The organism is Bradyrhizobium sp. CCBAU 51745, assembly GCF_028128715.1.
GTDB lineage: Bacteria > Pseudomonadota > Alphaproteobacteria > Rhizobiales > Xanthobacteraceae > Bradyrhizobium > Bradyrhizobium manausense.
The window spans coordinates 1-56,878 of record NZ_LBJP01000004.1; the positions used below are offsets into that span (position 1 = coordinate 1).

Below are 56,878 nucleotides of genomic sequence, written 5' to 3' on the forward strand. Positions count from 1 at the left end.
GGCGGGGGTGGCGGCGGCCGCTGAGCCCACGGCTAACTTTTCAGACGATGTCGCCGGTGCAATCCGGCGGCATCTCGCTGCCTGCGCCATCGGCGGCCGCTCAGCCGCGGCGCTTCTTCTTGTTCTTCTTGCCCGACGCGCCCGGCCATTCGGTGACCGACGGCGCGTATTTGGCGTCACCGGATTTGTTTCCGAATGTCTTGTTCTTCTTCCCGAACGCCGGCTTGCCGGATTTGCCGCCGTCGTGAGGCTTTGCGTGGGGCTTTGCGTACGGCCTGCCCTGGTGCTTCGTGTCAGGCTTTCCCCGCGGCCTGTCGTGCTGCTTCGGCTCACCCACGTTCCAGGGATCGTCGTTGCGGCGAACGACATGATCGTCGTCTCCGTCATCGCGCTGCGGAGCGCGTGGGCGCTTCTCCACTGCTGCCGCCTGCGGCGCCGCCGTCACCAGCTCGATGCGGATGCTGTCTTCCTTGTCCGGTCGCTTGACCTTGGCTGCAAAACTTTCCGCGACGCGCTCGGAGATCTCGAACTCGGTGGTGGTGTCGCTGATCTTGATCGCGCCGATGTCGCGCTTGTCGATGCCGCCGCGGCGGCAGATCATCGGCAGCAGCCAGCGCGCCTCCGCATTCTTGCGGCGGCCGATGGCAGCCCGGAACCAAACCGTCGACTCCGTCATCACATGTTTTGATGACCCTTTCGCCGATTTGGCGCGAGGGCGCTCGGAGCGATCGTCGCCGCGCGGGGCGCGATCGTCGCGGCTGCGATGCTCGCGCCGTCCGCGCTCCTCGCCGGGATCGATGATGTCCTCAGGCGACGGCAGCCGCGCGCGATAGAGCCGCGCAAGCGCGGCGGCGATATCCTCCGCCGACCGCTCGGCCAGCAGAGCCTTCGCCAGCTCCAGATCGTCTGATGTCGTCTCCTCGGTGAACAACACCTGCTTCATGCGCTCATGATCGAGCTTGCGGATTTCATCCGCCTGCGGCGCCGTGCCCCAGACCGCCTCGGTGCCCGAGAGATTGAGCAGCAACTCTGCACGACGTCGTCGTGCCGGCGGCACCAGCAGCACGCTCGTGCCCTTGCGGCCCGCGCGACCGGTGCGGCCCGAGCGATGCTGCATCACTTCGGGGTCGTTCGGCAAATCGGCGTGAATGACGAGATCGAGGCTCGGCAGGTCGATGCCGCGCGCGGCGACGTCGGTCGCGACGCAAACGCGGGCGCGCCCGTCCCGGAGCGACTGGAGCGCCAAAGTGCGCTCGTTCTGCGTCAACTCGCCCGACAGCGCGACCACGGAGAAGCCGCGCTCAAGCAGTGCCGCCTGCAAATGCCTGACCGCATCGCGCGTGTTGCAGAACACCAGCGCGCTCGGTGCCTCGTAGAAGCGCAGCACGTTGACGGCCGCATGCTCGACATCACCGGGAGCGACCCGGATGGCACGGTACTCGATGTCGGCGTGACCGCCCTCGTCGCCCGCGACCTCGATGCGAAATGCGTCCTGCTGGTACTGTTTCGCCAGCGCCACGATGCCGCGCGGAAAGGTCGCCGAGAACAGCAGCGTGCGCCGCGTCTCCGGCGTGGTCTCGAGGATGAACTCCATGTCCTCGCGGAAGCCGAGATTGAGCATCTCGTCGGCCTCGTCGAGCACGACGACCTTCAATTCGGAGGTGTCGAGGCGATTGCGCCTGAGATGATCGCACAGGCGGCCGGGCGTGCCGACCACGATGTGGGCGCCGGCGGCGAGCTCGCGCTGCTCGCGGCGCGGGTCCATGCCGCCGACGCAGGAGACGACGCGCGCCCCGGCATGCTGATAGAGCCAGGTCAGCTCGCGCTGGACCTGCAAGGCGAGCTCGCGGGTCGGCGCGACGATCAGCGCCAGAGGCGCCGCGGCCTGCGCGAACCGCTCGGCATCGCCCAGTAGGTCCCTGGCCATGGCCAGCCCGTACGCAACGGTCTTGCCCGAGCCTGTTTGCGCCGACACCAGGAGGTCGCGGCCGACAGCATCCTCGCCGAGCACGGCGAGCTGGACAGGTGTCGGTGAATCATAATTGCGCTCGGCCAAAGCACGGGCGAGCGGCGGGGTCAGGGCCGGAAAAGACACGGAATGGAAAACCTTGGTTGGTCCGGGCGCGGAACGGAAAGAGCCGAGGGACCTTGACGCTGCAATCACTGCAGAAGGCCCGATCACACCCTTGATGATTTCGATTTGGACGCTCTTTACGCCAGAAGCTGTCAAATCACCATGGTTTTGATGCATGGCATTGGCGACAGGGTGAACAGGTGCGGGATGCTGGCCCTGCCCCAAACGCGATTTCGGGCCGGAATGGCGGACTTTTGCGGCCATCTCGCTTAAATTGCCCACGTTTGGACGTACCGGAATGGACGCATGGCCTCGTCGGACGAACGCCAGTGCGGCGAATGCACGCTTTGCTGCAAAGTGATGGCTATCGAGGCGCTCGCCAAGCCGGCAGGCAACTGGTGCGCGCATTGCAATCCCGGCCGCGGTTGCACGATCTACGTCGAACGGCCTACCGAATGCGGCAGCTTCAGTTGCCTCTGGCTCATCAACAACCTGCTCGACGAGCGCTGGAAGCCGAGCCGCTCCAAGCTGGTTCTGACCACCTCGGAGGACGGCATCGAGATCCGCTGCGATCCCGGCACGCCCCATGCGTGGCGCAGGGAGCCCTACGCCAGCGAGATCCGCGCCTGGGCCGAGGAAGGCGAGCGCGACGACATGACGGTCGTCGTCATCGTCGGCCAGCGCATGATCTTGATCACGCCGGAGCGCGAATTCGATCTCGGCATCGTCGGACCGGATGACCGCATCGTGCGCGAGCTGGAGGGCGCGAAGGTCGTCGGCGCAACGGTGGTGAAGGAGCTTAACGCCGCCTCAGATTCCGTCGACGATTGACGGATGCATGCCCCACTGGTCCCCGCCTACGGCCTGGCCAGCGCGGCCCTAATCCCTTGATGTCACGGGCCTGCTGAAGCTTTCGGCCAGCCTTGCTCTGGCCCGCGCGACACAGTCTTTGGCCGCCAGACTTAAGGCGCGGATCGCGCGCCAGGCTTCGGTCGCCTGCAGCCATGCCTTCATCTCGGTGAACTTGCCGTAAACCCACGCGAACGCCGGGATCCGCATCAGCTTGTCGCGCGTCAGGTGAAACAGGCGCTCGACCAGCACAAGCTTGAGCAGCTCGCAGCCGACGAACGCCGCCACGCCGCTCAGGAACTGACCTGTTGCAACGAGGTATGCCGCCACCGGCTTGATCGGCTCCAGAATGAGCACGGGCACGGAAAACAGCGCCAGCGAGGGATAAGGCGGCAGCGATCTGATCCAGGCGCGGAGGCGCTTGAACTCGAAACGCCGGGCAATCCAGCGCGAGATCGGCATCGCCACGGCCATGAACACCGCATCCACCAGGAAGTAAACGGCGGCCAGGACGTAGGTGATGGGTTCCAGGATTCGCTTCACGATATACTCTCCCGCAAACTCAAAGCCGGAACCCGGGCTTAAGTTTCACGCCCAAGTGGATCATTCGCGGATTCTCTGTGGAGCTTTTGCGGCATTCGGTTCCATCCAACTCAGATCTCGGCGTAGATTTCCAGAAGATTGCCGTCGGGATCCCTGAAAAACAACGTGCGATGCCCGAACGGCTGGTTCGTCGGCGGCGACAGCAGCGCCACGCCCTGCCGCACGAGCTCCTCGGCGCAGGCATCGACCTCCGCCGGAGAGACCTTGAAAGCCAGTTGCAGCGAAGCACTGCCCACCGGCGTCGGCGCGTCTCCGGCGGTACGGCTCGGCCGCGCCAATGCGAGCGTGTTGCTGCCGATCCCGTATTCGATCCAGTTCGGCGACAACTCGCGCAACGGCGACAGAGCGAGCACGTCCTCGTAGAAACGGCGCATCGCGTCCATGTCGCGCACGAAGATGACGGTGTAGTCGATCGCGCGGATGGCGCTGAAGGGGGAACGGGCGCGGCTTGGTTGTTCGTTTGTCATCGCAGCTTTCATTCCAAATTCTGAACCGTAGCCCGCATGGAGCAAGGCGGAATGCGGGACCGGCGGCGACACCGTCTCCTGCCCGACAAAAAATCCCATCCCGAAATAGATGTCGCGATAGGCGTATGGCGGTGCGCGATGCTCGAGCTGTTTTGAGCCTAGGAGCAGTGGCGTGGCCACGGTCGCATCGTCGTCGAGGCCCGCATAGGTGCGCCGCTTGGCTTCGACCAGGAACGCCGCGAGACCGGCGGGAATGGACGGCATCGCCTACTCCACCAATTCCGGCCACGGCACGATGGTCGATTTCACCGTCTTCATCGCCATCGCATCCTTTACGGCTCGCGCGACGCCCGCTTCCGTGAACGGATAGATCGTCTGCATCTTCAGCCAGGGATATTTGTCGCGGGTGCGGTAGAGCATGTCGACGCCAAGCGGCAGATCGTTGCCGGTAAAGCCCCAGGAGCCGAGCACGTTGAGGTCCTTGGTGCAGATGCGGTGCCAGGAGGTCTCGATCGAGCCGGCGTCGGTGAACTGGCCCATCTCGACATAGGTGCCGCCGTCGCGCAGCATCTCGATGCCTTCGGGGCCCGCTGATGGGTGGCCGGAGCAATCCATCACGAGATCAGCGCCGAAGCCGCCGACGATCTCGCGGACGCGCGCGGTCCGCTGTTGCGGCGATGTGAGCTCCTCGATGTTCACGGTGGCCTCCGCGCCGAACTCGCGCGCGAGCTTGAGACGCGGCTCCTCCGGCGCGCCGACGCAGATGACGCGCCCTGCCCCCAGCTCCTTCGCCGCTGCGACCGCCAGAATGCCGATCGGGCCTGAGCCCTGGATCACGACCGTGTCGGCCCAGCTAAAGCCGCCGGCGCGGCTGGCGCGGTTGAACGCGCGGATGCAGGAGGTCAGCGGCTCCGACAGCGCGCCAAGGCGCAGCGACATGTCGTCGGGCAGCTTGTAGATCTTGGTGCCCGGCAGCATGTCGAGATCGACATAGACATATTCAGCCCAGCCGCCCCACATGTGCGGCGCCTTGTCGAAGCCGAGATAGCGGCCGTAATAGACAGGCGTCAGGCATTTGTTGGCGGTTTGCGGATAATGAATGCAGTAATAGCAGCGGCCGCACGGCATCAGCGGCGGGATCATCACTTTCGAGCCGACCTTGAGCGGCTTGCTCATGAAGTCCTCGGTGAATTCATCGCCGCATTCGACGATGACGCCGCCGAGCTCGTGGCCGAGCGTGAACGGCCAGGGCAGCGGCTTCGGCCAATGACCTTTCAAGATGTGCAGATCCGTGCCGCAGACGCCACACGCCCCGATCTTGATCAGCGCACCCTTGCGGCCGACCTTCGGCCACGGCACGGACTTGATCACGGGCTCCGAGCCTGGTCCTGCGTGGGTGCAGACGCGGATTGAATCCATGGCTGTTTCCTCGCGGCCCGCTTGTGTTGAATAATGGAGCGGGCTCGAACAGAGCGTATGTGAGGTTCGGCGAGTTGCCAACCGCGGCAACGGTCGTAGCCCGCAAGAAGCGCAGCGCAATGCGGGAATTGGCCCCGGATTGCGCTGCGCTCCATCCAGGGTACGGCGTTGCTACAAACACCGCCGTCATCCTGAGGTGCTCTCCTTGCGATGCGTCAGCATCGCAAGGGGAGCCTCGAAGGATGGGCAACGGCCGCCCGCAATTCATCCTTCGAGGCTCGCTTCGCTCGCACCTCAGGATGACGTCTGAGCTTGTTGCGGCAGTGCATAGCTGCCGTCCACGCACACGCTATTGTCTTGAGCCGTCCGCACCGAACGTGTAACTCCGCAAGAGTTCTTCCCGTGGTGCCCGCTTGAACCCCCTTCCCCAAAATCCCATGGCCGCGTCCGGATCGTTCGCGGCGATGAAGTCCGTGCCGTACCGGCTGCAGTTCATCGCCTATGTGCTGGCGATGATGGCTGACAATATCGAGCACGTGATCAGCTATTGGGTGGTCTTCCAGAAATTCCACTCGCCGACGCTGGGCGGCTTTGCCGTGCTGTCGCACTGGCTGCCGTTCCTCTTGTTCTCGGTCGTAGTCGGCGGGCTCGCCGACCGGTTCGATCCGCGCCGCATCATCCAGTGCGGCATGCTGTTGTTCATATTGGCATCAAGCGGTTGGGGCTTCTTCTTCATCACCGACACGATCCAGATGTGGCACGCGATGCTGCTGCTGGTGATCCATGGCTGCGCCGGCGTGCTCTGGCAGACGCCGAACCAGCTGCTGCTGTACGATCTCGTCGGTCCTGCGGACCTTCCGAGCGCGGTGCGGCTGAATGCGATGGCTCGCTATCTCGGCATTCTGGTCGGCCCCGCGGTCGGCGGAATCATCATGCTGACGCTCGGCCCCTCGCACGGCATCATCTTCAACACGCTGTTCTATCTGCCGATGCTGCTGTGGCTGTTCTGGGCGCCGGTGCGCGACGGCAGCGTTGCCGTACGGCGCTACGCCGTGCGCGGCTTCGCCGACATCCTGCTGACCATCCGCGCCATCGGCAGCCGGCCGGTGCTGACGGCGATGACATCGCTTGCCGGCCTCACCTCCTTCATGATCGGCAACGCCTATCACGCGCAGATGCCGGGCTTTGCCGGCGATCTCGGCCATGGCGATCCCGGCGTGTCCTACAGCGTGCTGCTCGCGGCCGACGCCGGCGGTGCACTGCTCGCCGGCATTGCACTGGAATCCTGGGGACGCCTCAAGGGCACTGCGCGCACCGCGATCACGCTCGCGATGCTCTGGAGCGTAGCGCTGCTCGGCTTTGCGTCCGTGCGGATCTATCCGGTCGCGATCGTGCTGCTGTTCTGCGCCGGCTTCTTCGAGTTGTCGTTCAACACCATGGCGCAGGCCCTGGTGCAGCTGAATGCGCCCTCCGACATCCGCGGCCGCGTCGTCGGTCTCTATAATATGGCGGGACTTGGCATGCGGGCGTTCAGCGGCATCACCGTCGGCGTCTTTGGTGCGGCGATCGGGATTCACTGGTCGCTGGGCCTTTCGGCCGCAGTGCTGCTGGCCGCGCTTTGCCTACTTTATGGGCGTGCGACCAGGGCAGCCTAAGGGGGCTAGCCAGTGGGGCCGCCGGGGACCAGGCCGCCGCTGATGTGGCTTTTTGAACGCATTGTGTCGGTCCGTTATCGCCGCGCCAAATCATAACGTGGCATTAACCCTATGCACCTTAGGGTCGTGTCGGACTCCGCCCGGGCGGGGGGTCGGGTAGTGAAAATGGCGTTGGCGAACAAAAAATTTCTTCCGGCCGCCGAGGAACGTCGGCGTTTCCAGCGGGTGAAGGTGCACCTGCTCGGCCGTTACATGCTGCCGGATCGCCGTGAATTCCCCTGCCAGGTGATCAACATGTCGCCGGGGGGCCTTGCGCTGCTCGCGCCCGGCATCGGCAATGTCGGCGACCGTGTGGTCGCCTATCTCGACCATATCGGCCGGGTCGAGGGCAAGATCACGAGGATCATCGACAACGGCTTCGCCATGACGGTGGGCGCGACGCCGCGCAAGCGCGACAAGCTCGCAGCCCAGCTGACCTGGCTCGCCAATCGCGACATCCTCAACCTGCCGGAAGACCGCCGCCACGACCGTATCGTGCCGCGCAACCCGATTGCCGTGCTGACGCTCGAGGACGGCACCAAGATGACCTGCCGCATCATCGACCTGTCGCTGTCGGGCGCGGCGATCGCGGCTGAGAACCGTCCGCCGCTGAAATCGACCGTGCTGCTCGGCCGGGTCCAGGGCCGCGTGGTGCGAAACCTCGAGGACGGCTTCGCGCTCGAGTTCATGCACGAGCAGCCGATCGAGACACTCGAAGAGAGCGTTACCGCGCGGTAAAGCGCGACGGCGTCAAAACCCCCGTTTTTCCAGCTCCGAAGGCGGCCTCTGCGATGCAGACGCCGCCTTTTTCGCGCCTCGCTGCCCGCTGCAGGCGGTTAACGCGCGGCCTGTCCATCCGCTCAAGCCGCGGTTCCGCCAGTGTTTCCGCGTTAATCGGTACAATTTGAATCAATTGCAGTCTTCTCAAATTTTAATCGAGATCTATTCAAGTATAGAGCGAATTCGCTGCCAGTTTTACTTGCATTCGTCTCGACTTGACTTGGTCGACTTAGCGGCAACGCAAAAGCTCCGTGCGAAATGTGGTCCCAACAAGAAACGGGGGCCGCAATGTTGGATTTCAGGGGACAGGGAAAGGCATTGGCGCTCGCCGCCATGCTGTTCGGAATGAGCGCGGCGGTGCAGGCCGGCGAAAGCCGCCTGCTCTACGCGAGCCTCGGCGACACCACGCGCGCGCCGATCGGCTGGGTCGAGTTTTGTGCAGAGAACGCCGCTCAGTGTCAGGGCGGACCGACGCAGCCACGCGACATCGTGATGTCGCAGGCCGCGTGGCGCGACCTGACCAAGGTCAATCGCTGGGTCAACGAGACGATCAAGCCTCTGACCGACGAGGAGCACTGGGGCGTCGTCGAGAAATGGTCGTTGCCGACTGACGGCTACGGCGACTGTGAAGATTACGTGCTGTTGAAGCGCAAGATGCTGATGGATGCCGGCTGGCCGCGCGAGGCCCTGCTCATCACCGTGGTGCGCGACAAGAAGGGCGAAGGACACGCGGTGCTGACGGTGAAGACCGACAAGGGCGAGTTCGTTCTCGACAATCAGAACGAGAACGTCGTCGCCTGGACGGAGACCGGCTACCGCTTCGTCAAGCGCCAGTCGCAAAGCGATCCCAACGTCTGGGTCTCGCTTGGCGATACCAAGCCGGCGGTCTCGACCGCCAGCGCAAGAGACCAGTAGTTCGATCAGTAGCAACGAAACAACAGGTTACGCGACCCGGTCACATCCCCACCCCTCCCCGTCCCAGACCGGTTCGCGCGCGGCCAGGCTTCCCCCAAAGCCTGGCCGCAACTTTTGAGGGCGCCGTTGTCAGCGCGGCAGGATGTTCTTGTAGATCCTGCCGTCCTTCATGATCACCACGAAGCTCTTCGCGGGATCCTCGACAAGGCTGATGTTGTCCAGCGGATTGCCGTCGACCAGCAGAAGATCGGCAAGCGCACCCTCTTCGACCACGCCGAGCTTGCCGGGATAGGGATTGCGCAGGCCGGACAGGCTCAACAATTCCGCATTGCTCGACGTTGCCATGGCCAGCGCTTCGGCCGGCGTGTACCAGCGTGTCAGTGCCGCGAGCAACGAACCCTGCCTCTCCGCCTGCGCCTGCGAGAACAGGATATCGGTGCCAAAGGCCGTCTTGAGGTGATACTTTTTTGCCAGCGCATAGACGCGATCGGTGCCGGCGAGGACCTGCTGCTTCTTGTCCCGCTCCGAAGGCCCGAGCGCGGCGGCCGCGCCGGACATCTCGAGGAACGGCTGGGTGCTGAGCCAGATTCCCTTCTCGGCCATCAGCTTCGCGCTCGCTTCATCCATCAGATGGCCGTGCTCGATGCATTTCACGCCGGCTGCGATCGAGCGCTGGATCGCGACCGGCGTATAGGCGTGGGTGGCAACATAAGTGCCCCAATTGTCGGCGGCTTCGACGGCCGCGCGCAGCTCGGGCTCGGTGAAGGTCGAGACGTCCAATGGACTGAATGGCGAGGCCACGCCACCGCCGGCGGTGAGCTTCACCTGCGAGGCGCCCTGCATCAGTTGCTCGCGTGCGCGCACGCGCACTTCGTCCGGGCTGTCGGCGACCATGCTGCCGCCGATCTGCTCCATGCGGCTGAGCATGCCACCGAGGGTTCGCGGCAGGTCGGAGAGCTGGCGGAAGTCGCCATGGCCGCCCGTGATGGTGATGATGGCACCCGACGGATAGATGCGCGGCCCGGCGACAAGATCCTCGTCGATGGCCTGCTTGAGGCCGAAGGTCGGTCCGCCCATGTCGCGTATGGTGGTGAAGCCGCGCATCAGCGTTGCTGTCGCCTCGCTGGCGGCGAGCAGGTTGTTGTAGCCGATATCGCCGGCAATCGCCGCCATCGGCGTCGGCCGCACCAGCATCGCGTGCCAATGCGCATCGATCAGTCCCGGCATCAGCACCCGGCCGCCGCCGTCGACGACCTGGCCAGTGGTCCCGACGTCCGCGGTCGAGATCTTCTCGATCTTGCCGTCCCTGACGAGGACATTGGATGGCGCCGAGAGCGTCGCGTTCTTGCCGTCGAAGATCTTGACGTTGCGGAACAGGACGGCGTCGTTCTGCTGAGCCGGCGCAGGCGATGCGGTGCAGACGATCGTTGCGAGCAGCGCCGTGAAGCCGGCTAGCCTGGACAATCCCGACATGTTCAATCTCCCGCTGGGGTGCCGCTACGCGGCCGCCGCGGCAACTCGCCAGGCGGCCGCAACGCTCCCGCTCGTCGACGGCCGAATGCGACGCCATCGCACCAACTCCGCAGAGCGGATGGGCTATTGCCGAAGCAGTTCCAGAACTCATTGCGCGGACGAGAGTTGACGCCCGCCATCGGGCGGAGTCAATTTACAACTATAGGGCGATTTAGTATTGCAGCCATACGAGTCCAAGGGAGATGCGATTGCAGAAACATCTCTCGGGAAAGTTCGGCGCATGAGTAAGCGAGACTGCCTCGCTTGCATCGAATTCTCATCAAAAGTCGAGCAACGCAGTTGACCTATGATCAACGCAAGATTGCAGCCGGTCACTGACAGTCAGGCGTAACGAAAAATCTTCGTTGCCTTGACCGAGCAATGCGGCTCGCCTCAAGCGCCGAGCACGTCGGCAAGCCGCAACTCGTCCGCGGCGGGATCCTTCAGGAACAGCTCGGCCTCGATCTCGTTCAGATGCGACAGCATCCGCGTGCGCGCAGCCTGCTTGTCGCGCTTGTGGATCGCAGTAACGATCTCGGCATGATGATCGGTGCCGCAGGCGGGCGTGTCGTGACGGCGATAGAGCAGGATGATCAGCGAGGAGCGCGCGATCAGTTCTTTCAGGAAGCCGAGATAGATGCTGTGGCCGCTCATCTCGGCGATGAGCCGATGAAATTCGCCGGAGAGCCGGACCGAGGCGCGCGCATCACCGCGCAGCTCGGCTTCGCGCTCCTCGGTGAGGTGCTGCTGAAGGCGCTCGATCCACGCGGGAGAAACGGCATCAACGGCGTGATCGACGATGGTGGGTTCGATCAGGCGGCGCGCCTCGAACACCTCGCGGGCATCCCCAGGCGTCGGGCGGGCAACGAATGCGCCGCGGTTCTTCTCGATGTTGACGATGCCCTCATGCGCGAGCTGCTGCAGCGCGGTGCGGACCAGCGTCCGACTCGCGCCATAGATCTCGCCGATCTCATCCTCGCCGAGCTTGGTGCCCGGCAGCAGGCGATGCTCGAGGATCGCCGCGGTCACACCCTCCCTGATCCGGCTGACGCGATCGCTCGCGTCGGGCGCATCGGGTTTCGGGCGGGATTTGGCGGCCATCAGCTCGAAGTGTTGGGTTTGAGGACGCGATCGGCGTTCGGTCTTCGATGGTAATCGACGAGCTGTATCCAATCACAGGCGAAACTTTATACAATCCTCGCCCATTTTGTGTGCATGCTCCTGCCGACCCGAGGCGTCGCCCAAACACGCTGGATTCGATCTAACGATCTGACTCCACTGCACAGTTTTCGAATTCGCCGATATTGGCGCTGTTGGCACGGACCTTGCGGAGAGAGGCGGAGCACCGCCCTCCTCTCGGACACGCCATGGCCACTCCTGCCGCTCTCGAACTGGTTGCCGTCACCAAGCGCTATGACGCGACGGTAGCGGTCGACAATGTCAATCTCAAAATCCCGGCCGGCACCTATTGCTGCCTGCTCGGCCCGTCCGGCTGCGGCAAAACCTCGACGCTTCGCATGATCGCCGGTCACGAAGCGGTCAGCGAGGGTGACATCATCCTCGGCCCGCAGAACGTCACGGACCTTGAGCCCGCCAAGCGCGGCACGGCCATGATGTTCCAGTCCTACGCATTGTTTCCGCACCTCACTGTGCTCGACAATGTTGCGTTTGCCCTGAAAATGCGCGGCATCGACAAGCCGACGCGCCACAAGCGTGCCGGCGAGCTGCTCGAACTCGTCGCGATGAGCCCCTATGCGAGCCGCCTGCCGGCCCAGCTCTCCGGCGGCCAGCAGCAGCGCGTGGCGCTCGCGCGAGCGCTGATCACCGAGCCGCAGATCCTGCTGCTCGACGAGCCGCTGTCCGCGCTCGATCCGTTCCTGCGGGTCAAGATGCGCGGCGAGCTGAAACGGCTGCAGCGCGAGCTCGGCATCAGCTTCATCCAGGTCACCCACGGCCAGGAAGAGGCGATGGCGCTCGCCGACCACATCGTGGTGATGAACCAGGGCAAGATCGAGCAGCAGGGCACGGCCCGCGACATCTTCCACCATCCCCGCACCGAATTCGTGGCGCGTTTCATCGGCGGCCACAACGTCCTCAGCGACGCCGGCAAGCTGATCGCCGTGCGCGCCGATCAGCTCGGCATCGTGCCGTTCGTTGATGGCGCATTCGGCGCGCCGGCGCTGCTGACCCAGACCGAGTACCAGGGCTCCTATGTTGCCGTCTCGCTCACGCTCGACGACGGCACCGCCCTGTTCTCTCATCTTCCCGAGTCCACCTTCGACGTCCAACCGTTCCGGCCGGGCGATCGCGTGCTGGCCACCTGGGATCCCGCCAAGGCGCAACGTCTACAATAGCGCCGTCATTTTAGAAAATGCGCAACACAGAGGAGTGACTGGAATGACAGAGACGACCAAGAAGACAGGCGTCAGCCGCCGCACGCTACTCAAGGGCACCGCGGGTCTCGCGGGCCTCGCCGCCGGCTCCGGCGCCATCACCGGCTTCCCCTACGTGATGTCGGCCGAGCCGAAGGTGCTGCGCTATCTCGGCACTGCCGTGAACGAGGGCGACGACATCTCCAAGCAGTGCCTGAAGGACACCGGCATCAAGATCGAATACATCACCGCGACGACCGACGACGTCACCAAGCGCGTGATGACCCAGCCGAATTCCTTCGACGTGCTGGACACCGAATATTTCTCGCTGAAGAAGCTGGTGCCGTCGGGCAACATCCTTGCCCTCGACGCCAAGAAGATCAAGGAATTCGACAACATCACCCCCGTCTTCACCAAGGGCGAGACGCCCGGCGGCAAGAAGATCGGCGGTCAGGGCACCGCGCCCTGGAAGGTGCTCTATCTCGAAGGCAAGGACTCCAAGACGTTCTCCAAGACGGCGACCGAGTTCGTCACGCTGATCCCGACGGTCTACAACGCCGACACGCTCGGCATCCGTCCCGACCTGATCAAGCGCCCGATCTCCTCGTGGTCGGAGCTGCTCAATCCCGAGTTCAAGGGCAAGGCCTCGATCCTCAACATCCCCTCGATCGGCATCATGGATGCAGCAATGGTCGTGGAAGCCACCGGCAAGTACAAATATGCCGACAAGGGCAACATGACCAAGGAAGAGATCGATCTCACCATGAAGGTGATGACCGAAGCGAAGAAGGCCGGCCAGTTCCGCGCGTTCTGGAAGGACTTCAACGAGAGCGTCAACCTGATGGCCTCGGGTGAGACCGTCATTCAGTCGATGTGGTCGCCGGCGGTGACCAAGGTGCGCTCGATGGGCATCCCCTGCACCTTCCAGCCCCTCAAGGAAGGCTATCGCTCCTGGGCGTCCGGCTTCTGCGTTTCCAAGGGCGTGTCGGGCGACAAGCTCGACTGGGCCTATGAGTTCGTCAACTGGTTCCTGTCCGGCTATGCCGGCGCGTATCTCAACCGCCAGGGCTACTACTCGGCCGTGCTCTCAACCGCAAAGGCCAACATGGAGCCCTACGAGTGGGCCTACTGGATGGAAGGCAAGCCGGCCGAGAAGGACATCAAGGCGCCCGACGGCTCGCTGCTGGAGAAGGCCGGTGCCGTGCGTGACGGCGGCTCCTATGAGGACCGCATGGGCGGCGTCGCCTGCTGGAACGCGGTGATGGACGAAAACGACTACATGGTCCGCAAGTGGAACGAGTTCATCGCCGCGTGATGGATACGTCAGAAGACATCCTGCAACAGGCATCCCCGGACCTCGTCCGGGGATCCCAGACGAGGCGCGCGGCGAAATCCGCGCGCTTATCGCCGTCTTTCGTCTCCTGGCTCCAGGCCGGGCCGATGATGCTGGTGTTTCTCGCCTTCTTCCTGATCCCGCTGATCTTCGTCGTCATCGTCTCGTTCTGGGACTACAACGAATATCAATTGCTGCCGGCCTTCTCCGGCCGCGGCTATACCGACACGTTCGAAGGCTGCATCGCGCAGCTCCCGGATCTCTGCACGATCGCAAAAACCTATCTGAAGACGCTGAAGCTCTGTTTCCTGGTCTGGGCCATCACGCTCTTCATCGGCTTCTGGGTCGCCTATTTCCTCGCCTTCCATGTCAAGTCGAAGACCTGGCAGATGGGACTGTCGCTGCTCTGCACGATCCCGTTCTGGACCTCCAACGTCATCCGCATGATCGCCTGGATCCCGCTGCTCGGGCGCAATGGCCTCGTCAACTCCGGCCTGATGAAGACGGGACTGATCAACCAGCCCTTGGAATGGCTGCTGTTCTCCGAATTCTCGGTGGTGCTGGCCCTGGTCCACCTCTTCACCTTCTTCATGGTGGTGCCGATCTTCAATTCGATGGTCCGCATCGACAAATCGCTGATCGAGGCGGCCTATGACGCCGGCGCCTCCGGCCTCCAGACGCTGGTCAACGTCATCATTCCGCTGGCCAAGCCCGGCATCGTGATCGGCTCGATCTTCGTCATCACCATCGTGATGGGCGACTTCATCACCATCGGCGTGATGGGCGGTCAGCAGATCGCCGCCGCCGGCAAGATCATCGAGACCCGGGTCAACGCGTTGCAATTCCCGGCTGCGGCCGCCAATGCCGTGATCCTGCTCGTCATCACCTTCCTGATCATCACCATGATGTCGCGCATCGTCGACATCAAGAAGGAGCTGTAGGCGATGAAGGAAGGACGCCCGCGCTCATTCTACGTGCTTGCAATCTTCTTCGCGGCCTACGTGCTGTTTCTCTACGGCCCGATGATCGCGATCTACGTGCTGTCGTTCCAGGGGCCGCAAGGCGGCCTCACCTTCCCCATGAACGGCGTGTCGACCTACTGGCTGACGAAGCTGTTCCAGGGCACCGGCATCGTCGATCTCGGCGCGGCCTTCCGCCGCTCGCTGCTGCTTGGCGTCATCGTGATGGCCGTCACCGTCGTGCTGTCGGTTGCTGCCGGCATGGCCTTCCGCAGGAAGTTCAAGGCGCAGAGCATTCTGTTCTACTCGGCGATCGCGAGCCTGATCGTGCCCTCGATCATCACCTCGCTCGGAATCTCATTGGAGTTCCGCATCATCGACGATCTGATCAAGGCGCATTGGAACGGGAATTTCGAGACCTCGATGGGCCTGCTCACCTCGGGTCTCGGTGCGCACCTGACCTGGACGCTGCCGTTTGGTCTCTTGATCATGTTCGCGATCTTCAACCGCTTCGATCCCAGGCTCGAGGAAGCGGCGCGCGATCTCGGCGCGACGCCGTGGCAGGCCTTCCGTCATGTCGTGCTGCCGATCATCCTGCCATCCGTGATCGGCATCGGCCTGTTCGGCTTCACGCTGTCCTGGGATGAGCTGGCGCGCTCCAGCCAGGCGATCGGCGCGGTCAATACATTGCCGCTCGACCTCCAGGGCCTCACCACGACGGTGACGAACCCGGATATCTATGCGCTCGGCACCATCATCTCCGCGGTGTCCTTCGCGGTGATCACGCTTGCGCTGGGCACCATCCACATGCTCAACAAGCGCCAGGCGGCCAAGGGGTCGGACGCCGGCAAGGGACTTGTCTAACTGCAATGCGACTGCACGTCGTCAATCCCAACACCACGGCGACGATGACGGCGAAGATCGCCGCAGCGGCGCGCGCCATCGCACTGCCCGATACGGTGATCGACGCGCGCCAGCCCGCGATGGGGCCGGTTTCGATCGAGGGATTCTACGACGAGGCTTTCGCGGTGCCCGGCATGCTCGGCTGCATCCGCGAGGCCGATCGCGACGGCGCGGATGCGCACATCATCGCCTGCTTCGACGACACCGGCCTCGATGCCGCGCGTGCCGTTGCGAAAGCACCGGTGATCGGGATCGGCGAAGCCGGCTTTCACATGGCGAGCCTGGTCGCGGCACGCTTTGCCGTGGTGACGACGCTTGGCGTCTCCATCGTGCCGATCGAACATAATTTGCGGAAATACGGCCTGGCCGAGCGCTGTGCCCGCGTCCGCGCCGCCGAAGTCCCGGTGCTCGCGCTCGAGGAGCGCAATACAGAGGCGCTCGGCAAGATCTCCGCGGAGATCGCTGCAGCGATGCGCGACGACCGCGCCGAGGCCATCGTGCTCGGCTGCGCCGGCATGGCCGATCTTGCGGCAGAACTCGCCGGCACCCACGGCCTGCCCGTGGTTGATGGCGTTGCCGCCGCAGTGACGCTGGCGGAAGGAATGGTCCGGCTCGGGCTCGCGACATCCCGGCTTGGCCCCTACGCGGCGCCGCGCGCCAAGGCATACTCAGGCCCGTTTGCACCGTTTCAGCCCTGATCGTCTGCTGCGCACTGACGGCGCGAGCAGCTTTTATGTTGCGGCCCCAGTTCCGCCGCTGGCCATGCTAAGACCCACCGACGGGGCTCTGCGTCCTTAAGCCCCCAAGCTCCAGCGGATCCTCGCTTTTTCCTCAAGCGGCCACCTTTTTGTCCCAATTGTTGCTGAACAGTAACACTTTCGGGACGCCCCGGCCGCATTGTTCTCTCGTTCTTGTGCTGCCGCTCTTCGCCACTCACCAAGTTTCAATTTGGGTCTTGTCAGCGATGATCGATCTCGCAGAGGACACACCGTCCAATCCCCTTGTTCGTCTTGGCGCCCAGCCGATCGCGTTGACGGCTGCCGCACTGCTGCTCCTGATCGCCGGCGTCACCTCGATCGCAATCTGGCGCGCCTATACCGGCGCTGCGCCTGAGACCGACCGCGTGGTCGCCTCGCGGCAGCTTCAGGTGCGCGCGGCGCAGGCCTCCGAACAACTGGTCGAGAAGACCAAAGGACTGGAGGCGACCCAGCAGGAATCGATCGATCAGCTCCAGGTCGTGCAGGACCAGCTCCAGAGCATGAAGAAGCTGCTCGCCTCGCAGCAGGCCGACACCAAGCGCCTGTCGGATCAGGTCACCAGTCTGAACGAGTCCATCGACGGGCTGCGGCAATCCTTTGCCAGCGTCCGGTCCACCGAGGCCGACACGCCATCGGTTACTCCGAGGAAACCGGCGCGCCACCGCGTCCATGCCAGCGCCCGCAAACGCGCGAGGGGCTGATTAGATCCCGCGTCGCGACCCTTTATTTTCGCCGGATGTGAAATGGATCACATTTGTCGGTGTGATTCCGGGCCATGTTCGGCTCTACCGGATGGCGTGAGCCGATTTCAATATCCGGGGCTGGCAAGGTCGTTGACGGTATACTGCGTCAACGGCCTTGTTTTTTGATACCGAGGTAATCTGGTGCCTCGACCAGGCACCGCCCTCATAGCAGTTGCTTCTATTCACAAACTTGAACACGGCGGACGCGCCAGCCCCATTGCGTCATCACGCGCTGCGGCACCAGGTAGCACTGCGCACCGTAGTCTTCGTAGCCGACACCGTAGTATTCGCCATAGTACGGGTAGCCATAGCCATAAGCGCCGTAATAGCCGGCACCCGCAATGCCGGCGCCGATCGCGACACCCGGCCAGAAGCCGCCGCCGTGCCAACCATGGCCCCAGCCTCCGTGGCCCCAGCCGCCACCACCCCAATGGCCGCCGCCACCGAAACCGCCCCGCGCCTGCGCCGCCTGGGGCGCTGCGAGACCAACCGCCGCGATGGCCAGTGCGGCCACGATCAACTTGCGCAACATCAACTCACCCTCCGCGTGGAAACGCTCCACACCTGCAAAACAGGAGCAAGCTAATGTCACTTGATCGTCGATGACAGGAGGACCGGCTCACTTCCGCGCGAGCGTCAGCAGCCGCGGCAGATGCTCTTCATCTTCTTGTCGAGCAGCCGGTTCTCGGCGCTTACCGTGGCATCGGCGTCGGGGTTCGTGCCCGAGGCTGCGCCGGTGGTGACACCCGGCGCGGTGTTCGCGCCGGAGGATTGCGCCGTACCCAGACTGTTGGTGCCGGGCGGCGGCGCCGGCGCATTGGCGACACCGCCGGTCGATCCGGTCGCACCGCCGGTGGTCTGTGCGAACGAGACAGCGGGCATTGCGGCGAGGCCGATGATGACGACGATCAACATCTTGATCGAAGCGCTTGCGGACGGCTGGGTCATTGGAAAATCTCCCTGCCCGATCAACGGTTGCAGCAAAAACAGGTTCCGGAACAAATCCCGTCACATCAGCTTGAAACTCGACCGCGCAGCGACCAAGGCGGCAGCGCGCGAAACTGTGAGAGGCAAAATCATGATGACGGATCGCGATCCCTTTGCAGAAGGCGAGCGCGCGGCGCGCGAAAACATTCCGGCCGAAGCCAACCCTTACACCGACGGCAGTGACGAGCACGCCTTGTGGGCGGCCGGGCATGAGAAGGTCGCCGGCACAATCGAAGCGCGGGAATCCGAGGGAAACTGACGCTCCTCCGGACGGCCGCTAAGCGGCGGCGCGGCCGTCGTTCGGGTCGATCTCATAGGCGATCCGGAGCGCGGATCAGCCGATCCGCTTCAGCCCCTTCTGGAAGCGCGGGCCGTTGGCGACATAGAACATTGCGGCGCTGCCCATCTTCTGCACCTGGGCATCGTCGAGCGTGCGGATGACGCGCGCGGGCGAGCCGATGATCAGCGAGCGTTCGGGGAACTCCTTGCCCTCGGTGATGACGGAGCCGGCGCCGACGATGCTGTTGCGGCCGATCCTGGCGCCATTCATGACGATCGAGCCCATGCCGATCAGCGCGCCCTCCTCGACGGTGCAGCCGTGCAGGATGACGTTGTGACCGACGGTGCAGTTCCTGCCGATGACGAGCGGAAAGCCGAGATCGGTGTGGCAGGTCGAGCCGTCCTGCACATTGGCGCCCTCGCCGATCTCGATCCACTCATTGTCGCCGCGCAACACCGCGCCGAACCAGACGCTCGCGCCCGGCTTCAGGCGCACCTTGCCGATCACGGTCGCGGTTTCCGCGATGAAGTAGTTGCCGTCGGAGGGAAGATCGGGCGCCTGCCCGTCGAGCTCGTAGATCGCCATGAAGGTCTCCTGTCACGCTGGCCCAAGCCATAGCGAAACGACGCCGCGGAGGCAAAGGCCGGCCGCGCAGCCCTGCAAGGCGTCAGCCAATGACGCCGGTCGCGCGCAGCGTCATCAGGAAGAAGGTGCCGCTCATCATGCTCCAGAAGCAGGCGATGACGGTCGCCATCATCACGAACTCGAAGCGGCGGCTTTCGAGCCGCATGCCGCGCAGCGTATTGCGCATGATGATGAAGGGCGCGGCGAACACCAGGAACGGCACGGCCGCAAACGTCTTCGGCGCCACGCCCTCCTGCAGCAATCCGAAACCTGCGGGGCGCTGCGACAGCGCCTGGTAACCATTGGCGAGCGCGCCCGCGAGCGCAAAGCCGATGCAGATCGAGAAGAAGGTGTTGAGAGCTTCAGGTGTCATCGGAACAGTCCGCCCATACGCAACGCGAGGAGCCTTCCTGTGACAAATAGTGCCGGTTAACGCTACATTATCCTTAAGCGAAGGTTAACGACGCCGCCCGGCCTGCGCAGAGCCCCCGCCGCTCCTGGCAGCCCGGAACCTTCCGCGAAATCGCCGCCACGTGGCATATTCGCCGGTGATTCGTCGGCCATCGGCCGACCGGCCCCGGATCCCTTTGCGCGACCTCATGACGGTGTTTTCGGCAACCTCCCCTCGCTCTTCCAGGACGAATGCCAAGATGAGTGCCAAGGCGCGTGTCCGGACCCATCTCGTCCCGCTCGCGCTCACCGGTGTGTTCGCCGCGAGCGCGATCGGGCTGGTGGCCTATCTGTTGTGGCCGACCTGGAGCACGGGCGGCACTGACGCGCCGGACAAGCTGCCCGTCAGCGTCGGCGGCACGCTGTTCAACCTGCCGGTCTCCGCGATCCGGATGAAGATCCAGCGGCACTCCGGACCGCAGGAGCGCATCGATCTCGACTTCCTCTATCCCTCGCTGGAGGCACCGAGCGGGCCGACGCATGTCACCGCCGACACCGTCGACACGACGATGCAGCCGATCGACCGCATCTTGCTCTCGATCGCGGCGCATCACGACGCGCTCTCGCCCGAGCAGCGGACGACGACGATCTATCCGCGCTATCTCGACCAGGCTGCAACAGCACCGGACGACGGATTGACGATACGCGCCTTCCGCGGCGACACGCCCTATGGCGGTGAGGACCTTTATTCCGCTAGCTCACCCGCGCTCACCGCGCGCTGCATGCGCGATGCAGCCACGCCCGGCATGTGCCTGTCCGAGCGCCGTGTCGACGGCGCCGACCTCACCTTCCGCTTTCCGCGCAGCTGGCTGTCGCAATGGCGGGGCGTTGCGGAAGCGATGGACAAGCTGACCGCGCAGTTGCGCGGGCCGAAGGGCTGAGCGCGGCCGCCGTAGCAAGAAATCGAAAACAACCCCATGCACAGTAGCCAGGTGCCCGGAATGATTTCGTGTTTTCGATATTTCTCTTTTTTAGAATCCAGACTTGACCCGTCGGGCAAAACAGCGGCATGATGTCATCCTGCCGTGACTGGTTGAGCAGCCGCCGACAGTCCCAGGATGCTCCTGGGCCTGTCGGCGACGCCATGGTCAAGCCGCTGCGCCGTCATTCGGCTTTCAAGCCAAGCCCCCGTCGTACGTCAAACTACTGCTCCTTCTTGAACAGGTCCTGGAAGATGAGCGGGCCCCAAGTGCGGCCGCGTGCGTGCACCAGTGCGCCGCCCTCGTTGAGCTTTCCCAGCTTGACGGGTGCGAACCCCAGTTGTTTGGCCAAGGCCGCCACGGCAGCGATCGCGTCCTCGTCGTCACCAGACAGAAAGACGACGCGATGCACGCCCTCGACGACCGGATCGGCAGCCAGCTTGGCCGCAATCAGGTGATTGAAGCCTTTCACAAGCCTGGCGCCAGTGAACGCCTTCGCGACGATTGCGGAGGACGGGAAACTGTCCGGCTCGTCTCCAAACGCATTGGTGGCGTCGATGATCGTCTTGCCTTTCCAGCTCGGCAGAGCTCTCGCAACCTCACGATGCTCTCCGAACGGCATCGCCAGGAAGATCGTGTCGGCCTCGAGTGCCTCCCGCAGCGACTTGGCGACGACCTCCGGTCCAATCGCCCGGGCCTGCGGCGCCAACGCCTCGGGTGGCCGGCGGCTCGCGACGGTCACCTCGATGTTCTTACGGGCGAAGGCTCGGGCAAGGGCCTGGCCTATCTTGCCGAATCCTACAATCGCATAGCTCATGATATGTCTCCGATTTCAGATGGCCGAGAAGCCGCCATCGACAGACAGTTCCAGCCCATTCACGAAGCTCGAATCGTCTGACGCCAGGAACAGCGCGGCCGCCGCGATTTCCTCGGGACGCCCCATTTTTCCTCGCGGGATCAGGGATTCGAACATCCGCTTCGCTTCCTCAGTGAGAACCTGGTCCTGCATCGGTGTGGCGATCGGCCCCGGATGCAGCACGTTCACGCGGATATTCCTGCCCTTCAGCTCGTTGAGCCACCCGCGTGCGAATGCGTGCAACGCCGCCTTGCTCGCCGCATACACGCTGTAACCGGGAAAACCCTTCACCGAAGCAACCGATCCAGTCATGAAGATCGATCCGCCATCGCTGAACAGCGGCAACGCCTTTTGCACCGTGAACAGCGTGCCGCGCGTATTCAGGCCGAAGGTCGCATCGAAGTGCTGCTCGGTGATCTCGCCCAGTGGGACGGCTTCGCCCGTGCCGGCGCTCGCGTACAGGACGTCGATCTTGCCCTTGTCCCGCCTGACCGTGTCGAACAGACGGTCGAGGTCGTCGAGACTGGCGGCGTCGCCGCGCACGGCGGTTACGTTCCGGCCAATCAGCCTGACGGCCTCGTCGAGCGCTTCCTGCCTGCGGCCCGTGATGAAAACATAGGCGCCTTCTTCAACGAACCGCTTGGCGCTCGCCAGCGCCATGCCGCTCGATCCACCCGTGATGACTGCAACCTTACCTTCAAGCTTTCGCATAACTTCTCCATTGATCGGGACGGCATCCGCCCCCGAGAACCTCGACATGGGCCTGCAATCGTCGGGCGTTGAGTGCAGAAGCGCGCACATCGGTTGTGCGAAATCGATCCGGCCGGACCAATGAGTCGGCCGCGACGATCAGCGTCCACCGTCTGGAATTGAGCCGTGCTCGCGGGCATGGGCTATTGTCACCGCTCGTGCTACCCGCGGTCGAGAGGATGTCCGACGTGTTGGACACGAGCTCTGGAAGGGGCACCGGGCGGTGCCGGATTTCGTCATGATCGACTGGGATGACGTTCGCTACTTTCTTGCCGTCGCGCGCGGAGGCTCGGTGCGGGCTGCCGCCGAGCGGCTCGGCGTGAACCACTCGACAGTGCTGCGACATATCACCCAGCTCGATGAACGGCTCGGGGTGCACATGTTCGAAAAGCTGCCTTCGGGTTACCGCCTGACGGCTGCGGGCGAAGAGGTTCTCGAATTCGCGGAGCAGATGGAGGCCTCGTCCCGCCTGCTGGAGGCCCGCGTCCTGGGACGCGACCAGAGCGTGCGCGGACGTCTGCGGGTGACGCTGGCACCGCCCCTCGTGTCACACCTGCTCATGCCTGATTTCGCCGACTTCGCGCGTCTCCACCCTGATATCGAGATGGACATCCTGTCGTCCGGCGAACTGGCAAATCTGACCAACCGAGAGGCCGACGTCGCGATCCGCGTCGTTTACGACCGCAAGACTCTGCCGCTCAATCTTCACGGCCTCAAGGGGCCGGAGGTGTTCGGCGGCGTCTACATGTCCAGGGACCGACTGGCCGCGTGGCGTGACGGCGCGCCTGATCCTGTCAGGTGGATCGTCATCAGCAAGCATGGAATTCCGGATTGGGCCAGCGAGGGTGAGGTTCGCACCACGGGAGTTCCATTCAGGATCACGGACGCGGAGGCACAGATCGTTGCAGTACGGCAAGGGATCGGAATGACGACACTGCCGTGCTTCGTCGGTGATGCCGACCCGCTCCTGGTGAGGGTGCCGGGCACCGACCTGCACGCGTACGGAACGCTCTGGCTTCTCACCCAGGGCGATACGCGCAAGACGAAGCGCGTCCGGCTCTTCACTGAGTTCGTATCCCGCAGGCTCGCCGCGCACGGTCCGCTTCTTGCGGGACTGTCCGTGTCGCACGATTGATGCGAGCAGCGTGACGAGATGATCGCGCTCAATGGCACTGTGGAAGATCGACTTGAATGACCCGGCTGGAGGAAATGTGACTGATGTCACAGACCGCAAATTGCAATTGGCCATTCTTCGGATAATCTGGCGCAGATGCATTCGGGGGCTGGAATGCGGCTTCGGCTGTTTGGTTTCTTGATCGTTGCGGCTTGGCTTGCGACCTCGCTTGGGACCGGCTCTGCGCTGGCCGCCGAGAAGCGCGTCGCGCTGGTGATCGGCAATTCCGCCTACAAGAGCGCCCCGCGGCTCACCAATCCGGTGAACGATGCCACCCTGGTCGGTGGCATGTTCAAGACGGCCGGCTTCGACAATGTCGATGTCAAACTCGACCTCAATGCTGCCGACATGCGCAGGGCGCTGCGGGAGTTCGCGGGCCGGACCCGCGATGCTGGGGTTGCGGTCATCTACTATGCCGGACACGGCATTGAGCTCGACGGCACCAACTACCTGATCCCCACTGACGCCGTGCTGGAGACCGATGGTGACGTGCTCGACGAGACCGTTGCGCTCGACCGCGCGCTGTTCGCCGTTGAGCCGGCCAAGCAGCTGCGCCTCGTCATCCTGGATGCCTGCCGCGACAATCCTTTCGCCAAGACGATGAAGCGGACGGTCGCCTCGCGCGCGATCGGCCGCGGCCTTGCCAAGGTCGAGCCGACCAGCCCGAACACCATGATCGCCTTCGCGGCGAAGGCAGGCTCGACCGCCTCGGACGGCGATACCAGGAACAGCCCGTTTGCCAGCGCTCTGGTCGAACGCCTGCCGACGCCGGGGCTCGACCTCGGCAAGGCGTTCCGTTTCGTCCGCGACGACGTGCTCAAGGCCACCGGCAACAAGCAGGAGCCCTTTGTCTATGGTTCGCTCGGCGGCGACGACGTGTCGCTCGTTCCGGCGAAGCCTGTGGTCACTGCGCCCCAGGGCCCGCAAGCCAACCCTCAGGACAGCATCCGCCGGGACTACGAGCTGGCGCTGCAGGCCGGAAACCGCGACGCATGGGAAGCATTTTTGCAGGCCTATCCCGACGGCTTCTATGCCGGCCTTGCGCGTGCCCAACTGAAGAACGTTGCTGCCGAAGAGGCCCGCGCAGCCGCAGCGGCGAAAGCGCGCCAGGCGGAAGACGAAAAGGTGCGCCTTGCGGCTGAGCGCGCCGACAAGGTCGAGCAGGAGAAGGCGGCGGCCACCGCCAAAGCCGCGGAGAATGCCCGAATTGCCGCTGAAAAGGCCAAGCAGGCTGAGGAAGCCAAGGCGCTCGCGGCCGAGCAGCGCCGGAAGGATGCCGAGGCTGCCGTTGCCAAGGCGCTGGCCGACAAGCAGGCCGCCGAGAAGGCGCTCGCCGACAAGATCGCGAACGACAAGGCGGCCGCCGAGCTAGCCGCAAAACAGGCGGCGGAGAAGGCGCAGCGCGACGGCGAGCAGAAGGTCGCAGCCGTTGCTCCAAGCCAAACGCCCTCCTCTCTCTCGCCGCAAGAAACCAGCAAACTGGTTCAGTCCGAGCTGCGTCGGGTCGGCTGCCTGGCGGCCGCGGCCGATGGCGACTGGAATGCGTCGTCGCAGCGCTCGCTGACGCTGTTCAACAAATATGCCGGGACGAAGTTCGATGCCAAGCTCGCGAGCTTCGAGGCGCTCGACGCCATCAAGGCCAAGCCGGGCCGGGTCTGCCCGCTGGTGTGCGATCACGGCTTCAAAGCCGATGGCGATGCTTGCGTGAAGATCAGCTGCCGTGCCGGCTATCGCGTCAATAACGATAACGAGTGCGAGAAGGTGCCGGATAAGAAGCCCGTGGCAACGCGCGAGGATGCCAAGCCGCGGGACGATGAGAGAAAAAAGAGCGAGGCCACACCCGCTAAGCCGCAGGCAACCGGGCAGATCTACTGTGGCCAGGGTGGCTGCAGGCCGGTCCGGCCCGGCTGTCACCTCGAAGTGCTAGGTGGGCCTGCGGTCCTCGCTCGGGGCTCCAACAATGCAGGCGGCGCTGCCGGTTCCAGCGTCGAAGTTTGCAATTGAGAACGAGGGCTGCAATGGGCGCGCTTCGGTTTCTTGGTTTGCTCGTCCTCTCTGCCTGGCTCGGGTGCGGCTCGGCGCACGCCGAGAAGCGCGTCGCGCTCGTCATGGGCAACTCGGCCTACAAGAACGTGGCGAGGCTCGCGAACCCCACGAACGATGCCGCTCTGGTCGGCGGCATGTTCAAGAAGGCCGGCTTCGATACGATCGACGTCAAGCTCGACCTGAACGTGGTCGACATGCGCAAGGCGCTGCGCGAATTCGGCGGCAAGGCCCGCGAGGCCGACGTCGCGGTGGTCTATTATGCCGGTCACGGCATCGAGCTCGATGGCACCAACTACCTGATCCCGACCGATGCCGCCTTGGAGACCGATACCGACGTCCTCGACGAGGCCTTCCCGCTCGACCGGGTGCTGTTTGCGATCGAGCCGGCCAAGCAACTGCGCCTCGTCATCCTGGATGCCTGCCGCGACAATCCTTTCGCCAAGACGATGAAGCGGACGGTCGCCTCGCGCGCGATCGGCCGCGGCCTTGCCAAGGTCGAGCCGACCAGCCCGAACACCATGATCGCCTTCGCGGCGAAGGCAGGCTCGACCGCTTCGGACGGCGATACCAGGAACAGCCCGTTTGCCACCGCTCTGGTCGACCGCCTCCCGACGCCGGGGCTCGATCTGGGCAAGGCCTTTCGATTCGTGCGCGACGATGTGCTCAAGGCCACCGGCAACAAGCAGGAGCCCTTTGTCTATGGTTCGCTGGGCGGCGATGACGTGTCGCTCGTTCCGGCGAAGCCGGTCGCGGCTGGACCGCAGGCCAACCCCGACAGCGAAATCCGTCGCGACTACGAACTGGCCCTTCAGATCGGCACCCGCGACGTCTGGTCCTCCTTCATCAACCGTTACCCAAGCGGCTTCTACACCGACCTTGCCAAGGGCCAATTGAGCAAGATTGTCGCCGAAGAAACCCGGGCCGCCGCCGCGGAAAAGGCCAGGCAAGCCGAGGACGAGAAATCTCGGCTTGTCGCCGAGCGGGCCAAGAAAGCCGAACAGGACAAGGCCGCCGCGGCCGCCAAGGCCGCCGAGGACGCACGGCTGGCGGCGGAGAAGGCCAAGCAGATTGAGGAAGCCAAGGCAGCCGCAGCAGAACAGCGCAGAAAGGATGCCGAAGCCGCCGTTGCCAAGGCGCTGGCCGACAAGCAGGCCGCCGAGAAGGCGCTCGCCGACAAGATCGCGAACGACAAGGCGACCGCAGAACTGGCAGCGAAGCAGGCTGCGGACGCGAAAGCACGGGAAAGCGAACAGAAGGTTGCCGCCATTGCCCCGACGTCTTCACCGTCGAGCTTCTCTCCCCAGGAGACCGCGAAGCTGGTTCAGTCCGAGCTCCGCCGTGTCGGCTGTCTAGCGGCCGCCGCTGATGGTGATTGGAACGCATCATCGCAGCGCTCGCTGACGCTGTTCAACAAATATGCCGGAACGACGTTCGATGCCAAGCAGGCGAGCCTCAACGCGCTCGACGCCATCAAGGCAAAGTCCGGCCGCGTCTGCCCGCTGGTCTGCGACCACGGCTTCAAGGCCGATGGCGATGCTTGCGTGAAGATCGCGTGTCGTGCCGGCTATCGCATCAACGACGGCAATGAATGCGAGAAGGTGCAGGACAAGAAGCCGGTCGCAACCCGCGAAGATGCCAAGCCGAGGGACGCTGATCGCAAGCAAAAGGAGAGCGCACCGACCGCCCCGCAAGCGAAATCTTCCGGTCAGATGTACTGCGGACCAGCAGGATGCCGTCCAGTCAGGAGCGGATGCAGATTGGAAGAGGACCGACTTGGCCGTAACACTGCACTAAGTTCTGGTCGCATGCTTGAGGTATGCAACTGATGGCCGGCCTTGTCGAGCCGGACACGGCATGGAGCCTGCTTGATACGCTTCCTGGTGAAGACGCGGCCGTGACCGATATGAGCGATGCGACTGCCAACATGCCACCACGCCGAGCTGCTTGGACGCGAATGGCTCGGCTTCGACGACGCCGGGCAAGCGTTGATCCGCTTTCAGGCGCAGGTCGCGTTCACCAACAGGCACGGCACCATTCAGGGCGGATTCCTGGCGGCGATGCTGGACTCCGCGACCGGAGTTTGCGCTCTTGCAAAGCTCTCGCCTGACCTGACCGTGGTCACCAGGAGTCTGGATACGCGCTTCCACGGCGCGGCTGCGCATTCTGGCAAGGAAATAGGCTATGAGGCCGCAGATTCCACGGCTTCAGATCTATCATCCGTCATTGCGAGCGCAGCGAAGCAATCCAGAATCCCTCCGCGGAAAGACTCTGGATTGCTTCGCTGCGCTCGCAATGACGATGTGGAGAAAGCGTGTGCCCCCGGACACCATCAGCGCGTCTACGCGCCTCTTCGACGCGCTATGGCAGCGTCCCTACGACGGTGCGCTGCAGAGCCGGGGCCGGGGACGGGGATAGTGGGACTCGCAGAGAGTCCCCCTCACCTGAAATCCGCGCTGCGCGCGCATTTCGACCCCTCCCCGCATCCGCCTTCGCCCGAAGGCGGGCTTCGGCGGACAAGAGCGGGGCGAGGTGAAGGAACAACGACTATTCCTGGTCGACCAGATCGTCCTCGAGGATCGCCATCTGGAACTGGAACGAGCGATCATCGTCCTCGTCGTCGACGAAGAGAACGCCGATAAACTCCTCGCCGATATAGACCTCGGCGGAATCGTCCTTCTTCGGCCGCGGCACGACGCGGATCTTGGGATTGCCGAATACGCGCTTCAGATACGCGTCCAGCTTTCTGACTTCTTTGACGTCCACGGCAAGTCTCCGATCGAAATTGGTCGGCCGCGTTTTAGGACGAGACGCGGCGAACCGCCAGCATGAATTGCCAAAGAATTTGGGGACGAAAGGGCCGGAAAATCCGGCCCTTAAGGGAACGCAGGCTTAAAGTCCCATCGCGTTGATCATCTGGTCCATGGTGCGCGACGGCTCGGCGCAGCCGGCCTCGCCGACGATCTTGGCCGGCACGCCGGCGACCGTGACGTTGTGCGGCACGGGCTTCACCACGACGGAACCTGCCGCAATGCGCGCGCAATGGCCGATCTCGATATTGCCGAGGATCTTTGCGCCGGCGCCGATCAGCACGCCATGACGAATCTTCGGGTGACGGTCCTCGTTCTCCTTGCCGGTGCCGCCGAGTGTGACGCCGTGCAGGATCGAGACGTCGTCCTCGATCACAGCCGTCTCGCCGCAGACGAAGCCGGTGGCATGGTCGAGGAAGATGCCGCGGCCGATGCGCGCGGCGGGATTGATGTCGGTCTGGAACACCGCGGAGGCGCGGCTCTGCAGATAATACGCAAAATCCTTGCGGCCCTTCAGATAGAGCCAGTGCGCCAGGCGATGGGTCTGGATCGCATGAAAGCCCTTGAAGTAGAGCAAGGGATCGATGAAGCGCGAGGTCGCGGGATCGCGGTCGTAGACGGCGACGAGATCGGCGCGGAAGGCGTTGCCCAAATCAGGGTCCTCGCGCAGGGCCTCGTCATAGGTCTGGCGCACCAGGTCGCCCGACAGCGCCGAATGATCGAGCCGGTCGGCGAGACGGTGGATCACGGAATCCTCGAGGCGGCTGTGATGCAGCACGGTCGAGTAGATGAAGGTCGCAAGCTCGGGCTCGCGGTGGACGATGTCCTCTGCCTCGCCACGGATCCGGTCCCAGATTGGATCGAGCGAAGCGAGCTTTCCTCCCGGATTGACCTGATGCACTGCCATGATTTTCTCTTTGGGATCTGCTCTTCGGTGTTGGCCTTATAGCACAGTGTAGGCGACAAAGTCCTGACGGGCTTGCCTGAGAGTGAACTGCGCCTTGCTTCGTGGAAGCACGCCAACGCATTGAAACACAACAGATTCTTCTGGTGCCCCCAGGCGGCAAGGTCGGCTTGAAATGGTCAGAGTCTCGCCAAATTCAAGCCGGGTGGCGTCAAACTATTGGTGAATTTCGTCCCGACCCTCATCGCGGGCATGGTCCTGATGACCGGGAGCCGTTTTGAGCATCATCACCGAACAATCGCGCGCGCGGGCCGCGGGGACGCTTTGGCTGCGGCTGGCGGCGCTGGCTCTGCCCCTGCTCATGATCGCGCCGGCGTTCTGGAACGGCTATCCGCTGTTGCAATGGGATACCGGCGGCTATCTGGCGCGCTGGTACGAGGGCTATCTCGTCCCCAGCCGCTCGACCGTGTTCGGCCTCTATCTGCACTACGGCGAGAGCTTCGGATTCTGGATCAACCTTGCGATCCAGTCGCTGGCGACGCTGTGGCTGTTGCAACTGACGTTGCGCGTCCTCTCGATGATGCAGACGGCCCGCTTCGTCGCCATCAGCCTGCTGCTGATCGTGTCGACGGCGTTGCCCTGGCTCGCCAGCATGCTGCTCACCGACATCTTCGCCGGGCTGTCGGTGCTGTCGCTGTTTCTGCTGATCGTCGGCGGCAGTCGCATCTCGGGGTTCGAGAAGGCCGCGCTGTTCGTCTTCACCGCTTTTGCGGCCGCAACCCATAGCGCCACGCTCGGCGTGCTGCTCGGGCTCTGCGCCGTCGGCTGGATGGTGCGGCCGTGGCTTGGGCCGTCTCTTGGGCCCCGTCTGCCGATGTCAGGTCTTGCCCAGGCGAGCCTGACCATCGTCGCGGGCGGGATGATGCTGATCGCGGCCAACCACGCGCTATCAGGCAAATGGGCCTGGACGCCCGGCGGCACCGGCGTCGCCTTCGGCCGCATGATGCAGGACGGCATCGTTGCGCGCTTCCTTGGCGATCATTGCCCGCGCGAACACTTCAAGCTCTGCCCCTATCGCAACGAATTGCCTGATACCGCCGACGAATTCCTGTGGGGCAAGAGCATGTTCAACACGCTCGGCCGCTTCGACGGCCTGGGCGACGAGATGGGCACCATCGTCGAGCGATCGCTCGCCGACTATCCGGCCTGGCAGCTAGGCGCCGCGCTGCGGGCGATGGGCCGGCAATTGCTGCATGTGGCGACCGGCGAAGGCGCCAGTGTGTGGATCCCGCACACCTACGGCATCATCGAGCGCTATATCCCGGCGCAGGTCGCGCCGATGCGGGCGGCGCGCCAGCAGAACTGGGAGCTCGATTTCGACACCATCAACCGGCTGCACGTGCCCGTCGCTCTGGTCTCGATGCTGGGGCTGCTCGCGCTGCTGGGACACGCGCTCGCTTATCGCCGGCTCGACGACCTGACGCTGCTGGCGGCGACCGTGACGCTGGCCCTGCTCGGCAACGCCTTCATCTGCGGCGTGATCTCAGGGCCGCACGATCGCTACGGCGCCCGCATGGTCTGGCTTGCGACCTTCGTGGTGCTGATCGCGCTGTTTCGCGCATTCGGCGACGAGGAGACGTCACCCTCGGCGTGACAGGAAATCCAGCACGCCCGATTTGTAGACCTTGTCACCGACCGCGCGCATGTGATCGCGGCCGGGAATATCAAGCACCTCCGATCCCGGGATGATCGCACCTAACGCGCTGGCGCTTCCCGCGACGTCATCGGTCGAGCCGACCGCGATCAGCACGGGCACGTCGATCCGTGCGGCCTCTTGCCTCGTCATGAGATCGCGCGTGCCACGCAGGCAGGCGGCCAGCGCCACGCGGTCGGAGCGGGTCTGGTCCGCAAACGCACGAAAGGTGCGGCCGACGGGATCGCTGACGTCGTCGAGCGAGGGCGCCTCCAGCGCCTTGGCGACGTTCTCGCCAGGACCTGTGCCCTCGATCAGGCCGCCGATGCCGATGCCGCCGAGGATCGCCGAGCGCAGGCGCTGCGGCTCATTGAGGCCGAGCCAGGCCGTCATCCGCCCGCCCATCGAATAGCCCATGATGTCGGCCTGCGGGATGGCGAGATGATCCATCAGCGCCAGCACGTCGCCCGCCATGGTGGGAATCGAATATTGCGCGGGATCGTAGAGCTTGGCGCTCTCGCCATGGCCGCGATTGTCCAGCGCAATGACGCGGCGGCCGTTCTTGCGCAGCTCCGAGACCCAGGTCGGATAGACCCAATTCACGTTCTTGCTGGAGGCAAAACCGTGCACCAGGATGATCGGATCGCCCTCGCCTTCGTCGAGATAGGCAATTTCAACGGCGCCGTTGTGAAAGCTCGGCATCAGCAGGTCCACAATGTTGCAGGGGAAGTTCGATCTTAGGCGGTCGGGAGCGCGCTGGCCAGAGCAGCCTCAGCTGCAATCTGCGCCCGGCGAAGCCGCCGGGCCCGTCTGCGATCGCACCATGCCTGCGTCAGGCGCTCCGTGGTCGCCTTGATCGAGGATATTAGGCCGAACAGCGTCAGCGCCGCACCGAACAGCCACAGCGTCAGATCGAACGCGCCGCCGACGAGCAGCAATGCACCGCGCCCCAGCACCTTCATGATCGCGCGCGTCTTGCCGCCCTGCGCTTCCGCCAGCCGCGCCGCGCGCGCGACGTCCTTGGGCCCCTCGGCAATGCGCAAGCTCTCCATGGCGCCGCGCGTCCCTGATTTCTCGGCGACGCGCGTGACGTCCTTGCCGAGCCGGACCAGCGCACCGGCCTTCTCGACGCGGAATGCGGCCTTGATTGCGCTCACGGTCTCACCCGGGCGGAACACCGAACCCTTGGCGACCGCGTTCTGCAGCATCGGTGCGTCGACCATTTCGCGCGCGGACCGGCCGGCCCATGCGGCGAGACCCTCGCCGAGCCGCCCGACCTTGCGGGCATCCTTCACCAGCGTCAGCCCGGCACGAACGGGCGCGGCGCCGCCGGCGGACATGTAGGTCACGGCGGTGACCGCAAGACCTGCGGTGGCAAGCCCGAGCACCAGGCGATCGGTATCCTCACCCATCGCAAGATGCTTGCCCTCGCGCACGACGTCCCTGATATCGCCGATCACGAAAAGATCGCCCGCGACCGTCCCTGACAGGCTCGCGACATCATCGGCATTGCCGGTGACGAGACCGGTGGCGAAGCGCTTGGCGAAATGCGAGGTGGAATTCTCGATCTTGACCGCGTCGCTGACCCTGCTGAGCACATCGTCGGGCAGCGCGATGTTGCGATCACGCGCGAGCACAACAAAGCTGTCGGCGAGATCGGCATCACCAGCCCTCAGCGCAGCCTCGATATTGTCCTGAACCAGGCGATCGTTATTCGCGAGGGCCTCATCGAGCTTGAGCTCGGACAGCGCCGCGGGATCATCCTGTGCGGCGAGAATGGCGCCGGCCTGCCGGGCATGCGGTGCTACCTGCGCGAGCACAAGGCTGCATGCAGCAATTCCTGCCAATGCGAAGCTGATTCGCAGCCACTTCATGCTGAAAGCCGGGACATTGGCAGAATCATTTTGCGCCTGACGGTTCGTCTTTCGTCGCGAATTCGCGTGTCCGAGACAGATAGTATGCCCAAATTGCGACACAACGTCCCCGACGAAAGAAGGGCTTCTCTGAAGCGACAAGATTGTGTCGAATTTGCATGAGCAAATGAGCATGGGGCAATTGCGAACCTTTCGGTTCCGTCGGGCTAGCAATCACTTGCACCCATCAGTATGGTCCGCCGCGTCAATAATATGCCGCGTCACTGCTGATTGTGTCTGCCGCCATTGCCACTCCAGGATGAACTACGATGTCCGACCATGTCGTCCCGCACTTCCATAACGATGCCGGTGTCCCCGTCATCGAGATCGGCTCGCAAGAGTTCATGTGCGTCGGCGCCAACCCTCCGTTCGATCACCCGCACGTGTTCCTGGACCTCGGCAACGACAACGAGATCATCTGCCCGTATTGCTCGACGCTGTACCGCTTCGCCGCCGACCTGAAGGCGGGCGAAGCCCGCCCGCCCGAATGCGTCTTGAAGGACAAGGTGGCCTGACCGCTTCGTTCGGTCAGGGGTGGCCCTCCCGCGAACGATCGTCATTGCCGGTGCCGGGATCGGAGGATTGACGGCTGCGCTTGCGCTCGCTGAGCGCGGGTTTCGCATCGTCGTGCTGGAAAAGGCCGAGCGGCTCGAGGAGGTCGGTGCGGGCCTGCAGCTCTCCCCCAATGCCAGCCGCGTGCTGGTCGAGCTTGGTCTCGCCGACCGGCTCAAGCTGCGCGCCGTGGTTCCGGAAGCGGTCTCAATCATGAGCGCGCGCGCCGGCGGCGAGCTGTTGCGGATGCCACTCGGCGAAGCGGCATCAGCGCGCGCCGGGGCCCCCTATTGGGTGGTGCACCGCGCCGACCTGCAATCGGCGCTCGCGGGTGCTGTCGCCGATCATCCCGATATCGATCTGAAGCTGGGCGCGACCTTCGAGGATGTCGCGCCTCACGCCAAGGGACTGGCGGTCGTGCATCGCAGCGGCACCATCAGGCGCAGCGATCTTGCCAGCGCGCTGATCGGCGCCGACGGCATCTGGTCGACGGTGCGCCAGCATCTGTTTCCCGAGGTGCAGCCGCGCTTCGCCGGGCTGATCGCCTGGCGCGGCACACTGGATGCCACGCAATTGCCGAAGGATTTTACGGCGCGGCGGGTGCAGCTCTGGATGGGCGCGAATGCGCATCTGGTCGCTTACCCCATCGCGGGCGGCCGCCAGCTCAACGTGGTGGCAGTGCTGCCGGGCACCTGGAACAGGCCGGGCTGGAGCACGCCGGGCGATCCGTTCGAGCTGATGGAGGCCTTCGCCGCGCCGCGCTGGCCGCCGACGGCGCGGATGATGCTGGCCACCGTCGACAGCTGGCGCAAATGGGCGCTGTTCGGCGTGCCCGACGGATGCCCCTGGAGCCGGGGCCCGGTCGCGCTGCTCGGCGATGCCGTGCATGCGATGCTGCCGTTTGCCGCGCAGGGTGCCGGCATGGCGATCGAGGATGCGGCCGTGCTCGCCCGGCATCTGAGCCTCGACGGCGCCGAGGACGCGGGCAGCGTCGCCGCAGCGCTGAAGCAATATGGCGAGGCGCGTCAGGCCCGTGTCAGGAAAGTGCAGCGGACCGCGCGGCAGCAGGGCCGCATCTATCATCTGGGCGGTCCCTTCGCGCTCGCGCGTGATCTCGTGATCCGCGCGCTGGGACCCGAGCGCATGCTGGCGCGGCAGGACTGGATCTACGGCTGGCGTCCGTGATGCGAACGCCGCGGCGCGTTAGCGCTTCGGCGCGGGCTTGATGTCCGGCCGCTGAGGTGCGGTGGTCGCCGGCGTCATATTGGGCGGCGTTTCCCGGCACCGGTTGCGGCGCCAGGCGTCTTCGGCCAGCTGCGCCGAGCCGCGGACCGCGACGTAATCATTGCGATAGGCCAGCTCGGACACGACAGCGCCGCCAGTCCCGGTCTCGGCCTTGTCCATCAGCCTCTGCAAATCCGCGGTACGGGTGGCGAGCAACTTGCGCTCCGCCTCGAGCTGCTTGCAGTCGTACAATTCGTATTTGGCGGGATCGGCGAAGGCCGGAGCGATGGTCTCGCTCATGCCGGCACAGCCTGCTAGCGCGAAGCCGGCCACGACCAGCGCGGCAACCGCGCAAGGCGCGCGCGAGGAAGAGAAAGGCGAAGCAGGCATGGGTCGCAAAATAGTCCTTCGTGAATTGAGAATGCCTAAAGCAGGGCCAGATGTCCGGATTGAGGCTTTGCCTTGTACCGCCGGCTCGCTCAAGGAAGCCCCCTGTGCGGCCGAAGCGCCAATTCCAGACGGCTGGAGGGGGCTTAAATGTTTGATCTCGTTGGATCAAGCGGGCATGGCGGAATTGGTGGACGCAAGGGATTTAAAATTAGCCACATCCGAAAACAGCCCGGCGCATTGTCGGCGCAGCCGGTACCGATCTCGCCCTAGCACCCCGTCTTTAGAACGTGCCCGATTTCGATTGGTGTACAGTCCTCTTGGCTCGCAGCCCTGATCTCGATCACCACCAAACACGCAACCAGGGCGAAGAGAGCCACGCCCACAACAAACACTTTCATTGCATTCCAAATCCCGCATTCCGGCGCGGCTTCTGCCACAACCTGCAGGCGAGCGCCACCCTGCCGCTGGTACGGTGGTAAACGAGCCGCATCACGTTGACGTGTATTCGACGCGCAGGCCGTACTCCAAACAGGGGACGGCGCTACCTATCGGGACTTCGACCTCGCCACTCAAACCGGCACAACGACAAGGCGCAGCTCTACGCGTTCGACTGCCTGGCGCTTGATTGCTGGCGCGCAACGTCGGCCTGCGCGGGCAGACCAATTTCGACAGCAGTGCGCTATCGCGCCCGCAAGAACAACAAATGGGTGAACCTGTGTCTAACCGGAGGGTTTTTCCGTCGAACGGGTTGCCCTCCGCGCCGAAACATCGTTATAGATCAATCATGCGGGCATGGCGGAATTGGTAGACGCAAGGGACTTAAAATCCCTCGGCGCGCAAGCGCTGTGCCGGTTCGATTCCGGCTGCCCGCACCACCTGCTCCGGCGTTGCCGGCTGCGCCTGCAGCATGATCCAGAAGCACACGAGCGCGATTCCCAGCTGATCAAAGCCATCTATGAAGACATAACCCGTGATCGACGCCAGCGCCGGGAGGCCGACCGCGATCGTCAGGACCACGGCAAGCCCGACCGTGGGAAGATCGACGACGAGAATGGCGGCGTAGAGCGCGACATCGAAGAAGGCATATTCCTTCAGCCGCGGCGCGCAGAGGTAGAGCGCATACATCGCCAGCACGACGAGGCGCGTTGCCGCGACGGGATGCTCAATCAGCCAGCGGTCGAACCACTTCAGGGGTGATCTTGCGTCGGCCGGCCCGTGCGCGGCAACCATGCGCCAGACCGTAAGGGCGAACGGCGCGATCACGAGCGCCACCGCAGCGAAGCCATAAAGCAAGGCGACGACCAGCTTGCTGCCGACGAGTCCGAGATGATCCGCAAGGGTGAGCGCGAGGAACAGGAGCGACGGATTGACGTCGTCACCTGGCGAATGTTGCCCCGGGATCTGGCCGGAGATCGCGCTAAGCCAGCTCGGAAACAGGTTTGCGTAAAACACCGCCGAGATCAGAACCGGCAGCGCGAACGCGCCGGCCGCAACCGCAATCAGCATCAGCTTGCGCGAACGCCGCAGCGGCAAGAGGTAGAGCGCAGCGAGGATCGGACAGTAGACTAGCTTGAACGAGGTCAAAAGGCCGAGCAGCACAGCCCCGGCAAATTGCAGCAGCAAGCTCTTGTTCCCCTGCCCTTTGCAGCGAGCCGGACGCAGCAGAAGAGCCAACGCCACAGAGGTCAGCAGGCCGCTCAGAATCGCAAAATTGCCGGTCGCCAGAATCCATTCCAGCCCGACGAAGCCGCCCAGCACGAAGATGAGCCGTAACGCGCTATCGCGGAGGCTTCGGCGGCTGCCGCCAAGGCCGGGCAACGCCAACGCGCACAGGATGGCAAGAACGACATAGATGACCTTGTAGTGGGCAACCAGGACGCCGCCGGCACAGAGCGGACGAAACGCGTCCAGCGTCACGGGCAGATAGGGATAGGAATACTTCGTGTCCTTGAGGTTCTTGATGACATAGGGATCAAGCCCGGCGATATAGGCATCGACGGCGGCGCAGTTCACCCGCGCGTCCCAGCCGAAGGTCTCGTCCATGCCGAGATAGATCGCGGTGGCGGCAGCAACCAGCACGGCCGTGATCACGATGAGGCGGGTCAGCCAGCTCGCGCCTGGCGCACCTGTCGCAAGTGGCCGCCCCGTGGCGGCAATGGATGGAGCACCGCCGCTGTTCATGGCACCAACTCTTCCCGTTCGTCGCGCGCCGGCATGCTGTGAAAATCGAACAGCATGGTCCAAAAGCAAACCAGCGCGATGGCGAGCAGAGCGAAGCTGCCCTCGAACGCAATGCCGGCGATCGATGCCATCGCGGGGATGGCTATGGCGACGGTCAAGACCATGGCGAGCGCCGGCGTCGAAAGATCGACGACGAGGACGGCAAGATAGAGCGCCAGCTCGAAGAAGGCATATTCCTTGATGCGCGGCGAGCACAGATAGAGCGCAAACATCGCAAGCACGGTGACGCGCATGGCCGCTTGCGGGTGATTCATCAGCCAGCGGTCCAGCTCTGCCAGGAATGATGCTCTCACGGCGGCAATTCCAATCCCGAGCGCGCGCAGCAACACCAGGGCAAAGGGTGCGATCACGAGCGCGCATGCGGCAAGCGCGTAGATCGCGAACTCGATCGGCCTGTCGTCCGCGAGCCCGATATGGTCCATGAGTTTCCGCGCAACCAGAAGCAGCGATGGATTGATCTCCTCCAGATGGACCGAATGCTGGTTCGGAATCTGTCCCTTGATCGCGAGCAGCCAGCTCGCGAACAGCTCCGGATAGAATACCACCGAGATCAGGATCGGTAGCACGAACCCGAAGCCGGCCACCGCGAGAAGAGCGAGTTTCCGGGCCCGTGGCAGCGGCAGGAAGTAAACTGCGGCCAGGACGGGGCAGAACACCAGCTTGAACGACATGACGAGACCGAGCAGCGCAGCGCCGGCGGCGCGCATCTTCAAGTGCCTGTTGTCACCCACTCCCGCATGGAGCAACAGCGCCAGCGCGACCGCCGTCAAGAACCCGCCCAGAACCGCAAAATTGCCGGAAGCCAGCACCCATTCGAAACCAACGAATGCACCGAGCGCACAGAGGACCTTGAGGCCGACATCGCGCAAACAGGCACGCGAGCTGCGTAGTCCAGGAAGGAGCAAGCCGCAGAGCGCCGCGAGGACCAGATAGAGGCCCCTGTAGTGATCGACCAGAAGGCCGCCTGCGCAAAACGGACGGAACGCGTCAAGGGTCGCCGGGAGATAGGGATAGGAGTAGGAGGTGCCCTTCAGGTTCTTGACGAAATAGGGATCGAGCCCCGCGACATGCGCATCGACTGCCGCACAATTGACGCGGGCGTCCCAGCCGTAGCCCGTACCCAGCGCCGTGTCGTTGGCAAGATTGTAGAGCGCCAGCAGGGTGACGATCGCGATCAGGGAACCGAGCCAGACACGCTTCGCAGCCGTGTCGGCCGACGGCCCCAACCATCGTGTCGCACCTGTGACGTCGGACACCGCAAAACCTGTCTGCTGCTCGATTTCCCCGGCGCCTGATCCGGCGTCCAGTCAGCACACAGTGGACAGCATAGTGTTGCGGATTCATCTCCCCAGACGGTTGTCGCCGCTGTTATGGTGAATCCCTGGTTTCCGACTTCTACAGCGGACGGCAGCTCAACCTGAGGCTGATCCATCGCGATCTCGATTATGTCGAGACCGCCGTGATGGTCCTGGACCTCATCGAGCGGGCCCGACGCACGCGCTGACGCCTGCCGCTGCCACCCGCGCCGTCTTCACCATTTGTTGTCCGTCTGGTTGTCAGTTTCCCTGCCCCGCCGGACAGCCATCCCAAAACATGGGTTGTGCGACGCAGCATGGGCTTTAGATATGGCCTCTGAAATCAGAGGTGAACTGCTTGTCCGACGTCAATGCCGACGAATGGGTGTCCTCGGGACACCGTCCGATGGGTTTTCCCGAATTTGTCATCGTGATCGCGTCCATCATGGCGCTGAATCCGCTCGCGATGGACATGATGCTGCCCGCGCTGCCCAATATCGGGGCCGCCTTCAGCATTCCCAACGCCAATCATCTCCAGCTCGTGCTGTCGACCTTCCTGATCGGTTTCGGCGCCGGCCAGTTCATCATGGGCCCGCTGTCGGACCGGTTCGGACGCCGGCCGGTGCTGCTCGGCGGCATGGCTGTTTATGCGGTGGCGAGCGTGCTGGCGGTGGCCGCACCCACCTTCGAGACACTGTTGCTGGCCCGCGCGCTCCAGGGGCTCGGCACTTCGGCGACACGCGTGATCGCGACCTCGATCGTGCGTGACTGCTATGCCGGCCGCCGCATGGCCAGCGTGATGTCGCTTGCGATGATGATCTTCATCGCCGTGCCCGTGATCGCACCATCGTTCGGACAGGCGGTGCTGCTCATGACGCATTGGCGCGGCATCTTCGTCGTGCTGATGCTGTACGGCGTCATCGCGCTGGCATGGAGCGTGTGGCGGCTTCCGGAGACGCTGCCCGAGACGGAGCGCAGGTCGCTCGCCCCTGCCGACGTGCTCTCGGCGTTCCGCCAGACCGTCACCAACCGCCAGACCATCGGCTATGCGACGGCGGCCGGCAGCGTCATGGGCGCGCTGTTCGCTTTCGTGTTTTCCGCGCAACAGGTCTTCACCGGCATCTATCATCTCGGCCATTACTTCCCGCTCGCCTTCGCCACGATCGCGGCCGGCACCGCCGTTGCAGGGTTTCTCAATTCCAAGCTGGTCGGGCGGCTCGGCATGCGCGTGATCTCGCACGGCGCGCTCTCGCTCTATGCTGCGGTCGCGGGCGTCATGCTGCTGACCGAGATTCTCGGCGTGCTGCCGCTGCCCCTGTTCATGGCGCTGTCGGCGCTGATGATGTTCTCGTTCGGCATGATGGTTGCCAATTTCACCGCGCTCGCGATGGAGCCGCAGGGCCACATCGCCGGCACCGCCTCCTCGCTCTACGGCTCGATCACGACGCTGATCGGCATCGCAGTCGGCACCGCGATCGGCCAGAGCTTTGACGGCACGTTGCTGCCGTTCTCGACCGGCTTCTTCCTGTCGACGCTCGCGGCGCTCGCGATCGTGCTCGTCGTGGAGAAGGGACGGCTGTTCAAGCCGCATCATCGCCCGATCGTGTGAGGAACTTCGAAGCCGTCTCGATGTTGTCCTGCAGCAATTCGAGAGGCTTCAATGGAACTGGAACAGCACGACGAACGTCACGAGTCGAACCGGGAGCACACCGCACCCGTGGCGTCGCCCGCTGAACAAGCCGCAGTCGACCCGCCCTTCGCCAGCGAGGGGCTCGAGCAGGTCCGCGACAGCCACTGCTGAGAGGCTTAGTCCGGACTGCGCTTGCTCGCACCGAACTCCTGTACGGCACTCTCGGACGGCGCGTCACCGTTGGCGCGTGGCGGCACCATCAACACGACCACATCCCGAGACAGGCCGGGCCGGCCCCACAGCGAGGCCTGCACGGTGAACTCCCGCCGGACGACGGTCCCGGCGCGTGAGGACACCCATTCCATCCAGCGACCGCAATAATCCTGGCCCTTGAAGCAGAGTGCGGCCCAGCCGCGATCCAGCGTCGTCTTGCGCGGCAGCCCCCAATCGTACTGATGCTCGAACGGCCGCGCGTAGTGCGGATGATCGGGACTGTAGAAGGCTGTGGCGAAGGCGAGTGAATCGTCGCCACTGACGGCCCTGAGGGATTCGCCGGTCAGCTCGTGCCATTGCCGGGTGAGCTCGCTTGCGGCTTGCGCGTAGAGATTCCGCGCCTCCTCGTAGCCGTTGACATTGCGATAGGCGGCATGGATGGGAGCCGCGACCAGGACGGCGACCAACGCGACACCTGCAACAATGACCGTGACATTGACGGTGTAGAAGCGCTCAATCGGGTAGCGGGCGCCGCAGACGATGAGCACGACGAACAGGAACAGCCCCTGCAAAGCCCATAGCGACGGCAGATCGGTGCCCATCGCGAGCGAGGTCAGCACCGGCAGAACGATGGTGCCGATGGCGACGTAGAACAGCAACCGAAGGCCGGAGCTCATCGCGACGAAGTCGGCCGGAAACTGCTTCAGGCGCGTGCCTGATATCAGCACCCAGATCACGGCCGCAACGCTGATGGCCGCGATCAGCCCAAGCAGGAAATTCTTGACGTCATCGATCGAACTGAGGGCATTGCCGTTGGCATGGGCCAGCGCGTAGTCGAAGGTCGACGCCCCCGTGGTCGCAAGCCAGTAGATGTGCGGCGACAGCACCGCGAACCCTGTCGCGACCGAGATCCAGGGCGAGGCCGAGGTAAGATAGTCGCGACGCGCCGGATGCGCGAGCGCAGCCAATGCAAAGCTCGCGACCAGGAAGATCGAGTAATACTTGCCGACCATGGCGAGCGCCGTGGCGCATCCGGCCGCGACCGCCCAGAACACGGACCGTGTTTCGAACGCGCGCAGGAAACACCATGTAGCCAGCGGCCAGGTCGCCAGCAGCACGGCGTTGGCGTTGAAGCGCTGGGCGTGGAATTGATAGGCCGGCGTCAGCATCAACAGCAGCAGCACCAGGATGCGCTTGTGCCCGGTGACGAATTGCCGCGCGATACAGTCGACGAAGAACAGCGCGAGCCCGGCATTCACCATCGCCATCAGCTGCAGCGACACGTCGCTGACCGGGAAGATGAAGGTCCAGCTTGCTGCGACCCATCCCATCAACGGCGGATGCTTGTGATAGCCGAAGGCGAAATTCCGCCCCAGCGTCCAGGCCTCGAGCGTATCCGGGTGCAGACCGCCACCGGCATAGGCGATGGCAAGATAAAGCGTCCAGCTTGCGACGAAGCACGCAATGAGAAGCGGCACGGCCCAACCCGCCTCCACACCATCGAGCCAGCGCAGCAACGGGCGCCGCCAGCGCGCCGGCGCGCGATCCGATCGGTCGGCCATCGCCTGGAATGCAAAATCGATCGGCACGAAACTCAAATCATAAGGAAGGAAGGAAGCCAACAATATTGGGCGGCAAATCACTTATTTCATATTGGAAACAAATAGCAACAATTGGAAATTGGAAGAATTAGAGGCGCTGCTTTCAGCGAAGGCTCTCGCCGAAGGGGTACGGCAAAAGACGCGTAACGGCAAAAGACAACGGCGCCGCTCATGACAGCGGCGCCGCGTGTTGATGGGATGAAGGTGCAGGACGCGCCTCATCCCTTGCCTACGTTACTCCGACTTGTCGATGTTCCAGAACACCGGCGTTGCCGGACCATCGAGCACGCCGGACAGCGACTTCCGCCAGGCGCTCGGCGCCAGATACTGGCCGAGCGGAATGTAGATCACCTGGTCATAGGCTTCCTTCTGGATCTCGGTCGCGATCTTCTTCTGATCGTCGAGCAAGGCAGCGTGGACGAAGTCGTTTTTGAGCTGCTCGATCTTGGCGTCCTCCGCCCAACCGAACCAGCCGCCCTTCTTGCCCTGGCCGCCGATCGAGAGATTGGCGATCGGGTTGGACACGTCGGCGCTGACCCAGTTGGTGAAGAACATGTTCCAGCCCCCCTCCTTCGGGGGCTTCTGGCTGGCTCTGCGGCTCACCACCGTCTGCCAGTCGGTCGCCTGCGCATCGACCTTGAAGCCGGCTTCGCGGAGCAGCTGCACCGCGACCGTCGGCTGCGCCTTCAGCGTCACGACGTCGCCGGGCACCATGACGACGACGGGTGTGCCGTCATAGCCGGATTCGGCGAGCAGCTTCTTGGCTTCCGCCATGCCGTTGCCCTTGACCAGCGATTCCGAGCCGATTTCGGTCGCGAACGGCGTGTCGCAGATGAAGAAGGCGCCGCAGATCTTGTAATATTTGGGATTGCCGACAAGCGCGTCGAGCACGTCCTTCTGGTTCATCGCCAGCAGCGCGGCGCGGCGGATCTTCGGATTGTCGAAGGGCGGATAGAGGAAGTTCATGCGGCCGAGCGTCTGGTAGCCGAACTTGTTCAACGTCTCGACCTTGAGGTCGGGATTGCCTTCAAGCACCGGCAAGAGATCCCACGGCGGCACTTCCATGAAATCGATGTCGCCCGATTGCAGCGCGTTCACCGCGGTCTGCGGGTCCGGCATGGTGATCCATTCGACCCGGTCGACCTTCACCACCTTGCCGCCAGCGGTCCAGCTCGCCGGCTCCTTGCGCGGCACGTAATCCGGATTCTTCTCGTAGACGGCCTTTACTCCGGGCTGGAATTCGCCCTGCACGAATTTGAACGGGCCGGAGCCGATCTGCTCGGGGATCTGCTTGTCCGGAGGCGTCTCGGCGAGCCGCTTCGGCATCATGAAGGGCACGCGCGAGGACGGCTTGCCGATCGACTCGAGAACGAGACCGTAGGGCTCCTTCAGCTTCAGCGTGATGGTCTTGGCATCGGTCGCCTCGATGCTGGCGGTGAAATCCATCAGCTTCTGGCCCATGCCGTCGACGGCGGCCCAGCGCTTCAGCGAGGCGACGCAGTCTTCCGCCGTCACCGGCGTGCCGTCATGCCACTTCAGGCCGTCGCGCAGCGTGAACGTGTAAGTGAGCTTGTCGTCGGAGATCTTCCAGTCCGCCATCTGCGGCTGGATCTTGAAGTTCGCATCCGTCGTGATCAGCGTGTCGTAAACCATGTAGCCATGGTCGCGCACGATGTAGGCGGTGGTGAAGATCGGATCGGTGATGCGCAGATCCGAATGCATCACGGCGGTGATGGTCTTGCCGGCCGCAAGCACAGGCGAGGCCAGTGCGGTCGAAAGCGCGAGGACCGACAGCGCAAGCTTGGAGGCGAACGCGCGACGCCCCATGCGCATCAAGTGGAACATATAAAGTTTCTCCTGACGTGAAACTGTTCAAAGGCGGATTATTGGTTGAGCATTCGGTGCGTTCTTTAGGCGAACTAACCTCATGCAATGCCTTTGTCTTTTCGAGACTTGCAGACAGTCTTGAGCGCGTCAATCCGGTTTCGGTGCAGGCCCTTGCGGCGCAGGTGCGGGCTCCACAAAGACCGAATTGGCTCTACAACTCAACTCCGCCAGTCCTGCCTGCTCGTCTCGCCTGCACCTTGCAATGCGCGTTCCATCTTTCGAAGCCTGAGAGACATCAAGATGAATCCAGCCAATCTTCCCTTCGATTCCGAGGCCATGCTCGAGGGCCTGCGCACCTGGGTGGAATGCGAGAGCCCGACCTGGGATGCGAGCGCGGTGAACCGCATGCTCGATATCGCGGCGCGGGACATGGCGATCATGGGTGCGACCATCGAACGCATCGCCGGCCGTCAGGGCTTCGGCGGCGCCGTTCGCGCGCGTTTTCCCCATCCGAGGCAGGGCGAGCCGGGCATCCTGATCGCCGGACACATGGATACGGTCCACCCGGTCGGCACCATCGAGAAGTTGAAGTGGCGGCGCGAGGGCAACCGCTGCTACGGCCCCGGCATCTTCGACATGAAGGGCGGCAACTACCTGTCGCTGGAAGCGATCCGGCAGCTGGCGCGCGCGTCGTTCACCACGCCGCTGCCGATCACCATCCTGTTCACGCCGGACGAGGAAGTCGGCACACCCTCGACGCGCGACCTCATCGAGGCGGAAGCCGCGCGCAACAAATATGTGCTGGTGCCCGAGCCCGGCCACGCCGACAACGGCGTCACCACCGGACGTTACGCCATCGCGCGCTTCAATCTGGAAGCGACCGGACGGCCGAGCCATGCCGGCGCGACCTTGTCGGCCGGACGTTCCGCCATCCGCGAGATGGCGCGGCAGATTCTTGCGATCGACGCGATGACGACCGAGGACTGCACTTTCTCGGTCGGCATCGTGCATGGCGGGCAATGGGTCAATTGCGTTGCTACGACCGCCACCGGCGAAGCGCTGTCGATGGCCAAGCGCCAGGCCGATCTCGACCGCGGCGTCGAACGCATGCTGGCGCTGTCGGGCACCACCAATGACGTCACCTTCAAGGTGACGCGCGGCGTGACGCGGCCGGTGTGGGAGCCGGATGCCGGCACCCTGGCGCTGTATGAAAAGGCGCGCGGCATCGCCAAATCTCTCGGCGCGGAGCTACCCCATGCGAGTTCCGGCGGCGGATCCGATGGTAACTCCACCGGCGCGATGGGCATTCCGACGCTCGACGGGCTTGGCGTGCGCGGCGGCAATGCCCACACGCTGGAGGAGTATATCGAGGTCGAGAGCCTGGTTGATCGCGGCCGGTTGATGGCGGGACTGCTGGCGACGCTGGAGTAATCGCACTGCGATCACAGTTCTGTAGGGTGGGCAAAGGCGCGCTTGCGCCGTGCCCACCATCTGCCTCCGATCGAAAAAGGTCGTGGGCACGCTTCGCTTTGCCCACCCTACGAAGACTGGCCGCACTGCGAAATCTGTGGCCCAGATGGCACGGGAATTGCTGAAATGTTAGGCTGATGGCAGAACGGGCCATGACCGTTGCCGACGATTTGACTCTCATCTGACGGATCCAACTTGCTCGGATATCTCCTTCGCCGAATCTTCGCCGCCGTGCCCGTGATGGGCGTCGTCGCGCTTTTCGTGTTCCTGCTGCTGCGGCTGACGCCCGGCGATCCCGCCGCGATCCTCGCCGGCGACAATGCGACGCCGGAGCGGCTGGAGCGCATCCGCACCTCGCTCGGCCTCAACGAGCCCCTGATCGTGCAGTTCATCACCTGGGTGAACAAGCTGCTGCATGGCGATCTCGGCACCTCGCTGATCTCCAACCTGCCGGTGATGAAGATGATCGGCCAGCGCGTCGAGCCGTCGATCTCGATCGCGCTGTCGACCATCATCCTCGCCGTCATCGTCGCAGTGCCGCTCGGCGTCATCGCAGCCTGGAAGCACGGCACCTGGATCGACCGCTTCGTGATGGGTCTGTCGGTGCTCGGCTTCTCGGTGCCGGTGTTCGTGGTCGGCTATCTCCTGATCGAGGTCTTCGCGATCGACCTGCGCTGGGTGCCGGTGCAGGGCTTCAAGAGCATCAGCGCAGGCTTCGGGCCGTTCTTCGAGCGCATCATCCTGCCGACCTGCGCGCTCTCCTTCATCTACATCGCGCTGATCGCGCGCATGACGCGCGCGGCCATGCTCGATGTGCTGGGCGAAGACTATGTGCGCACGGCGCGCGCCAAGGGCATCAACGAGGTCGCGGTGATGCTGCGGCACGCGTTGCGCAACGCCGCCGTGCCCGTGATCACCGTGATCGGCACCGGCTTTGCTCTGCTGATCTCCGGCGTCGTCGTCACCGAGAGCGTGTTCAACATTCCCGGCATCGGCCGCCTCACCGTCGATGCGGTGCTGGCGCGCGACTATCCGGTGATCCAGGCGATGATCCTGCTGACCTCGCTGATCTACGTCGTCGTCAATCTGCTGATCGACGTCGCCTACACGCTGCTCGATCCTCGCATCCGCTACTAAGGCTAAGGACAAGAACAACGATGACGGTCGATAGCCTTCCCCAGTCCTCGATTCCGATCACGTCGCCGCTGCGGCCGCGCTTCGGATTCCTCACCTCGACGCCGATCATCGCGACGGCCACGATCTGCCTTGCGCTGATCGTGCTGATCTCGATCCTGGCGCCGCTGATCGCGCCGCATGATCCGATCCAGCTTGCGCCCTCGCTGCGCCTCAAGCCGGCGTCGGCGCAATTCCTGCTCGGCACCGATGCCTATGGCCGTGACCTGCTGTCGCGCGTCATCTATGGCGGCCGCATCTCGCTCCTGATCGGGATCGGCTCGGCGATCCTCTCGATCGCCATCGGGCTCGCGATCGGTCTCGTCTCCGGCTTCTTCAAGCTGGTCGATTCCGTAATGATGCGCGTCATGGACGGCTTGATGGCGATGCCGAGCATCCTGCTCGCGATCGCCGTGGTCTCGCTGTCGGGCGCGAGCATCTGGACGGTGCTGGTCGCGATCACCATCCCCGAGATCCCGCGCGTCGCACGCCTGGTGCGCTCGGTCGTGCTGTCCGCGCGCGAGGAGCCCTATGTGGAGGCCGCGATCTCGGTCGGCTCGTCCTTGCCGAAAATCATGTGGCGGCATCTGATGCCGAACACGATCGCGCCGCTGATCGTCCAGGGCACCTATGTCTGCGCCTCCGCCATCCTCACCGAGGCCATCCTCTCTTTCCTCGGCGCCGGCATCTCGCCGGAGACGCCGACCTGGGGCAACATCATGGCCGAGGGCCGGCAGTACTTTCAGCTCAAGCCGACGCTGATCTTCTGGCCGGGCCTTTTGCTCTCGATCGCCATCCTCAGCATCAATTTGATCGGCGACGCCGCCCGCGACGCCCTCGATCCCCGCATGAAGCAGCGGGAGGGGAAGTGATGGGAATAGCACCGTCATTCCGGGGCGCGCCCTTGGCGCGAACCCGGAATCCATTTCACCTCTTGAGTTGCGGCCCGATGGATTCTCAGGTGCGCAATTGCGCACCGTAGTTCGCGCTACGCGCGCCCCGGAATGACGGCGGAGAGAAATGACGTGACCAACACCATCCTCGACATCAACAATCTCATCGTCTCCGTTGGCAAGAAGCCGGGCGGGCCGAAGATCATCGACGGCATCTCGATAAAGGTCCACGAGGGCGAGACGCTGTGCCTCGTCGGCGAGAGCGGCTCGGGCAAGTCGGTGACCTCGCTCACCACAATGGGCCTGCTGCCGAAGGGCACGCTGGTTCCATCAGGCGGCAGCGTGAAGCTCGTCGGCGAGGAAATCCTCACCGCGACCGATCGCCGCCTGCGTCAGCTGCGTGCCACCAAGATGGCGATGATTTTCCAGGAGCCGATGACCGCGCTCAATCCTGTCGTCCCGGTCGGCCGCCAGATCGACGAGGTGCTGCGCGCCCACACCAGGCTCGACGCCAAGGCACGGAAGAAGCGCATCCTCGACATGATGGAGCAGGTCCATTTGCCCCAGGTCGAGCGCATCTTCGCCTCCTACCCGCACCGGCTCTCCGGCGGCCAGCGCCAGCGCATCATGATCGCGATGGCGCTGGTGCTGGAACCGAAGCTGCTGATTGCGGACGAGCCGACCACCGCGCTCGACGTCACCACGCAGAAGCAGATCCTGTCGCTGATCCGCGAGCTGCAGCGCGATCACGGCACGGCGGTGCTGTTCATCACCCATGACATGGGCGTGGTCGCCGAAATCGCCGACCGCGTCGCGGTGATGCGGCAGGGGCGCCTGGTCGAGACCGGCCCGCTCGACACCGTGCTGCGCAATCCTACGATGGAATACACCCGCAATTTGCTCGCCTCCGTGCCGAGCCTGGTGCCACGGCCGCCGCGCGAGGACAGAAGCGAGCCGGTCGTGCTCGAGGCCAACGACCTCAGCAAGGTCTACAAGGAGCGCGCCTTCTTCGGCAAAGGCCGCGAGGTCGTCGCCGCCGACAAGGTGACGCTGACGCTGCGCAAGGGTCGCACCCTCGGCATCGTCGGCGAGAGCGGCTCGGGCAAGTCGACGGTGGCGCGCTGCATCGTCCGCCTGATCGACCCGACCTCGGGCGGCGTGCGCCTCGCCGGCCGCGAGATCTCCGACATCTCGCGCCGGCTGCTGCAGCCGCACCGGCAGAAGATCCAGATCGTGTTCCAGGATCCTTATCGCTCGCTCAATCCACGCGTCAGCGTCGGCGAGAGCATCGCGGAAGGCCCGATCAATTACGGCGTCTCGCATGCAAACGCCATGAAGCGTGCCCGCGAGCTGCTCGAGCTGGTCGGCCTCCCGGCCGACGCCGTCTCGCGCTATCCGCACCAATTCTCCGGTGGCCAGCGCCAGCGCATCGCGATTGCGCGCGCGCTTGCCCTCGACCCTGACGTGCTGGTCGCGGATGAAGCGGTCTCCGCGCTCGACGTCTCGGTGCAGGCCCAGGTGCTGGACCTGCTCGACGAGATCCAGACGCGGCTCGGCATCGCCATCCTGTTCATCACCCATGATTTGCGCGTTGCCGCGCAGATCTGCGACGAGGTCGTGGTGATGCAGCATGGCCGCGTGGTCGAACAGGGCCCTGCCGCAGAGGTTCTGACGCATCCGCAGGAGGCCTACACCAGGGCGCTGCTGGATGCCGCGCCGGGTCGCCACTGGGATTTTGCGAATTTCCGGCCGGTGTCGGAGGGCGTGGGGGCGACGGTCTAAACTCCCTCCGCCGTCATTCCGGGGCATCGCGAAGCGATGAGCCCGGAAACCATCGGGCCGTCGACTCTGTCGTACAATGGATTCCGGGCTCGCGCCGAGTGGCGCGCCCGGAATGACGGGGCGCAGCATTCCCAAAACAGCTTGAGCCCATGCGTGGCGCGATTGTCTCGTTGCTTGCCCTTGCCGCGAAGGCGGAGCTAACGTCGCGCGCTTCCACTCGCTGACGGAAAAGGACCACATGCCCACGATTGAACGTATCGACGGCTACGCCGACGAACTTACCGCTATCAGGCGCGACCTCCACGCCCATCCCGAGATCGGCTTCGAGGAGGTGCGTACGTCCGGCATCGTCGCCGACAAGCTGGCAAGCTGGGGCATCGAGGTGCATCGCGGTCTCGGCGGCACCGGCGTGATCGGAATCATCAAGGGCAAGGGTTCGGGCAGCAGACGCATTGGCCTGCGCGCCGACATGGACGCGCTGCCGATGGAAGAGAACACCAATCTGAAATGGAGCTCGAAAATCCCCGGCCGTTTCCACGGCTGCGGCCATGACGGCCACACCACCATGCTGCTCGGCACCGCGCGCTATCTCGCCGAGACACGGAACTTCGACGGCACCGTGCACCTGATCTTCCAGCCGGCCGAGGAAGGCCTCGGCGGCGCCCGCGCCATGATCAAGGACGGCCTGTTCGAGAAGTTTCCGTGCGACGAGCTCTACGGCCTGCACAACGCGCCCGACCTCAACCACGGCGAGATCGCGATCCTGCCCGGCCCGGCCATGGCCGCCGCCGACTTCTTCGACCTCCGCATCACCGGCTATGGCGCGCACGGCGCGATGCCCGAGCGCTCCAAGGACGCGGTCGTGATCGCGACCACGCTGGCGCAGGCGATCCAGACCATCGTCAGCCGCAACGTCGAGCCACTCGAGGCCGCCGTCGTGTCGATCACCCAGATCCATGCCGGCTCCGCCTACAACGTCATTCCCGGCGATGCGCATCTGTGCGGCACCATCCGCACCTTCTCGAAGGAAGTCCGCACTCTCGTCAGCGAACGCATCCGCACCATCTGCGCCGGCATCGCGAGCGCCTATAATTGCGTGATCGATGTCGACATCCGCGATACCTTCAACGTGCTGGTCAACCAGGTCGAGCAGTCCAAGGTGGTCGAGGAGGTCGCGCGCACCGTGGTCGACCCCGCCAAGGTGATCACCCGCAGCCAGCCGAAGATGGGCAGCGAGGATTTTGCCGACATGCTGGAGACCATTCCCGGCGCCTATTTCTGGGTCGGCCATGACGGCTCCGTGCCCGTGCACAATCCCGGCTTCGTGCTCGACGACAAGATCCTGCCGATCGGCGCCAGCATGTTCGCCCGGATCGTCGAAACGCGCATGCCGGTGGGTTAGCAATGCAGAAGAAGAGTGCTGAGGATGCGATCACCTCGCTGCACGATCTCTCCGCGGTCGATCTGATCGCGGGCTATCGGGCAAAACAATTCTCGCCAAGCGAGGTGCTGGAGGATCTGCTCGCGCATGTCGCTGCGTGGGAGCCGCATCTGAAGGCGCTCTATGCATTCGATCCTGACAGCGCGCGCGAGGCCGCAAAAGCCTCGACCGCGCGCTGGACCGGAGGCGAGCCGTCAGGCCCGCTCGACGGCGTGCCTGTCACGATCAAGGACAACATCGCGACCAAGGGCGTGCCGGTGCCGCTGGGCGCTGCGAGCGTCAAGCTGGTGCCGGCCGAGAAGGACGCGCCGCCCGCCGCGCGCTTGCGTGAGGCAGGCAGCATCATCTTCGCCAAGACCACCATGCCCGATTACGGCATGCTGTCTTCGGGGCTCTCTTCGTTCCATGCGCTGGCGCGCAATCCCTGGGACCTCTCCAAGAATCCGGGCGGCTCCAGCGCGGGCGCAGGCGCGGCTGCCGCAGCGGGCTATGGCCCCCTGCATCTCGGCACGGATATCGGCGGCTCGGTGCGGTTACCAGCGGGCTGGTGTGGCCTTGTCGGGTTGAAGCCGAGCTTTGGCCGCGTGCCGATCGATCCGCCCTATGTCGGCCGCGTCGCCGGCCCGATGACCCGCACGGTCGATGACTGCGCGCTGATGATGAGCGTGATCGCCAAGCCCGATCGGCGCGACGGCATGAGCCTGCCGGCGGAGCCGCTGAACTGGAAGGGACTTGAGAAGTCGCCGCGCAAATTGCGCATCGGCCTGATGCTCGATGCCGGTGTCGGCCTGCCGGCGGAAAGGGCCGTCCGCGAGGTCGCGGTGAAGGCCGCAAAGGCGTTCGAATCCGCAGGCAGCGTCGTCACCGAAGTCGATGGCATCCTCACGCGCGATATGCTCGACGGTCTCGACAATTTCTGGCGCGCGCGGATGTGGGACGATCTGTCGAAACTGACGCCGGCCGACCAGGCAAAGGTGCTGCCCTACATTTTCAAATGGGGCGCTTCAGGCGCAAAGCTATCGGGCGTCGATGTTATCAGAGGCTTCAACCAGACCATGGCGATCCGCGCGGCGGCCTCGAAATTGTTCTGCGAGCTCGACTATGTGATTTCGCCGACGGCGCCTAACGTGAACTACCCGGCTGACTGGGCCTCGCCCACCAACGATCCGATGCGGCCGTTCGAACACATCGCCTATACCGTGACGTGGAATATGTCGGAGAACCCGGCCGTCACCATCAATGGCGGCTTCGATGACGCGGGCTTTCCCATCGGCGTGCAGATCGTCGGCCGCCGCTTCGACGATATCGGCGTGCTCGGCCTGGCCAAGGCGTTCGAAGGCCTGCGCGGCGCGCAGAGGCCGTGGCCGAGGCCGCCGGCGAAGTAGTCGTTCTCGTCATTCCGGGGCGCGCGTTAGCGCGAACCCGGAATCTCGCGCCTCATCTCTGGATTCCGGGTTCGATGCTTCGCATCGTCCCGGAATGACGTGCTAAATATCAAGAGAAGAAATGTGGGAAGGAAACCATCGATGGCGTATCAGACGATCAAATACGAGGTCGCCGAGCAGATTCTCACCATCACGCTGAACCGGCCCGACAAGCTCAACGCCTTCAACGCGCAGATGCAGGCCGAGCTGATCGACGCGTTCGACGCCGCCGACAAGGACGACAATGTCCGTGCCATCATCGTCACAGGCGCCGGTCGCGGCTTTTGCGCAGGTGCAGATCTGTCGTCGGGCGCCGATACCTTCGATCGCGACGCGCGGCGCGGACCGGTGAAGCGTTTCGCGGATGGTAGGGTCGATTACAGCGACCCACAGGTGCGCGACGGCGGCGGCCAGGTGACGTTGCGCATCTTCAAGTGCCTCAAGCCCGTGATCGCCGCGGTGAACGGTCCCGCGGTCGGCATTGGCGTCACCATGCAGCTCGCGATGGACATCCGCATCGCCTCCGAGGCCGCGCGCTTCGGCTTCGTGTTCTCGCAGCGCGGCATTGTGCCGGAGGCGGCCTCGAGCTGGTTCCTGCCGCGCATCGTCGGCATCTCGCAGGCGCTGGAATGGTGCTATTCGGGCCGCGTCTTCCCGGCGCAGGAGGCCCTCGCCGGTCGCCTCGTCAGCAAGGTCGTGGCGCCCGACGATCTCCTGCCGACCGCCCGCGCGCTCGCCAAGGAATTTTGCGCCAAGACCGCGCCGGTGTCGGTCGCGCTGATCCGCCAGATGATGTGGCGCATGATGGGTGCGGACGATCCCATGGAAGCGCACAAGATCGACAGCCGCGGCATCTACACCCGCGGCCGCTCGGAGGATGTGAAGGAAGGCGTGGTGTCGTTCCTGGAGAAGCGGCCGGCGCAGTTCAAGAACAAGGTGTCGAGCGACATGCCGGATTATTTCCCGTGGTGGACGGAGCGGGAGTACAAATAGGTTCCGTCATTCCGGGGCTCGCGAAGCGAGAACCCGGAATCTCGAGATTCCGGGTTCGCCCTTCGGGCGCCCCGGAATGACTGTGGTGAAAGTCACTGCATCACCAGCGCCACCCGCCCGATCGCCTTGCGGTCGAGCAACAGCCGCATCGCCTTGGCGCAATCCTCCAGCGGCAGGCGATGCGAGATGTTGGGGCGCAGCTTGCCCTCCTCCGCCCATTGCAGCAGCGCCTTCAGCCTGATCTCGCCAAGCTCCGGGTTTTTCCGCACGGCTTCACCCGCGCGGACGCCGAGCACGCTGGCGCCCTTGATCAGCAGGAGATTGGTCCTGGCCGAACCGATGCCGCCGGTGAAGCCGATCACCAGGAGCCGTGCGCCCCAGGCAATGCAGCGCATCGAGTCTTCAAAGACCTGACCGCCGACGGGATCGAACACGACATCGGCACCGCGGCCGTCGGTGATGCGCTTGACGGCATCGCGAAACGGCTCGCAGTCGTAGCGGACGAGATGATCGGCGCCGCGCGATTTCGCAATCGCAAGCTTCTCGTCGCTGGCGGCCGTCGCGATCACGGTTGCGCCCAGCATCTTGCCGATCTCGACGGCGGCAAGGCCGACGCCGCCGCCGGCGCCATGCACCAGCAGCACCTCGCCCCGCTCGACCCGGCCGCGGTCGATCAGCGCGTGATAGGCGGTGCCATGGCCGGCGAGATAGGTCGCGGCTTCCGCGTAGTCGAACGTCGACGGCATTGGCGTAAGTTGCGAACGGGTCACCACCGCTTCGTCCGTGAAAGCACCGTAACGCATCTTCACGATAACCTTGTCGCCGATGGAGACGCCCCTCGCCTCGGCGCCGACCTCGGTCACATCGCCGGCAGCTTCCACGCCGGGCGTGAACGGCAGCTCGGGCTTGAGCTGATACTCGCCCGCGGTCATCAGCACATCAGGAAAGTTCAGCCCCGCAGCGCGGATCGCGATGCGCACCTCGCCCGGCTTCAGGGCGCGCGATGGAAACTCTTCCAGCCGCAACGTTTCGGGCGCGCCGAGCGTGCGGCAGACGACAGCGCGCACCATCAGGCCGCGCTCGCCTTGCTGCGCAGTAGCGCCTCCCGGATCAGCGGCAGGCGGTCGTTGCCGAAGTACATGTCGGTCTTGTTGACAAAAATGGTTGGCGAGCCGAACCCGCCGCGGGCGACGACCTCCTCGGTGTTGGCCTTGAGCTGATCCTTGATCCCCTGCTCCGAAATCCCCGCGAAGAACTTCTGCTCGTCGACGCCGACTTTCCTGCAGATCTCGGCGAGCACCGCGTCCTGCGAGATGTCCTTGTCGCTGCCCCAATAGGCCTCGAACACTGATGTCGCGAACGGCACCATGTCTTTTCCGAGCCAGATGCATCCCCGCATCGCCTTCACACTGTTTACCGGGAACACCGTCGGCGGCATCTTGATCGAGAGCCCCGCCGAGCGCGCCCAGTCGGCGAGATCCTTCTTCATGTAGCGCGCCTTCAGCGGCACCGGCTTCTCCCGCTGCGCGTAGACGCTGGGGTTGACCGTGTTGAAGATGCCGCCGACCAGGATCGGCCGCCAGGTGATCTCGGCCCCGAGCTCCTTCGCAAGCGGCTGGATGTTATGGAAGGCGAGATAGGTCCAGGGGCTGGAACAGTCGAAGAAGAATTCGATCATGGCGTTTCCTTGGTGTTCTGCTTGTTTTGATTTCGTCATTCCGGGATGCGCCGCAAGGCGCAGGCCCGGAATCCATTTCGCAGCATTCACCGCGGCCCGATGGATTCCGGGTTCGCGACTTCGTCGCGCCCCGGAATGACGAGCGGAGATGTCCTACTTCCTTCCCACCACGTCCCTAGCCCTCTGGCCGAACATGATCTTGCGTGATTCCTCGCTGATCGCTGGAATGCGGTTATTGGGCGAGATCGCCGGAATAGTGGGACGACTTTTGTTGTTCTGTACCTCGACGTTAAGACATGGCAGGAAGGGGCGCAACACAACCCGCCGGGAGGGCCGCCATGCTGTTTCCAACCACGATCGCCGGCTCCTTGCCGAAGCCGGAATGGCTCGCCGAGCCCAACATGCTCTGGGCGCCCTGGAAATCTGGAGGCGACGAGCTGCTACGTGCCAAGCGCGATGCGACGCTGATCTGGCTCAAGGTCCAGGAGGACGCCGGCATCGACATCGTCACCGAGGGCGAGCAGGCCCGGCAGCATTTCGTGCACGGCTTCCTGGAGAAGATCGAAGGCATCGACTTCGCCCACAAGGTCGAGATGGGCATCCGCAAGGATCGCTACAAGGCGATGGTGCCGCAGGTGGTCGCGCCGCTGCGGCTCAAGGGGCGGGTGCACGACTTCGAGGCGCGCGTGGCGCGGACGCACACCCAGAAGAAGCTGAAATTCACCCTGCCCGGTCCAATGACGATCATCGATACCATCGCGGACCGTTACTATGGCGACCGCGTCAAGATGGCCTTCGCTTTTGCCGAGCTCTTGAACGAGGAGGCCAAGGCGCTTGCCGCCGACGGCGTCGATCTCGTGCAGTTCGACGAGCCGGCTTTCAACGTCTACATGGACGAGGTCAACGATTGGGGGATCAAGGCGCTGGAGCGCGCCGCGCAAGGACTCACCTGCACCACCGCCGTGCACATCTGCTACGGCTACGGCATCAAGGCCAACACCGACTGGAAGCAGACGCTGGGCAGCCAGTGGCGGCAGTATGAGCAGATCTTTCCGGCGATCGACGCCAGCCCGATCCAGCAAGTCGCAATCGAATGCCGCAATTCCAAAGTGCCGCTCGATCTGCTGGCGCTCCTGAAGAACAAGATCGTGCAGGCCGGCGTGATCGACGTCGCCAGCGATATGGTGGAGACCGCCGAGGACGTCGTGCAGGTGATCGACGCTGTCTCGAAATTCGTGCCCAAGAGCAACATCATCGCCACCACCAATTGCGGCATGGCGCCGATGCGGCGCGAGATCGCCGAAGCCAAGCTGATGGCGCTCGGCGCCGGCGCGGCGCTGGCGCGCGAGAAGCTGGGGTGATGACGAGGATTCGACGCTAGAGCATGATCCGGAAAAGTGTGAAGCGGTTTTCCGAAAAGATCATGCTCAAACAAAGAGCTAAAGCGCGATGACGATTCAACCCAATCTCATCGCGCTTTAGGCCTGCGCTGAGGGGTGCAGCACCGGCCGATAGCCGGCGTGCAGCGTGCGGAGTGTCGACGGCGGCGTGAGCAGCATTGCGTCGTCGGCGAAGTGCTCCGCCGCAGAGTATCCCGCCGGCGACCACTTTAGCGCCCTGCCCTGCGTGACGAGATAGCTGGCCTCGCTTTGCTGAACCATCGCGCCCTCGGGCAATTGGTCGAGCGGCACCAGCAGGGCGTGCAGCCGCTTGCTGCCGTGATCGAGCCGCTCGTGGTGCAGCACGGCGTCGATGTCGTGCATGCGGACATCGTGCACACGGTTGCCCTTCTCCCATGCGGCGCGGAAGCGATTGGCATCGTCGCGGCGGCAATAGAAGCAGGGGCGATGCCCGGCGGCGAGCGCGGTAGCCTCGTCGAGAAAGAACAGCTCGGTCCAGCTTCGCTGCGCCATCACCTCGCGGCGGCGGCCGCGGAATTCGCAGGTGCAGGTGAGCCAGGCCGGCGACGACCAGCGCTTCTTCAAAAGCATCTTGGTCGCGGGATCATGGATGATGCCGCGATTGCCGGTGAACATTCCGCGGTGTGGCGTTGCGATGATGTCGCCGGTCGGCGTGACGCGGTTTTGCAGGGGCATGGGCGGCCTACTCTGCTGCCGTCATTCCGGGATGGCCCGCAAGGACCAGACCCGGCATCTCGAGATTCCGGGTTCGATGCTTCGCATCGCCCCGGCAAGACTCGAGACCCTACGCCGCACCGTCGCGAAGCGGGGGGTGATAGGACAGCGCGGTGTCCCAGGGGAAGAAG

At 64.2% G+C, this 56,878-nt stretch carries 53 protein-coding genes and 1 tRNA gene (1 of these 54 cut by a window edge); 30 read left to right on the forward strand and 24 right to left on the reverse strand.

Features of this window, described 5'->3' with window-relative positions:
• Positions 1-100: 100 nt before the first annotated feature.
• A complete protein-coding gene (locus XH98_RS05175; RefSeq protein ID WP_271617991.1) occupies positions 101-2,095 on the reverse strand; it encodes a DEAD/DEAH box helicase in 1,995 nt (664 codons plus the stop codon).
• 285 nt (positions 2,096-2,380) lie between these two features.
• On the opposite strand from XH98_RS05175, the gene XH98_RS05180 reads away from it, so the two are divergent.
• On the forward strand, positions 2,381-2,905 hold the full coding sequence (locus XH98_RS05180) for a hypothetical protein (RefSeq protein WP_271599219.1): 525 nt from the start codon (positions 2,381-2,383) through the stop codon (positions 2,903-2,905).
• Positions 2,906-2,953: 48 nt separating this feature from the next.
• Here the strand turns inward: XH98_RS05180 and XH98_RS05185 are convergent, their stop codons facing one another.
• The 3 genes from XH98_RS05185 to XH98_RS05195 form a co-directional block, all read right to left on the reverse strand.
• Positions 2,954-3,466, reverse strand: coding sequence for a hypothetical protein (locus XH98_RS05185; RefSeq protein WP_271617992.1), 513 nt, complete (start codon positions 3,464-3,466; stop codon positions 2,954-2,956).
• 110 nt (positions 3,467-3,576) lie between these two features.
• Positions 3,577-3,993, reverse strand: a complete 417-nt coding sequence (locus tag XH98_RS05190; protein WP_271618107.1) for a VOC family protein — start codon at positions 3,991-3,993, stop codon at positions 3,577-3,579.
• A 267-nt stretch (positions 3,994-4,260) separates the two neighbouring features.
• On the reverse strand, positions 4,261-5,412 hold the full coding sequence (locus tag XH98_RS05195; protein ID WP_271617993.1) for a zinc-binding dehydrogenase: 1,152 nt from the start codon (positions 5,410-5,412) through the stop codon (positions 4,261-4,263).
• Positions 5,413-5,849: 437 nt separating this feature from the next.
• Between XH98_RS05195 and XH98_RS05200 the strand changes: the two genes are divergently transcribed.
• The 3 genes from XH98_RS05200 to XH98_RS05210 all read left to right on the forward strand — a co-directional run bounded on the left by XH98_RS05200 (position 5,850) and on the right by XH98_RS05210 (position 8,801).
• Entirely contained in the window at positions 5,850-7,067 is a 1,218-nt protein-coding gene (locus tag XH98_RS05200) for an MFS transporter (RefSeq protein WP_271599214.1), read from the forward strand.
• A gap of 165 nt (positions 7,068-7,232) precedes the next feature.
• The gene (locus tag XH98_RS05205; RefSeq protein ID WP_057744308.1) at positions 7,233-7,844 is read left to right on the forward strand and encodes a PilZ domain-containing protein; all 612 of its coding nucleotides are present in this window, start codon (positions 7,233-7,235) and stop codon (positions 7,842-7,844) included.
• Between the two features lie 330 nt (positions 7,845-8,174).
• On the forward strand, positions 8,175-8,801 hold the full coding sequence (locus tag XH98_RS05210; protein WP_220002589.1) for a transglutaminase-like cysteine peptidase: 627 nt from the start codon (positions 8,175-8,177) through the stop codon (positions 8,799-8,801).
• 129 nt (positions 8,802-8,930) lie between these two features.
• Here XH98_RS05210 and XH98_RS05215 read toward each other — a convergent pair whose 3' ends face one another.
• Both XH98_RS05215 and XH98_RS05220 read right to left on the reverse strand, forming a co-directional pair.
• Positions 8,931-10,274 carry a metal-dependent hydrolase family protein gene (locus tag XH98_RS05215; protein WP_271617994.1) on the reverse strand — a complete coding sequence of 448 codons (1,344 nt, stop codon included), beginning with the start codon at positions 10,272-10,274 and terminating at the stop codon, positions 8,931-8,933.
• Positions 10,275-10,706: 432 nt separating this feature from the next.
• On the reverse strand, positions 10,707-11,414 hold the full coding sequence (locus XH98_RS05220) for a GntR family transcriptional regulator (protein WP_271617995.1): 708 nt from the start codon (positions 11,412-11,414) through the stop codon (positions 10,707-10,709).
• A gap of 266 nt (positions 11,415-11,680) precedes the next feature.
• Here XH98_RS05220 and XH98_RS05225 point away from each other — a divergent pair, with 266 nt between their 5' ends.
• The 6 genes from XH98_RS05225 to XH98_RS05250 all read left to right on the forward strand — a co-directional run bounded on the left by XH98_RS05225 (position 11,681) and on the right by XH98_RS05250 (position 17,339).
• On the forward strand, positions 11,681-12,667 hold the full coding sequence (locus XH98_RS05225) for an ABC transporter ATP-binding protein (protein WP_271599211.1): 987 nt from the start codon (positions 11,681-11,683) through the stop codon (positions 12,665-12,667).
• Between the two features lie 43 nt (positions 12,668-12,710).
• Complete coding sequence (locus XH98_RS05230; RefSeq protein ID WP_057744324.1) at positions 12,711-14,000, forward strand: ABC transporter substrate-binding protein; 1,290 nt, start codon at positions 12,711-12,713, stop codon at positions 13,998-14,000.
• On the forward strand, positions 14,000-14,959 hold the full coding sequence (locus XH98_RS05235) for an ABC transporter permease (RefSeq protein ID WP_271618108.1): 960 nt from the start codon (positions 14,000-14,002) through the stop codon (positions 14,957-14,959). The genes XH98_RS05230 and XH98_RS05235 overlap by 1 nt, the downstream gene beginning before the upstream one ends.
• Before the next feature lie 3 nt (positions 14,960-14,962).
• A complete protein-coding gene (locus XH98_RS05240) occupies positions 14,963-15,841 on the forward strand; it encodes an ABC transporter permease (protein WP_271599209.1) in 879 nt (292 codons plus the stop codon).
• A gap of 5 nt (positions 15,842-15,846) precedes the next feature.
• Positions 15,847-16,578, forward strand: coding sequence for an aspartate/glutamate racemase family protein (locus XH98_RS05245; RefSeq protein ID WP_271617996.1), 732 nt, complete (start codon positions 15,847-15,849; stop codon positions 16,576-16,578).
• Positions 16,579-16,844: 266 nt separating this feature from the next.
• Complete coding sequence (locus XH98_RS05250) at positions 16,845-17,339, forward strand: hypothetical protein (protein ID WP_271617997.1); 495 nt, start codon at positions 16,845-16,847, stop codon at positions 17,337-17,339.
• Between the two features lie 220 nt (positions 17,340-17,559).
• Here the strand turns inward: XH98_RS05250 and XH98_RS05255 are convergent, their stop codons facing one another.
• Together XH98_RS05255 and XH98_RS05260 are read right to left on the reverse strand one after the other, a co-directional pair.
• Positions 17,560-17,913 carry a hypothetical protein gene (locus tag XH98_RS05255; protein ID WP_057744342.1) on the reverse strand — a complete coding sequence of 118 codons (354 nt, stop codon included), beginning with the start codon at positions 17,911-17,913 and terminating at the stop codon, positions 17,560-17,562.
• Between the two features lie 104 nt (positions 17,914-18,017).
• Complete coding sequence (locus tag XH98_RS05260) at positions 18,018-18,329, reverse strand: hypothetical protein (protein ID WP_271617998.1); 312 nt, start codon at positions 18,327-18,329, stop codon at positions 18,018-18,020.
• On the opposite strand from XH98_RS05260, the gene XH98_RS05265 reads away from it, so the two are divergent.
• The gene (locus XH98_RS05265) at positions 18,280-18,627 is read left to right on the forward strand and encodes a hypothetical protein (RefSeq protein WP_271618115.1); all 348 of its coding nucleotides are present in this window, start codon (positions 18,280-18,282) and stop codon (positions 18,625-18,627) included. The two genes, XH98_RS05260 and XH98_RS05265, sit on opposite strands and share 50 nt — an antisense overlap.
• Positions 18,628-18,702: 75 nt before the next feature.
• On the opposite strand, the gene XH98_RS05270 is transcribed toward XH98_RS05265, so the two are convergent.
• Positions 18,703-19,233: a gamma carbonic anhydrase family protein gene (locus XH98_RS05270; RefSeq protein WP_271599206.1), complete on the reverse strand. Its 531-nt coding sequence runs from the start codon at positions 19,231-19,233 to the stop codon at positions 18,703-18,705.
• A gap of 82 nt (positions 19,234-19,315) precedes the next feature.
• On the reverse strand, positions 19,316-19,645 hold the full coding sequence (locus tag XH98_RS05275; protein ID WP_057744356.1) for a DUF6949 family protein: 330 nt from the start codon (positions 19,643-19,645) through the stop codon (positions 19,316-19,318).
• 226 nt (positions 19,646-19,871) lie between these two features.
• Here XH98_RS05275 and XH98_RS05280 point away from each other — a divergent pair, with 226 nt between their 5' ends.
• Positions 19,872-20,603, forward strand: coding sequence for a hypothetical protein (locus XH98_RS05280; RefSeq protein WP_271617999.1), 732 nt, complete (start codon positions 19,872-19,874; stop codon positions 20,601-20,603).
• Between the two features lie 262 nt (positions 20,604-20,865).
• On the opposite strand, the gene XH98_RS05285 is transcribed toward XH98_RS05280, so the two are convergent.
• Together XH98_RS05285 and XH98_RS05290 are read right to left on the reverse strand one after the other, a co-directional pair.
• Positions 20,866-21,459 (reverse strand): NADPH-dependent F420 reductase, encoded by a 594-nt coding sequence (locus XH98_RS05285; protein ID WP_271618000.1) that lies wholly within the window; start codon positions 21,457-21,459, stop codon positions 20,866-20,868.
• A 15-nt stretch (positions 21,460-21,474) separates the two neighbouring features.
• A complete protein-coding gene (locus tag XH98_RS05290) occupies positions 21,475-22,209 on the reverse strand; it encodes an SDR family NAD(P)-dependent oxidoreductase (RefSeq protein WP_271599203.1) in 735 nt (244 codons plus the stop codon).
• Between the two features lie 277 nt (positions 22,210-22,486).
• Between XH98_RS05290 and XH98_RS05295 the strand changes: the two genes are divergently transcribed.
• From XH98_RS05295 to XH98_RS05305, 3 genes are all read left to right on the forward strand, one after another.
• Entirely contained in the window at positions 22,487-23,383 is an 897-nt protein-coding gene (locus tag XH98_RS05295) for a LysR family transcriptional regulator (RefSeq protein WP_271618001.1), read from the forward strand.
• A 153-nt stretch (positions 23,384-23,536) separates the two neighbouring features.
• Complete coding sequence (locus tag XH98_RS05300; RefSeq protein ID WP_271618002.1) at positions 23,537-25,426, forward strand: caspase family protein; 1,890 nt, start codon at positions 23,537-23,539, stop codon at positions 25,424-25,426.
• 14 nt (positions 25,427-25,440) lie between these two features.
• On the forward strand, positions 25,441-27,294 hold the full coding sequence (locus XH98_RS05305; protein ID WP_271618003.1) for a caspase family protein: 1,854 nt from the start codon (positions 25,441-25,443) through the stop codon (positions 27,292-27,294).
• Positions 27,295-28,012: 718 nt separating this feature from the next.
• Here XH98_RS05305 and XH98_RS05310 read toward each other — a convergent pair.
• Complete coding sequence (locus tag XH98_RS05310) at positions 28,013-28,231, reverse strand: DUF3126 family protein (RefSeq protein ID WP_007602550.1); 219 nt, start codon at positions 28,229-28,231, stop codon at positions 28,013-28,015.
• 126 nt (positions 28,232-28,357) lie between these two features.
• The gene (gene cysE, locus XH98_RS05315; RefSeq protein WP_057740949.1) at positions 28,358-29,182 is read right to left on the reverse strand and encodes a serine O-acetyltransferase; all 825 of its coding nucleotides are present in this window, start codon (positions 29,180-29,182) and stop codon (positions 28,358-28,360) included.
• A gap of 274 nt (positions 29,183-29,456) precedes the next feature.
• Here cysE and XH98_RS05320 point away from each other — a divergent pair, with 274 nt between their 5' ends.
• Positions 29,457-30,833 (forward strand): hypothetical protein, encoded by a 1,377-nt coding sequence (locus XH98_RS05320; RefSeq protein WP_271618004.1) that lies wholly within the window; start codon positions 29,457-29,459, stop codon positions 30,831-30,833.
• Here the strand turns inward: XH98_RS05320 and XH98_RS05325 are convergent.
• Together XH98_RS05325 and XH98_RS05330 are read right to left on the reverse strand one after the other, a co-directional pair.
• Complete coding sequence (locus XH98_RS05325; RefSeq protein WP_271618005.1) at positions 30,819-31,574, reverse strand: alpha/beta fold hydrolase; 756 nt, start codon at positions 31,572-31,574, stop codon at positions 30,819-30,821. The genes XH98_RS05320 and XH98_RS05325 overlap by 15 nt on opposite strands.
• 35 nt (positions 31,575-31,609) lie before the next feature.
• Entirely contained in the window at positions 31,610-32,746 is a 1,137-nt protein-coding gene (locus XH98_RS05330; protein WP_271618006.1) for a hypothetical protein, read from the reverse strand.
• 308 nt (positions 32,747-33,054) lie between these two features.
• Here XH98_RS05330 and XH98_RS05335 point away from each other — a divergent pair, with 308 nt between their 5' ends.
• Complete coding sequence (locus tag XH98_RS05335; RefSeq protein ID WP_007602543.1) at positions 33,055-33,300, forward strand: zinc-finger domain-containing protein; 246 nt, start codon at positions 33,055-33,057, stop codon at positions 33,298-33,300.
• A gap of 19 nt (positions 33,301-33,319) precedes the next feature.
• Complete coding sequence (locus XH98_RS05340) at positions 33,320-34,522, forward strand: FAD-dependent monooxygenase (RefSeq protein ID WP_271618007.1); 1,203 nt, start codon at positions 33,320-33,322, stop codon at positions 34,520-34,522.
• 18 nt (positions 34,523-34,540) lie between these two features.
• On the opposite strand, the gene XH98_RS05345 is transcribed toward XH98_RS05340, so the two are convergent.
• A complete protein-coding gene (locus XH98_RS05345; RefSeq protein WP_271618008.1) occupies positions 34,541-34,951 on the reverse strand; it encodes a twin-arginine translocation pathway signal in 411 nt (136 codons plus the stop codon).
• A gap of 786 nt (positions 34,952-35,737) precedes the next feature.
• On the opposite strand from XH98_RS05345, the gene XH98_RS05350 reads away from it, so the two are divergent.
• Together XH98_RS05350 and XH98_RS05355 are read left to right on the forward strand one after the other, a co-directional pair.
• Positions 35,738-35,826 (forward strand) — tRNA-Leu (locus tag XH98_RS05350).
• Positions 35,827-36,166: 340 nt separating this feature from the next.
• A complete protein-coding gene (locus XH98_RS05355) occupies positions 36,167-36,520 on the forward strand; it encodes a hypothetical protein (protein WP_271618009.1) in 354 nt (117 codons plus the stop codon).
• Positions 36,521-37,128: 608 nt separating this feature from the next.
• Here XH98_RS05355 and XH98_RS05360 read toward each other — a convergent pair.
• The gene (locus tag XH98_RS05360; protein WP_271618010.1) at positions 37,129-38,448 is read right to left on the reverse strand and encodes a hypothetical protein; all 1,320 of its coding nucleotides are present in this window, start codon (positions 38,446-38,448) and stop codon (positions 37,129-37,131) included.
• Between the two features lie 397 nt (positions 38,449-38,845).
• Here XH98_RS05360 and XH98_RS05365 point away from each other — a divergent pair, with 397 nt between their 5' ends.
• Entirely contained in the window at positions 38,846-40,096 is a 1,251-nt protein-coding gene (locus tag XH98_RS05365) for a multidrug effflux MFS transporter (RefSeq protein WP_271618011.1), read from the forward strand.
• Between the two features lie 51 nt (positions 40,097-40,147).
• Positions 40,148-40,288, forward strand: coding sequence for a hypothetical protein (locus tag XH98_RS05370; protein WP_271618012.1), 141 nt, complete (start codon positions 40,148-40,150; stop codon positions 40,286-40,288).
• Positions 40,289-40,293: 5 nt separating this feature from the next.
• Here XH98_RS05370 and XH98_RS05375 read toward each other — a convergent pair whose 3' ends face one another.
• Together XH98_RS05375 and XH98_RS05380 are read right to left on the reverse strand one after the other, a co-directional pair.
• Positions 40,294-41,892: a glycosyltransferase family 39 protein gene (locus XH98_RS05375; RefSeq protein WP_271618109.1), complete on the reverse strand. Its 1,599-nt coding sequence runs from the start codon at positions 41,890-41,892 to the stop codon at positions 40,294-40,296.
• A 273-nt stretch (positions 41,893-42,165) separates the two neighbouring features.
• The gene (locus tag XH98_RS05380) at positions 42,166-43,776 is read right to left on the reverse strand and encodes an ABC transporter substrate-binding protein (RefSeq protein WP_271618013.1); all 1,611 of its coding nucleotides are present in this window, start codon (positions 43,774-43,776) and stop codon (positions 42,166-42,168) included.
• Between the two features lie 282 nt (positions 43,777-44,058).
• On the opposite strand from XH98_RS05380, the gene XH98_RS05385 reads away from it, so the two are divergent.
• The 7 genes from XH98_RS05385 to XH98_RS05415 all read left to right on the forward strand — a co-directional run bounded on the left by XH98_RS05385 (position 44,059) and on the right by XH98_RS05415 (position 52,934).
• Positions 44,059-45,189, forward strand: a complete 1,131-nt coding sequence (locus XH98_RS05385) for a M20/M25/M40 family metallo-hydrolase (RefSeq protein ID WP_271618014.1) — start codon at positions 44,059-44,061, stop codon at positions 45,187-45,189.
• A 234-nt stretch (positions 45,190-45,423) separates the two neighbouring features.
• Positions 45,424-46,365 (forward strand): ABC transporter permease, encoded by a 942-nt coding sequence (locus XH98_RS05390; RefSeq protein ID WP_220002625.1) that lies wholly within the window; start codon positions 45,424-45,426, stop codon positions 46,363-46,365.
• Between the two features lie 20 nt (positions 46,366-46,385).
• Complete coding sequence (locus XH98_RS05395; protein ID WP_271618015.1) at positions 46,386-47,273, forward strand: ABC transporter permease; 888 nt, start codon at positions 46,386-46,388, stop codon at positions 47,271-47,273.
• Positions 47,274-47,426: 153 nt separating this feature from the next.
• Positions 47,427-49,076: an ABC transporter ATP-binding protein gene (locus XH98_RS05400; protein ID WP_271618016.1), complete on the forward strand. Its 1,650-nt coding sequence runs from the start codon at positions 47,427-47,429 to the stop codon at positions 49,074-49,076.
• Positions 49,077-49,314: 238 nt separating this feature from the next.
• Positions 49,315-50,478, forward strand: a complete 1,164-nt coding sequence (locus XH98_RS05405) for a M20 aminoacylase family protein (protein WP_271618017.1) — start codon at positions 49,315-49,317, stop codon at positions 50,476-50,478.
• 2 nt (positions 50,479-50,480) lie between these two features.
• Positions 50,481-51,902 (forward strand): amidase, encoded by a 1,422-nt coding sequence (locus XH98_RS05410; protein WP_271618018.1) that lies wholly within the window; start codon positions 50,481-50,483, stop codon positions 51,900-51,902.
• A 141-nt stretch (positions 51,903-52,043) separates the two neighbouring features.
• Positions 52,044-52,934, forward strand: a complete 891-nt coding sequence (locus XH98_RS05415; RefSeq protein ID WP_271618019.1) for a crotonase/enoyl-CoA hydratase family protein — start codon at positions 52,044-52,046, stop codon at positions 52,932-52,934.
• A 92-nt stretch (positions 52,935-53,026) separates the two neighbouring features.
• On the opposite strand, the gene XH98_RS05420 is transcribed toward XH98_RS05415, so the two are convergent.
• Both XH98_RS05420 and XH98_RS05425 read right to left on the reverse strand, forming a co-directional pair.
• Positions 53,027-54,004, reverse strand: a complete 978-nt coding sequence (locus tag XH98_RS05420; protein WP_271618020.1) for an NADPH:quinone oxidoreductase family protein — start codon at positions 54,002-54,004, stop codon at positions 53,027-53,029.
• Positions 54,004-54,612, reverse strand: coding sequence for a 2-hydroxychromene-2-carboxylate isomerase (locus XH98_RS05425; protein WP_271618021.1), 609 nt, complete (start codon positions 54,610-54,612; stop codon positions 54,004-54,006). The genes XH98_RS05420 and XH98_RS05425 overlap by 1 nt, the downstream gene beginning before the upstream one ends.
• A gap of 338 nt (positions 54,613-54,950) precedes the next feature.
• On the opposite strand from XH98_RS05425, the gene XH98_RS05430 reads away from it, so the two are divergent.
• Positions 54,951-55,973 (forward strand): methionine synthase, encoded by a 1,023-nt coding sequence (locus tag XH98_RS05430; RefSeq protein ID WP_271618022.1) that lies wholly within the window; start codon positions 54,951-54,953, stop codon positions 55,971-55,973.
• A 117-nt stretch (positions 55,974-56,090) separates the two neighbouring features.
• Here the strand turns inward: XH98_RS05430 and XH98_RS05435 are convergent, their stop codons facing one another.
• Together XH98_RS05435 and gpt are read right to left on the reverse strand one after the other, a co-directional pair.
• Positions 56,091-56,708: a hypothetical protein gene (locus XH98_RS05435; protein WP_271618023.1), complete on the reverse strand. Its 618-nt coding sequence runs from the start codon at positions 56,706-56,708 to the stop codon at positions 56,091-56,093.
• Between the two features lie 109 nt (positions 56,709-56,817).
• Positions 56,818-56,878, reverse strand: partial view of a xanthine phosphoribosyltransferase gene (gpt, locus tag XH98_RS05440; RefSeq protein ID WP_057740910.1) — the final stretch only. 467 nt of this gene lie beyond the right edge of the window; the window shows 61 of its 528 coding nt (coding positions 468-528); the start codon falls outside the window, past its right edge; its stop codon occupies positions 56,818-56,820.

Coding starts and splice junctions, on each gene's coding strand:
- XH98_RS05395 (WP_271618015.1), top strand. CDS start 46,386: ATGACGGTCGATAGCCTTCCCCAGTCCTCGATTCCGATCACGTCGCCG.
- XH98_RS05330 (WP_271618006.1), bottom strand. CDS start 32,746: ATGAAGTGGCTGCGAATCAGCTTCGCATTGGCAGGAATTGCTGCATGC.
- XH98_RS05295 (WP_271618001.1), top strand. CDS start 22,487: ATGATCGACTGGGATGACGTTCGCTACTTTCTTGCCGTCGCGCGCGGA.
- XH98_RS05225 (WP_271599211.1), top strand. CDS start 11,681: ATGGCCACTCCTGCCGCTCTCGAACTGGTTGCCGTCACCAAGCGCTAT.
- XH98_RS05270 (WP_271599206.1), bottom strand. CDS start 19,233: ATGGCGATCTACGAGCTCGACGGGCAGGCGCCCGATCTTCCCTCCGAC.
- XH98_RS05245 (WP_271617996.1), top strand. CDS start 15,847: ATGCGACTGCACGTCGTCAATCCCAACACCACGGCGACGATGACGGCG.
- XH98_RS05370 (WP_271618012.1), top strand. CDS start 40,148: ATGGAACTGGAACAGCACGACGAACGTCACGAGTCGAACCGGGAGCAC.
- XH98_RS05325 (WP_271618005.1), bottom strand. CDS start 31,574: ATGCCGAGCTTTCACAACGGCGCCGTTGAAATTGCCTATCTCGACGAA.
- XH98_RS05250 (WP_271617997.1), top strand. CDS start 16,845: ATGATCGATCTCGCAGAGGACACACCGTCCAATCCCCTTGTTCGTCTT.
- XH98_RS05285 (WP_271618000.1), bottom strand. CDS start 21,459: ATGAGCTATGCGATTGTAGGATTCGGCAAGATAGGCCAGGCCCTTGCC.
- XH98_RS05290 (WP_271599203.1), bottom strand. CDS start 22,209: ATGCGAAAGCTTGAAGGTAAGGTTGCAGTCATCACGGGTGGATCGAGC.
- XH98_RS05405 (WP_271618017.1), top strand. CDS start 49,315: ATGCCCACGATTGAACGTATCGACGGCTACGCCGACGAACTTACCGCT.
- XH98_RS05220 (WP_271617995.1), bottom strand. CDS start 11,414: ATGGCCGCCAAATCCCGCCCGAAACCCGATGCGCCCGACGCGAGCGAT.
- XH98_RS05235 (WP_271618108.1), top strand. CDS start 14,000: ATGGATACGTCAGAAGACATCCTGCAACAGGCATCCCCGGACCTCGTC.
- XH98_RS05280 (WP_271617999.1), top strand. CDS start 19,872: ATGACGGTGTTTTCGGCAACCTCCCCTCGCTCTTCCAGGACGAATGCC.
- XH98_RS05275 (WP_057744356.1), bottom strand. CDS start 19,645: ATGACACCTGAAGCTCTCAACACCTTCTTCTCGATCTGCATCGGCTTT.
- XH98_RS05425 (WP_271618021.1), bottom strand. CDS start 54,612: ATGATCGAATTCTTCTTCGACTGTTCCAGCCCCTGGACCTATCTCGCC.
- XH98_RS05200 (WP_271599214.1), top strand. CDS start 5,850: ATGGCCGCGTCCGGATCGTTCGCGGCGATGAAGTCCGTGCCGTACCGG.
- XH98_RS05180 (WP_271599219.1), top strand. CDS start 2,381: ATGGCCTCGTCGGACGAACGCCAGTGCGGCGAATGCACGCTTTGCTGC.
- XH98_RS05380 (WP_271618013.1), bottom strand. CDS start 43,776: ATGTTCCACTTGATGCGCATGGGGCGTCGCGCGTTCGCCTCCAAGCTT.
- cysE (WP_057740949.1), bottom strand. CDS start 29,182: ATGGCAGTGCATCAGGTCAATCCGGGAGGAAAGCTCGCTTCGCTCGAT.
- XH98_RS05195 (WP_271617993.1), bottom strand. CDS start 5,412: ATGGATTCAATCCGCGTCTGCACCCACGCAGGACCAGGCTCGGAGCCC.
- XH98_RS05260 (WP_271617998.1), bottom strand. CDS start 18,329: ATGACCCAGCCGTCCGCAAGCGCTTCGATCAAGATGTTGATCGTCGTC.
- XH98_RS05335 (WP_007602543.1), top strand. CDS start 33,055: ATGTCCGACCATGTCGTCCCGCACTTCCATAACGATGCCGGTGTCCCC.
- XH98_RS05215 (WP_271617994.1), bottom strand. CDS start 10,274: ATGTCGGGATTGTCCAGGCTAGCCGGCTTCACGGCGCTGCTCGCAACG.
- XH98_RS05205 (WP_057744308.1), top strand. CDS start 7,233: ATGGCGTTGGCGAACAAAAAATTTCTTCCGGCCGCCGAGGAACGTCGG.
- XH98_RS05305 (WP_271618003.1), top strand. CDS start 25,441: ATGGGCGCGCTTCGGTTTCTTGGTTTGCTCGTCCTCTCTGCCTGGCTC.
- XH98_RS05420 (WP_271618020.1), bottom strand. CDS start 54,004: ATGGTGCGCGCTGTCGTCTGCCGCACGCTCGGCGCGCCCGAAACGTTG.
- XH98_RS05230 (WP_057744324.1), top strand. CDS start 12,711: ATGACAGAGACGACCAAGAAGACAGGCGTCAGCCGCCGCACGCTACTC.
- XH98_RS05415 (WP_271618019.1), top strand. CDS start 52,044: ATGGCGTATCAGACGATCAAATACGAGGTCGCCGAGCAGATTCTCACC.
- XH98_RS05435 (WP_271618023.1), bottom strand. CDS start 56,708: ATGCCCCTGCAAAACCGCGTCACGCCGACCGGCGACATCATCGCAACG.
- XH98_RS05385 (WP_271618014.1), top strand. CDS start 44,059: ATGAATCCAGCCAATCTTCCCTTCGATTCCGAGGCCATGCTCGAGGGC.
- XH98_RS05255 (WP_057744342.1), bottom strand. CDS start 17,913: ATGTTGCGCAAGTTGATCGTGGCCGCACTGGCCATCGCGGCGGTTGGT.
- XH98_RS05375 (WP_271618109.1), bottom strand. CDS start 41,892: ATGGCCGACCGATCGGATCGCGCGCCGGCGCGCTGGCGGCGCCCGTTG.
- XH98_RS05265 (WP_271618115.1), top strand. CDS start 18,280: ATGACGACGATCAACATCTTGATCGAAGCGCTTGCGGACGGCTGGGTC.
- XH98_RS05240 (WP_271599209.1), top strand. CDS start 14,963: ATGAAGGAAGGACGCCCGCGCTCATTCTACGTGCTTGCAATCTTCTTC.
- XH98_RS05190 (WP_271618107.1), bottom strand. CDS start 3,993: ATGACAAACGAACAACCAAGCCGCGCCCGTTCCCCCTTCAGCGCCATC.
- XH98_RS05410 (WP_271618018.1), top strand. CDS start 50,481: ATGCAGAAGAAGAGTGCTGAGGATGCGATCACCTCGCTGCACGATCTC.
- XH98_RS05430 (WP_271618022.1), top strand. CDS start 54,951: ATGCTGTTTCCAACCACGATCGCCGGCTCCTTGCCGAAGCCGGAATGG.
- XH98_RS05300 (WP_271618002.1), top strand. CDS start 23,537: ATGCGGCTTCGGCTGTTTGGTTTCTTGATCGTTGCGGCTTGGCTTGCG.
- XH98_RS05345 (WP_271618008.1), bottom strand. CDS start 34,951: ATGCCTGCTTCGCCTTTCTCTTCCTCGCGCGCGCCTTGCGCGGTTGCC.
- XH98_RS05210 (WP_220002589.1), top strand. CDS start 8,175: ATGTTGGATTTCAGGGGACAGGGAAAGGCATTGGCGCTCGCCGCCATG.